The sequence below is a fragment of the Mesobacillus selenatarsenatis SF-1 genome, assembly GCF_000813125.1.
GTDB lineage: Bacteria > Bacillota > Bacilli > Bacillales > Cytobacillaceae > Mesobacillus > Mesobacillus selenatarsenatis.
This window is the reverse complement of sequence record NZ_BASE01000090.1, coordinates 1-42,682: the sequence shown is the minus strand read 5'-3', so window position 1 is coordinate 42,682 and position 42,682 is coordinate 1. Positions and strand designations below refer to the sequence as shown.

40 protein-coding genes and 1 pseudogene are annotated in these 42,682 nt (G+C 42.8%); 13 read left to right on the top strand and 28 right to left on the bottom strand.

Features of this window, described 5'->3' with window-relative positions; genetic code table 11:
* Positions 1-134: 134 nt before the first annotated feature.
* Both fabF and TY49_RS18250 read right to left on the bottom strand, forming a co-directional pair.
* Positions 135-1,376, bottom strand: coding sequence for a beta-ketoacyl-ACP synthase II (gene fabF / locus TY49_RS18255; RefSeq protein ID WP_041967349.1), 1,242 nt, complete (start codon positions 1,374-1,376; stop codon positions 135-137).
* A 60-nt stretch (positions 1,377-1,436) separates the two neighbouring features.
* Positions 1,437-2,369, bottom strand: coding sequence for a beta-ketoacyl-ACP synthase III (locus TY49_RS18250; RefSeq protein ID WP_041967346.1), 933 nt, complete (start codon positions 2,367-2,369; stop codon positions 1,437-1,439).
* A gap of 291 nt (positions 2,370-2,660) precedes the next feature.
* Between TY49_RS18250 and TY49_RS18245 the strand changes: the two genes are divergently transcribed.
* Positions 2,661-2,966 carry a hypothetical protein gene (locus TY49_RS18245; RefSeq protein WP_041967345.1) on the top strand — a complete coding sequence of 102 codons (306 nt, stop codon included), beginning with the start codon at positions 2,661-2,663 and terminating at the stop codon, positions 2,964-2,966.
* Between the two features lie 33 nt (positions 2,967-2,999).
* On the opposite strand, the gene TY49_RS18240 is transcribed toward TY49_RS18245, so the two are convergent.
* The 4 genes from TY49_RS18240 to TY49_RS18225 all read right to left on the bottom strand — a co-directional run bounded on the left by TY49_RS18240 (position 3,000) and on the right by TY49_RS18225 (position 5,940).
* Entirely contained in the window at positions 3,000-3,188 is a 189-nt protein-coding gene (locus TY49_RS18240) for a ComZ family protein (protein ID WP_041967344.1), read from the bottom strand.
* Positions 3,189-3,212: 24 nt separating this feature from the next.
* Complete coding sequence (locus TY49_RS18235) at positions 3,213-4,163, bottom strand: BMP family ABC transporter substrate-binding protein (RefSeq protein WP_084135541.1); 951 nt, start codon at positions 4,161-4,163, stop codon at positions 3,213-3,215.
* 143 nt (positions 4,164-4,306) lie between these two features.
* Entirely contained in the window at positions 4,307-5,134 is an 828-nt protein-coding gene (locus TY49_RS18230; protein WP_041967342.1) for a hypothetical protein, read from the bottom strand.
* Positions 5,135-5,202: 68 nt separating this feature from the next.
* Positions 5,203-5,940 carry an alpha/beta hydrolase family protein gene (locus tag TY49_RS18225; protein WP_041967341.1) on the bottom strand — a complete coding sequence of 246 codons (738 nt, stop codon included), beginning with the start codon at positions 5,938-5,940 and terminating at the stop codon, positions 5,203-5,205.
* A 261-nt stretch (positions 5,941-6,201) separates the two neighbouring features.
* Here TY49_RS18225 and TY49_RS18220 point away from each other — a divergent pair, with 261 nt between their 5' ends.
* Complete coding sequence (locus tag TY49_RS18220; protein ID WP_041967340.1) at positions 6,202-6,390, top strand: YjzD family protein; 189 nt, start codon at positions 6,202-6,204, stop codon at positions 6,388-6,390.
* Between the two features lie 56 nt (positions 6,391-6,446).
* On the opposite strand, the gene clpB is transcribed toward TY49_RS18220, so the two are convergent.
* Both clpB and TY49_RS18210 read right to left on the bottom strand, forming a co-directional pair.
* On the bottom strand, positions 6,447-9,047 hold the full coding sequence (clpB, locus tag TY49_RS18215) for an ATP-dependent chaperone ClpB (RefSeq protein ID WP_041967339.1): 2,601 nt from the start codon (positions 9,045-9,047) through the stop codon (positions 6,447-6,449).
* A gap of 162 nt (positions 9,048-9,209) precedes the next feature.
* Positions 9,210-9,392: a YjzC family protein gene (locus TY49_RS18210; protein ID WP_041967338.1), complete on the bottom strand. Its 183-nt coding sequence runs from the start codon at positions 9,390-9,392 to the stop codon at positions 9,210-9,212.
* Positions 9,393-9,663: 271 nt separating this feature from the next.
* Here TY49_RS18210 and TY49_RS18205 point away from each other — a divergent pair, with 271 nt between their 5' ends.
* Positions 9,664-10,476, top strand: coding sequence for an undecaprenyl-diphosphate phosphatase (locus TY49_RS18205; RefSeq protein WP_041967337.1), 813 nt, complete (start codon positions 9,664-9,666; stop codon positions 10,474-10,476).
* Between the two features lie 212 nt (positions 10,477-10,688).
* Here TY49_RS18205 and argF read toward each other — a convergent pair whose 3' ends face one another.
* The 7 genes and pseudogenes from argF to argC form a co-directional block, all read right to left on the bottom strand.
* Positions 10,689-11,645 (bottom strand): ornithine carbamoyltransferase, encoded by a 957-nt coding sequence (gene argF, locus TY49_RS18200; RefSeq protein ID WP_041967336.1) that lies wholly within the window; start codon positions 11,643-11,645, stop codon positions 10,689-10,691.
* On the bottom strand, positions 11,642-14,743 hold the full coding sequence (carB, locus tag TY49_RS18195; RefSeq protein WP_041967335.1) for a carbamoyl-phosphate synthase (glutamine-hydrolyzing) large subunit: 3,102 nt from the start codon (positions 14,741-14,743) through the stop codon (positions 11,642-11,644). The genes argF and carB overlap by 4 nt, the downstream gene beginning before the upstream one ends.
* Complete coding sequence (locus tag TY49_RS18190) at positions 14,736-15,815, bottom strand: carbamoyl phosphate synthase small subunit (protein WP_041967334.1); 1,080 nt, start codon at positions 15,813-15,815, stop codon at positions 14,736-14,738. The genes carB and TY49_RS18190 overlap by 8 nt, the downstream gene beginning before the upstream one ends.
* Before the next feature lie 73 nt (positions 15,816-15,888).
* Positions 15,889-17,045 (bottom strand): annotated as a pseudogene (gene argD, locus TY49_RS18185) (acetylornithine transaminase).
* Positions 17,042-17,848 (bottom strand): acetylglutamate kinase, encoded by an 807-nt coding sequence (argB, locus tag TY49_RS18180; RefSeq protein ID WP_198135650.1) that lies wholly within the window; start codon positions 17,846-17,848, stop codon positions 17,042-17,044. Before argB ends, argD begins: the two are co-directional and overlap by 4 nt.
* Positions 17,829-19,064, bottom strand: coding sequence for a bifunctional ornithine acetyltransferase/N-acetylglutamate synthase (gene argJ, locus TY49_RS18175; protein WP_041967332.1), 1,236 nt, complete (start codon positions 19,062-19,064; stop codon positions 17,829-17,831). Before argJ ends, argB begins: the two co-directional genes overlap by 20 nt.
* A gap of 11 nt (positions 19,065-19,075) precedes the next feature.
* Positions 19,076-20,110 carry an N-acetyl-gamma-glutamyl-phosphate reductase gene (gene argC, locus TY49_RS18170; RefSeq protein ID WP_041967331.1) on the bottom strand — a complete coding sequence of 345 codons (1,035 nt, stop codon included), beginning with the start codon at positions 20,108-20,110 and terminating at the stop codon, positions 19,076-19,078.
* 224 nt (positions 20,111-20,334) lie between these two features.
* On the opposite strand from argC, the gene TY49_RS18165 reads away from it, so the two are divergent.
* Positions 20,335-21,027, top strand: coding sequence for a Crp/Fnr family transcriptional regulator (locus TY49_RS18165; protein ID WP_052442232.1), 693 nt, complete (start codon positions 20,335-20,337; stop codon positions 21,025-21,027).
* A 58-nt stretch (positions 21,028-21,085) separates the two neighbouring features.
* Here the strand turns inward: TY49_RS18165 and TY49_RS18160 are convergent, their stop codons facing one another.
* The 4 genes from TY49_RS18160 to TY49_RS18145 all read right to left on the bottom strand — a co-directional run bounded on the left by TY49_RS18160 (position 21,086) and on the right by TY49_RS18145 (position 24,338).
* Positions 21,086-21,802, bottom strand: a complete 717-nt coding sequence (locus tag TY49_RS18160; protein ID WP_041967330.1) for a YwiC-like family protein — start codon at positions 21,800-21,802, stop codon at positions 21,086-21,088.
* 189 nt (positions 21,803-21,991) lie between these two features.
* Positions 21,992-22,420 carry a respiratory nitrate reductase subunit gamma gene (locus TY49_RS18155; protein ID WP_041967329.1) on the bottom strand — a complete coding sequence of 143 codons (429 nt, stop codon included), beginning with the start codon at positions 22,418-22,420 and terminating at the stop codon, positions 21,992-21,994.
* A gap of 146 nt (positions 22,421-22,566) precedes the next feature.
* Entirely contained in the window at positions 22,567-23,085 is a 519-nt protein-coding gene (gene mobB, locus TY49_RS18150; RefSeq protein ID WP_232310485.1) for a molybdopterin-guanine dinucleotide biosynthesis protein B, read from the bottom strand.
* Complete coding sequence (locus TY49_RS18145) at positions 23,073-24,338, bottom strand: molybdopterin molybdotransferase MoeA (protein WP_041967327.1); 1,266 nt, start codon at positions 24,336-24,338, stop codon at positions 23,073-23,075. Before TY49_RS18145 ends, mobB begins: the two co-directional genes overlap by 13 nt.
* A 222-nt stretch (positions 24,339-24,560) precedes the next feature.
* Here TY49_RS18145 and ric point away from each other — a divergent pair, with 222 nt between their 5' ends.
* Positions 24,561-25,259 (top strand): iron-sulfur cluster repair di-iron protein, encoded by a 699-nt coding sequence (ric, locus tag TY49_RS18140; RefSeq protein WP_041967326.1) that lies wholly within the window; start codon positions 24,561-24,563, stop codon positions 25,257-25,259.
* Between the two features lie 53 nt (positions 25,260-25,312).
* Here the strand turns inward: ric and cls are convergent, their stop codons facing one another.
* The 3 genes from cls to TY49_RS18125 all read right to left on the bottom strand — a co-directional run bounded on the left by cls (position 25,313) and on the right by TY49_RS18125 (position 29,998).
* Positions 25,313-26,824, bottom strand: coding sequence for a cardiolipin synthase (gene cls / locus TY49_RS18135; RefSeq protein ID WP_041967325.1), 1,512 nt, complete (start codon positions 26,822-26,824; stop codon positions 25,313-25,315).
* 201 nt (positions 26,825-27,025) lie between these two features.
* Positions 27,026-28,042: a GTP 3',8-cyclase MoaA gene (moaA, locus tag TY49_RS18130; RefSeq protein ID WP_041967324.1), complete on the bottom strand. Its 1,017-nt coding sequence runs from the start codon at positions 28,040-28,042 to the stop codon at positions 27,026-27,028.
* 456 nt (positions 28,043-28,498) lie between these two features.
* A complete protein-coding gene (locus tag TY49_RS18125) occupies positions 28,499-29,998 on the bottom strand; it encodes a nitrate/nitrite transporter (protein ID WP_041967323.1) in 1,500 nt (499 codons plus the stop codon).
* 365 nt (positions 29,999-30,363) lie between these two features.
* On the opposite strand from TY49_RS18125, the gene TY49_RS18120 reads away from it, so the two are divergent.
* Positions 30,364-31,062 carry a Crp/Fnr family transcriptional regulator gene (locus TY49_RS18120; protein ID WP_041967322.1) on the top strand — a complete coding sequence of 233 codons (699 nt, stop codon included), beginning with the start codon at positions 30,364-30,366 and terminating at the stop codon, positions 31,060-31,062.
* 82 nt (positions 31,063-31,144) lie between these two features.
* On the opposite strand, the gene TY49_RS18115 is transcribed toward TY49_RS18120, so the two are convergent.
* The 3 genes from TY49_RS18115 to TY49_RS18100 all read right to left on the bottom strand — a co-directional run bounded on the left by TY49_RS18115 (position 31,145) and on the right by TY49_RS18100 (position 33,837).
* The gene (locus tag TY49_RS18115; RefSeq protein ID WP_041967321.1) at positions 31,145-32,272 is read right to left on the bottom strand and encodes a TIGR04053 family radical SAM/SPASM domain-containing protein; all 1,128 of its coding nucleotides are present in this window, start codon (positions 32,270-32,272) and stop codon (positions 31,145-31,147) included.
* 408 nt (positions 32,273-32,680) lie between these two features.
* Positions 32,681-32,992: a metal-sulfur cluster assembly factor gene (locus TY49_RS18105; protein ID WP_041967319.1), complete on the bottom strand. Its 312-nt coding sequence runs from the start codon at positions 32,990-32,992 to the stop codon at positions 32,681-32,683.
* Between the two features lie 77 nt (positions 32,993-33,069).
* The gene (locus TY49_RS18100) at positions 33,070-33,837 is read right to left on the bottom strand and encodes an alpha/beta fold hydrolase (protein WP_041967318.1); all 768 of its coding nucleotides are present in this window, start codon (positions 33,835-33,837) and stop codon (positions 33,070-33,072) included.
* Between the two features lie 406 nt (positions 33,838-34,243).
* On the opposite strand from TY49_RS18100, the gene TY49_RS18095 reads away from it, so the two are divergent.
* The 3 genes from TY49_RS18095 to TY49_RS18090 all read left to right on the top strand — a co-directional run bounded on the left by TY49_RS18095 (position 34,244) and on the right by TY49_RS18090 (position 35,725).
* On the top strand, positions 34,244-35,062 hold the full coding sequence (locus TY49_RS18095) for a Cof-type HAD-IIB family hydrolase (RefSeq protein ID WP_041967317.1): 819 nt from the start codon (positions 34,244-34,246) through the stop codon (positions 35,060-35,062).
* Between the two features lie 318 nt (positions 35,063-35,380).
* A complete protein-coding gene (locus tag TY49_RS25070) occupies positions 35,381-35,533 on the top strand; it encodes a hypothetical protein (RefSeq protein ID WP_167832158.1) in 153 nt (50 codons plus the stop codon).
* The gene (locus TY49_RS18090; RefSeq protein ID WP_041967316.1) at positions 35,534-35,725 is read left to right on the top strand and encodes a DUF3813 domain-containing protein; all 192 of its coding nucleotides are present in this window, start codon (positions 35,534-35,536) and stop codon (positions 35,723-35,725) included.
* Between the two features lie 44 nt (positions 35,726-35,769).
* Here TY49_RS18090 and TY49_RS18085 read toward each other — a convergent pair whose 3' ends face one another.
* A complete protein-coding gene (locus TY49_RS18085) occupies positions 35,770-36,558 on the bottom strand; it encodes a BsuPI-related putative proteinase inhibitor (RefSeq protein WP_052442231.1) in 789 nt (262 codons plus the stop codon).
* Positions 36,559-36,581: 23 nt separating this feature from the next.
* Positions 36,582-37,424, bottom strand: coding sequence for a YitT family protein (locus TY49_RS18080; protein WP_041967315.1), 843 nt, complete (start codon positions 37,422-37,424; stop codon positions 36,582-36,584).
* Between the two features lie 129 nt (positions 37,425-37,553).
* Here TY49_RS18080 and TY49_RS18075 point away from each other — a divergent pair, with 129 nt between their 5' ends.
* The gene (locus tag TY49_RS18075) at positions 37,554-38,414 is read left to right on the top strand and encodes a DegV family protein (RefSeq protein ID WP_041967314.1); all 861 of its coding nucleotides are present in this window, start codon (positions 37,554-37,556) and stop codon (positions 38,412-38,414) included.
* A 64-nt stretch (positions 38,415-38,478) separates the two neighbouring features.
* Positions 38,479-38,610 (top strand): DUF3941 domain-containing protein, encoded by a 132-nt coding sequence (locus TY49_RS24350; protein WP_084135539.1) that lies wholly within the window; start codon positions 38,479-38,481, stop codon positions 38,608-38,610.
* Positions 38,611-38,901: 291 nt separating this feature from the next.
* On the opposite strand, the gene TY49_RS18070 is transcribed toward TY49_RS24350, so the two are convergent.
* The gene (locus tag TY49_RS18070) at positions 38,902-39,765 is read right to left on the bottom strand and encodes a CvfB family protein (RefSeq protein ID WP_041967313.1); all 864 of its coding nucleotides are present in this window, start codon (positions 39,763-39,765) and stop codon (positions 38,902-38,904) included.
* Between the two features lie 170 nt (positions 39,766-39,935).
* Here TY49_RS18070 and TY49_RS18065 point away from each other — a divergent pair, with 170 nt between their 5' ends.
* Both TY49_RS18065 and TY49_RS18060 read left to right on the top strand, forming a co-directional pair.
* The gene (locus TY49_RS18065) at positions 39,936-40,427 is read left to right on the top strand and encodes a YajQ family cyclic di-GMP-binding protein (protein ID WP_041967312.1); all 492 of its coding nucleotides are present in this window, start codon (positions 39,936-39,938) and stop codon (positions 40,425-40,427) included.
* A gap of 293 nt (positions 40,428-40,720) precedes the next feature.
* Positions 40,721-42,373, top strand: a complete 1,653-nt coding sequence (locus TY49_RS18060) for a CoA-disulfide reductase (RefSeq protein WP_041967311.1) — start codon at positions 40,721-40,723, stop codon at positions 42,371-42,373.
* Positions 42,374-42,682: the final 309 nt, after the last annotated feature.

The window sequence follows — 42,682 nt, the reverse complement described above, 5'->3', positions numbered from 1 at the left end:
TTCGTACGCTAGCACAATTACGGGTAAAATGGAGACGTTTGCTTACACAAATGTGGTGTTAACGCAAAAAAGCAGAAACCCTAAAACCAAATAGGGTTTCTGCTTTTTTATAGTTGGAGGAGTTCTCTTCCTCATTAAGCGTCGTATTTTCTGAAAGCAATTGTAGCATTATGGCCACCGAAGCCCAGTGAGTTACTGATTGCGGCATTTACCTGTTGCTTGCGCGCTGCGTTTGGCACATAATCCAGGTCACATTCTGGATCCGGTGTTTCCAGGTTGATCGTCGGCGGCAGGATTCCTTCCTTCAATGCCAGAACCGTGAAAATCGCTTCGATTCCGCCTGCTGCACCAAGCAAGTGGCCTGTCATCGATTTTGTCGAGCTGACTGCAAGCTTGTACGCGTGCTCGCCAAACACTGTCTTGATGGCCATTGTTTCATATTTATCATTATATTCAGTACTTGTTCCGTGGGCGTTAACGTATCCTACTTCTTCTGGTGCAAGGCCTGCATCATCAAGTGCCATTTTCATCGCTCTTGCTCCGCCTTCTCCTTCAGGAGCTGGAGCGGTAATATGATATGCATCTCCTGTAGCACCGTAACCAACGATTTCAGCATAGATTTTGGCTCCACGGGCCAATGCATGATCCAGATCTTCAAGGACAACGATTCCTGCCCCCTCACCCATAACAAATCCATCACGATCTTTGTCGAACGGCCTGCTCGCTTTCTGCGGGTCCTGATTAGTAGATAGTGCTGTATTTGCACAGAAGCCTGCAAACGACATTTTTGTAATAGGTGCTTCTGCACCTCCAGTAACCATCACGTCAGCGTCGCCACGCTGGATCACCTTGAAGGCATCCCCGATTGAGTTGGTTCCAGTCGCACATGCTGTGACTGTACAAGAATTAAAGCCTCTTGCGCCAAGTGTGATGGATACCTGTCCTGTTGCCATATCAGGAATCATCATCGGCACGAAGAAAGGGCTGACCCTGCGATATCCTCTGTTCATGAAGGTTTCGTGCTGCTGCTCGAATGTCTCCATCCCGCCAATTCCTGACCCAATCCACACTCCGACTCTAGGAGCGTTTTCATCGGTGATTTCCAGGCCAGAATCTTTTACAGCCATCAATGAAGCTGCGACAGCATAATGAGTAAAACGATCCATCTTCCTTGCGTCTTTCCGATCCATAAAGTTCTCAACATTGAATTCCTTTACTTCTGCTGCAACCTTTGCAGGAAAGTCATCAGCATTTAATCTCGTAACCGGGCCGATTCCCGATACACCTTCAATGATATTGTTCCAGGTAGTTCCAGCGTCATTTCCTAGAGGCGTAACAGCCCCGATTCCAGTAACAACGACTCTGCGTTTCTCCATCATTATTGCATCTCCTTTATCTGTACTCTTATTTAATATTGAGTTCATCTTGTAATGAGTTTATTTACCCCAGCGCATTGCAATCGCGCCCCATGTCAAACCGCCGCCAAAACCCACCATTACTACTACATCATCATCCTTGATCTTACCTGCTTCCAGTTCTTCAAAAAGCGAGATCGGTATCGACGCGGCTGATGTATTGCCGTATTTATGGACGGTCTTAGACATTTTTTCTACCGGCAGTTCAAGTCGCTGGCGGGCAGCTTCCATAATCCGGATATTGGCCTGGTGGGGAATCAGGAAATCAACATCCTCTTTTGAAAGTCCAGCTTTTTCAAGGACATTGATACTGCTCTCACCCATTTGCCTGACAGCAAATTTGAAAACTTCACGGCCATTCATCACAATATAGTCATCCTGGTACAAATGCTTGCCGCCTGAACCATCAGATCCGAGTTCAAAGGAAAGCACTCCTCTGTCATCAGATACAGGTCCCATGACAACAGCACCCGCCCCATCACCAAACAGCACAGCTGTATTACGATCGTTCCAATCGGTTATCTTGGAAAGCTTTTCTACACCTACTATTAAAACATACTTATATGCGCCTGCTTCAATAAATTGTTTAGCAGTAACCATTCCATACATGAATCCCGCACATGCGGCGCTCAAATCCATTGCGGCAGCTTTTTTCGCACCCAATTGATCCTGGAGCATACATGCTACTGTTGGGAAAGGCTGATCAGGCGTAACGGTTGCTACAAGGATCAAGTCGAGGTCCTCGGCTGAAATCCCAGCATTGCTGATTGCCTCAACAGCAGCACGATATGCTAAATCTGATGTGTCCATATCGTCGCCTGCAATTCTTCTTTCCTCTATCCCCGTCCGTGTCCTGATCCATTCATCCGAGGTATCCATTTTCTTTTCCAAATCAAGGTTTGTTACAACTTCCTCCGGCAAATACCGCCCAACCCCAGTTATCCCTGCATTCATGGGATCCATCTCCTTTTATCTTGGATTCTGTCTATATTTGTTAAATTTTTATTATCAATTATTATGACTTGGTACTAATTTTAGCAGAAACTGCTCTTCTTCTGCAACTGAAAATTAACAATTCCGCTCCTGCCCTAGTCCATCTGGCCAGATCAATCATAAACTGACAGTGAAGACCAATGCTTTTGGGCCGGTTGTTAACGCCCTGAGGCAGTCTGAAATAAGCCAGTCTAACCAGTTGTTTACGATTTTTTTTTAAATAGATAGAAACATAGAAAGGTGGGAGTGAAAATGGTGGATGGAAGAGACAGGGACTTATTTGGTTTTAGGCTAAAGAGAGATAATGAAGAGAGTTCCGATCAACATGAACAAGAGTATACTCATTTCGATCAATTTATGTTCGGGCGGCAAAGATATAACGAAGAATCTAGTGAGCAAAGTATGAAAAATGATTCTCCCCTCAACAAGTATCTGGGACAAATTGATTTAGATGAAGTCATGTACCATGTAGATACACTGATCACATCAGCCAGAGAGCTCAAGCCGCTAGTGGGCAAGGTAAAACCACTTTTTAACCATTTCATCGAAAAAAAATAAAAGCTGAGGCGCCCCTCAGCTTTCTTTCCTGAATTATTCTTTTGCAGCATCTGCTTTTCCCAGCTCATAAGCTTCGTTCATTACATTAGTGAAAAGCGTGAAAAACGGCTGCAGGTTATCCATTGTCAATTCAATTCCAGCCTCCTGTAGTTTTTGCTGAGCTTCCGGGAGGTATTTCATCGCGATTTGCATGAACTCCATAGTTTTATCATTACTTTGCATATAGATTATCTCCTTCTATTATATTTACTGGTTGGGCAATTTGCCGGTTTCTTTATAAGAATTGATAAAAGTGCCTATTCTTTCCCTAAACTTGGAATCGACTTTAGGACTGAACTTGCCGAGGGAAATAACTCCATCCTGAAAGTCGAATGATAGGTTGCCCGATTTTAATTCCCCATTATTGAACCTCTCAGCTGTCAATTCATACAAGTCATCAACATGCTGGACAGTACTCGTCAATACCGTCGACTCACCAAAATCTGATTGGTCCGAAATATAGCCAATTATATATAAGCCTCTATCCTTTACCCTTTCAATCACGGGTACATTATACCCATCTCCAGCAGGATAAATGACATCAGCTCCCTCATCTAATACATCATCAAGAACATCCAGCGCTTTCTTTTGGTCATCCCAGTGACCAACAAAGCGTATGTCGACCTTCATATCCTTGTTTTCAAACATCGCACCATCATAAAAACCTTCGACTTCGGGCTGCCATTCATATGCGGCAATGATTCCTACCTTACCGGTTTCGGACATGTGGCTCGCGACCATTCCGCCAAAAAAGCCCATGGCATATCCCTTAAAATTTAGGCTTGTCGTGTTTTTTGTTCTGGCATCTCCATTAAAGCTAATGAAATGTATGTCAGGATATTTCCCTGACATTTTATTGAAATAAGCTGCATACTCATTTCCATGCCCATATATGAGGTTAACTCCCTGGCGGTCGAACTCCTTCACTGCAGCCTCTACATCCTCCTGTGAATTCATTCCTTCTTTGAAAAAGACGTCAACTCCCAGGCTGGATTGGATTTGCAGAAGTCCTCGATATCCTTTCGTCCCCCACACCTGATCATTAATAGTTTCAGGCACCAACAGGCCGACTTTCTCCACCTTGCCTGTTGCAAGAGGTTGTCCGCAACCCCCTAGCAAAAGAAGGCTTAATAATATTAGCCCGAAACGTTTCAGCATCCGATGCATCTCCTTTATGCGCCACTGTGCAAATCCTTTAAATCATTCAGTGTTCGCTTTATTAAAATGGAACCGATTAAAAGAATCTTTTACCATTTTACTCTTTGGAGTATCACTTTGAAAAGTGGTTTATCGAAATTCGCTTAGACTCTGCTGTCCTGTATTCGAGTAAAATGCTCCTTTTGCCTGCTTAATCCCTTGCTGATTTGCTCATTTTTTCCTATTGTCCTGACTTGGATTGTTTCTTTTATTACTGGTGCTACAACCTCGTTCCTAAGTATTGCAGCTTCCTGGCCAATCAGCTCCTCTGCACACTGCTGCCATCTGTCCTGTTCTCCACTTGCTAGTATATACTGACCCTGTTGACCTGATTCAGCCATTTCCTGTATCGTTTTGACAGCATCATTTATATACAAGCAATCATGCGTCCACTCCCATTTGCTAAGATCAGGAATCTTCCTGCCATTATTTGACGAATGAGAGATCGCTTGCTGGAAAAAACACTCCTCCGGCTGCCAGGGACCATAAATGGTCGGCAAATAGATTGTTAGAAGTGTGGATTCCCGGTTGCCGATATATGTGCTAATTTTTGTTTCTGCCTCCCTAAAATCCACGTTTTCCTGGGCAAAATATGCAGGCAGAATAACAGCTGTCGGCAGCTTTTTTAAATGACGATCTTCTAATTTGCTGAGAAGTACTTTCAATAAATCATTTGAACCATTCCGATTCTGCAGCGACTCAAACAAAGTCACGAACAGAAACCCTTCTGCCTGCTCAGCTTCCCAATCTTGCAGGCTGATTTCTGAGAAGTTGGCATTCCTGCCGATTTCAAGACGTTTTTCCTCTGTAAAATAATCATCTATGTTTCCTGACTGATGGATTCCATCTATCTCAACGCCTAGATCAAGCATATGACGGCACAGACTATATCCTATAAAGTCATATATTCCGAGAATCGTTGCCCTTTCCATATTGAACTCCTCCTTGCAAATACTCTCTTGTATCCTATGAATCTAAAACTGAAAATATTTGCAGGGAGTTATAGGACTTGCTCATGTTTTGTAAAAAATCGTACGATTTGGCTGCCTACTTGAAGCACTTTTTCGGGAAGTACATAACTTACGGTAACTGGGAGGTCAGCTTTTTCCCATTCAACTGAAAGTTCCTTAATGATGCTTGACTGCTTATATGCTCTGTTTCCTGATAATACATGTATGATTTTTACTGGTGTTTCTTTATTGAAAGCAGGACTTGAAGAGTCATCATCAAACCTCTCAAGGAGCTTGCTAATTTCGGTTTCATATGCAGCTTCTAGTTCTGCAACAAGTTTTTTATAAAAGAACTTATTCTCTTTTTCCTGCTCCAGATGCGCACTCAGAGAGAGGATTGGATTGATCAACACCAGACTCCTGATCTTTGAATCACCATTCGCTAAAAGCTTTAAGGCAACAAGAGCTCCCATCCCCTCAGCCACTACATGGAAAGAAGTATTCAATATTTCATTACGGACGATATGGCTGCATAGCCTCATTGTTAACTCGACAGCCTTCTCACTTCCCCAATGCCTTCCATATAAATTTGAATAAAAGACAGTATACCCTTCATTTTTCAGTATGTTCAACAGTGAACGTTTACCTTCATTCTGCGTCCAGAAGCTGCTTTCGCTGTTCACAAAATGCCTTTCATCTCCAATCGTCAGGATACCGAAACCATTTGGCCTTTCAGGATAATGGATGACACTCCATTCGGTATCCAATTTGAAGTTCCGGCTCTCCATCTCACCAACCCCTTCCCTACAGATTATTCATATTACTGTATGTTATTTAACAGGAAATGAAAGGGGATTTGCCCATTTCCCCTTATTAATCCCTGCTCTTTGTGCTCAAATCTCCATAAGTCCGATATATTAATTTTACCAGGTTTTAGTAAAGTGGAAGTGTACTCTGAAAACGCTTTTCATTTTATTTAAAATTCATTTATAATTTATATGGCTTGTGGTAAGATGAGAAAAGATTTAATAATGTAAGAGGTGAAAATCGTGAAATATTTCTGGACTTTACTCTGGACATTCCTCCTGGTTCTAATGCTTAATTACGTAGCTGGCGCGATGATTGGCGTTGGGTTGGACTTAACTCAAAGCACGATCCTTGCGATTGTGGCAACAATTATTATCCTTGTGATTCCGGCAGTTCTTCCAAATGGATCTGAAGAAAATCACCAACATTAAAGTACATAAAAAAAGTCATCCGACCGGATGACTTTTTTTCATTATTACTAAGCTGCTTACTTTACACTCAAAGATATATCTCCATTTTCTACTCCAACTTCCACCTGGCTTTTCTCTTTGATTCTGCCTGAAATGATTTCCCTGGCAAGCTTTGTTTCTACGCTCCTCTGGATAAATCTCTTCAGCGGCCTTGCGCCGTATACGGGATCGAATCCTTGATCTGCTAAGAACTCTTTTGCTTCATCGGTGATTGACAGCTGGATTTGCTGGTCTGCGAGCCTTCCCTGCAAAGTCTTTACTAATTTTCCAACAATCATTTTAATCTCTTTTAATGCCAGAGGCTTGAAAAGGATGATTTCGTCCACACGATTCAGAAATTCTGGACGGAAATGGCCGCGAAGCTGGGCCATTACTAGATCCCTGGTTTCAGAAGAGATTTCATCTTCTCCACCCTGCCGGTCAAGCAAGTAATGTGAGCCAATATTGGACGTCATAATAATGACCGTATTCTTAAAGTCGACCATTCTACCTTGTGAGTCCGTTACCCGTCCATCATCCAGCATCTGCAATAGGATATTGAAGACTTCAGGATGTGCTTTCTCCACTTCATCGAGGAGGATGACAGAATATGGATTCCTTCTGACCGCTTCTGTCAGCTGGCCGCCTTCTTCATAACCTACATATCCTGGAGGTGCCCCAATCAGCCTTGAAACTGCATGTTTTTCCATATACTCAGACATGTCGATTCGAATGATATGTTCTTCACTGTCAAACAAAGACTGAGCAAGCGTCTTAGCCAGCTCCGTTTTACCTACTCCGGTAGGACCCAGGAAAATGAAAGACCCAATTGGCCTATTAGGATCCTTGATGCCAGCTCTGGCTCTGAGGACCGCGTCGGATACAAGTGATACTGCTTCATCCTGTCCAACAACCCGTTCATGGAGAATGCTTTCTAGCTTGAGAAGCTTTTCCCGCTCGCCTTCAACAAGCTTCATCACTGGTATACCTGTCCATCTTGAGACAATTGATGCAATTTCCTCTTCAGTCACTTCTTCCCGAAGGAGCCTCTCGCCTTCATTTTTGCTAACTTCCAGCTCAAGTGCCTTGAGTTCTTTTTCAAGAGAAGGAATACGGCCATGCCTAAGTTCAGCAGCCTTATTTAAATCATAGTCATTTTCCGCTTTTTCAAGTTCTCGCCGAAGTCTTTCCAGCAGCTCACGCTGTTCCTGAACCTTTTGGATGCCTTCTTTTTCTTTCTGCCACCTTGACTTCATTGCATTTGCTTTTTCCCTCAAGTTGGCAAGCTCCTTACGAAGAGTTTCAAGGCGCACTCGGCTTGCATCATCTTTTTCCTTCGTTAACGCAGCTTCTTCAATTTCCAGCTGCATCACCCTTCTGGTTACTTCATCGAGCTCCGTTGGCATCGAATCAATTTCCGTGCGAATCATTGCACAAGCTTCATCTACGAGGTCAATCGCCTTGTCTGGCAAGAATCGGTCTGTGATGTATCGATCTGATAACGTAGCAGCAGCAACCAACGCACGGTCATGAATATTCACTCCATGGTGGATTTCAAACCGTTCCTTCAATCCTCGTAAAATTGATACTGTATCCTCGACATCTGGCTCCTGAACCAATACTTGCTGAAAGCGGCGTTCCAGTGCTGGGTCTTTTTCAATGTATTTCCGATGTTCATCAAGAGTTGTTGCACCAATACAATGAAGTTCCCCGCGCGCAAGCATTGGTTTCAGCATATTCCCTGCATCCATTGCACCCTCAGTCTTACCCGCGCCAACAATGGTATGGAGTTCATCAATGAACAAGAGGATTTTCCCTTCACTCTTTTTCACTTCATTCAGGACCGCTTTTAATCTCTCTTCAAATTCTCCCCGAAATTTCGCGCCAGCTATCAGCGCGCTCATGTCCAGTGCAAAAACCGTCTTATCCTTCAAGCCCTCAGGAACATCCTTGCGCACGATCCTCTGTGCCAGTCCTTCTACAATTGCAGTCTTTCCTACTCCTGGCTCCCCGATCAAAACTGGGTTGTTTTTTGTCTTCCTTGAGAGAATGCGGATGACATTGCGAATTTCACTATCCCTGCCGATTACCGGGTCAACCTTTCCCGCCCGGACTTCCTCCACAAGGTCGCGGCCATATTTTTTCAACACTTCATAAGTTGCTTCTGGGTTTTGTGAAGTCACTCTCTGGTTCCCCCTAACCTCTTTGATTCTTGCTAATAATTTTTCTCTGCTAACTCCTAATTTCCTCATTGCACCACCTGATTCAGAGCCAGGAATCTCAAGCGCAGCCAACAAAACATGTTCTACCGATAAATAGTCATCTTCAAACTGTTTCATTTCCTTTTCAGCTTGTGCCAAAACCTTTTGCAGCGTTGCGGTAATATATAACTTCCCCTGTTCTACACCACTCCCCGAGACTTGTGGTTTCTTTGACAGGGTAAGATTTAATGCTTCTTTAACATTATCCATATTCAGTCCGATTCCAGTAAGCAAAGTTTCAGCCAGATTGCCGTCCTGTTCAAGTAAGGCAAGCAACAGGTGCGTATCATCTACTTCCTGGTGATTATGTTGAACAGCCAGGGTCTGGGCTGATACAAATGCATTCTGCAAGCTTTCTGTCATTTTATTCAAATCCACGCCCAACCACTCCTTTGACCTTTTTTGACCTTTAATTATATTATAATAAAAATTCCCAATTAGTAAAGCCATCCGCACTGGATGGCTTTAGAAAAAACAGTATGAGTTTATTCTGGAAAATGCTTTTACCCTGGCCGACCCAGGGACTGGACTATAATATGATTATTTAAATTTTGGCATGTAAGTCCAGTGGCGGTTGTGGTTGGAGTTTTCCGGAAAACGGTCCCCAGCTTTAAGTTTGACTTTTTGCGGGTTGTTGACATTGCTGCCTGTTTCTCCAATTTCAATATAAATACCATTATTCGGTGCCTTTTGTCCGGCACGGAACTGATGACTTTGACCCATTTGCCTTCCTCCTTCATTAAAGTATTCCGGCAATTTTATTATTTACTGTTTTAAATAAAGTATTTATGTATAATTTATCCTTCCAAAAAAAAGGGTTATACGGTACATTAGTGTGTATGAGAAAAAAAGCAGGAGCACCTCGTCAGTCTCACAATCGGTGCCCGCCTATAACACCGCCTAGTGTGCCTGAAATTGCCTAAGGCGCTGGCGCTGTACAATTCTCGAAGTGAATCTAGTCTCATTTAAAAAAAACGGAGGAAATCAAAACGACATGGAAAATTTCTACGAATTGCTTAAATACATATTTCTGGGTTTATTCCAGGGAATCACCGAACCAATTCCGGTTTCATCCAGCGGACACCTTGAAATAGCAGAGCATTTTTTTAACCTAAAAATTGAAGGAATGAGCTTTGCTCTTTTGATGAATACTGCCTCACTATTCGCTGTTTTGTTAATTTATAGAGCCGACATCATCCGGTTAATTGTTAATGGAACTGCATATCTTAAAAGTAAAGATCCCGAAGCAAAATCAGACTTTATGTTCATCATTTATTTGATTATTGGTACGATCCCAGCCGGGGTCATCGGGGTTCTATTCGCGGATTTTATCGAGGATAAATTAGCTGATATTAAAACGGTCGGCGTAACACTTATAGTAACTGGATTAGCCCTATGGCTGATCCGTAATATGCGTGGCCGCAAGAATGACGGAGATTTAAGCTTTAAAGATGCCATTATTGTTGGACTGGCCCAAGCAGTTGCACTTATTCCAGGTATTAGTCGTTCCGGTGCCACAATTGTCGCAGCGATGAGTCTGGGTATGAAACAAGAAACCGCTCTGAGGTACTCTTTCCTGCTTTATATTCCAGTTAGTTTCGGAGGTATGATTCTCGGATTTTCTGACCTCTTACTAGATGAGCGTATTGGGGAATTAGCATTGCCATATATCTTTGCATTCATTGCATCACTGATAGCCTCTTACTTTTCTTTAAAATGGTTCATGAATATCATGGCGCGCGGAAACTTGAAATATTTTGCGATTTACTGCTTTATTGTAGGACCACTAGTCCTCATCTTTTCTTAAATACACAAAACCGGCTAACTTTGATAGCCGGTTTTGTTTTTTCATTCAGTATCCTATCAATATTTTGCAGAGACAGTGTCCTATTTGACCTTTTTGCATACTCAACCACTCATTTGGGCTTATAGAACTTTTCTATAGGACCTTTTCATCCCTCCAGCTACTTTTCGGGCTTATAGAATTTCTATATAGAACTGTTTCACATCTTCAACCATTTAATCCTTCAATATCTCAACAAGCAAAGCCTTCTGGGCATGGAGTCGGTTTCCTGCCTGTTCAAAGACGACGGAGTGCTGGCCGTCGATGACTTCTGCTGTTACCTCTTCGCCGCGGTGGGCGGGAAGACAGTGCATGAACAGGTAGTCTTCCTTTGCAGCTTTGAGCAATGCTTCGTTCACCTGGTATTCATAAAAATCGTTTAATCTCTGCTCATTTTCGAGCTCCTGACCCATGCTGGTCCATACATCAGTATAGATGATATCCGCGCTATCAACGGCTTCTTGAGGAGATTCAGTAATGACCAAATTTGCACCACTCTGCTTTGCAAATTCTTCACAGCGAGCTGTTATTGTCTGATCCGGGAAGTATCCCTTTGGAGAAGCAATACATACATCCATCCCGACTTTTGTGCAGGCGATCATCAATGAATGGGCGACATTGTTTCCGTCACCGATGTAAGCCAGCTTAAGGCCTTTAAGCTTGCCCTTTTTTTCGGAGATCGTCTGAAGGTCAGCAAGTGCCTGGCATGGATGGTACAAATCGGTTAGACCGTTGATGACCGGAATATCAGCATGATCGGCCAATTCCTCAATTGACTTGTGCGAAAAGGTTCTAATCATGATGCCGTCAAGATATTGCGAAAGCACCTGGGCTGTGTCTGCCACCGATTCACCTCGCCCGAGCTGAAGATCGTTGCCATTTAAATAAAGGGAGCTTCCTCCAAGCTGGATCATGCCTACCTCAAATGATACTCTTGTACGTGTTGAGGACTTATCGAAAATCATACCGAGTATTTTGCCTTTGAGGGGCTTGTCAAATTGCTTTTTTAAAGTTTTTTCCTTTAAGACTACTGCCCTTTCTAACAACGTTAAGATTTCCTGTGGTTCCAAATCGGCCAGGGTTAATAGGTCCTTGCCTTTTATATCAATATTAAGCTGTTGTAGTGCTGTCACTCTGCCATCACTTCCTCACTAGTTTCTGTTAGCCATTGATCCAGGGAGCTCACATCCCAATTACCGACTGTTGTACTTTTTAATAATGCATTTAGAGTTTCTTTTTGGGTCAATACGATTTTCCGGTTCTTGACAGCCCACTCTCTCAAAGAAATATCCCTCTCTGAAGTGCCAGGACAATACAAGGCTGTCACCTTTTGGTGGTCGGTTACTTTTTCGATATGAATTAAATTTAAATTTGCTGGCTTCTTTCCAGCTTCCAATAGCTCGTTTTTATCTGCAAACGCGATCGCTCCCTGGAGAGCTTTTCCGCTGATTGAATGGAAACTCTTATTCAATGCCTCTTCAAGTGTAGGAGCGATGCTGATTCCTTCTCCTGTCGATATCATTTGCGGACCTGTCTTGGAATCCAATCCTTTTAAGGCAAAATTCGAAAACACAGGATGTTTTACGCATGTGTATCGTGCATCAGAGTTGAGTAAGACTTCATCTTTCGACAAAATATATTTCCCGAGCAATATTTTTGTCGCTTTTTTGACTAAGTCAACACCTGCTACTTTGCTGACGATTGGCATTGTCCTGCTCGAGCGTGGATTGACTTCAAGCAGATACATTTCATTTTCCTTCACAATGAACTGGATGTTCATTAATCCCTTATACTTTAATTCATGCACGATTCTTTTTGCATATTCTGCCATCAGCCTCTTTGTTTTGTCTGAGAAGCTTTGTGCAGGAATAATGCAAAAACTGTCTCCTGAATGGACACCTGTTTTTTCGATGTGCTCGATGATGGCTGGAATCAGGATATGCTCCCCATCGGATGCAAGATCAAGTTCTGCTTCAGTTGCTTCAAGGTATTGATCTACAAGAATTGGATATGAAATACTGCCTGCCACGAGAACATTATTTAGTTCCTGTGCGTTTCGAAGCACCACCATATTTAGTCCGCCAATGACATACGAAGGCCGAATCAATACTGGATACCCTAACCGCCTCACAGCACTAAGCAGTTCCCTCTCATCCTCAGCTGTTTCACCCTTTACACGAGGAATTTGAAGCTTGTCGAGCAGCTGGTAAAATTGATCCCGGTCTTCAAACATATCAATAGTTGCCGAACTCGTTCCTAGCAGCTTGACTCCCGCTTCCTCAAGACCTTTTGCCAGATTCAAGGCGGTCTGCCCCCCCAACTGGACTATGACTTCCTCTATCCCTTCCATATCAATCACGTTCAAGATGTCTTCCAGAGTTAACGGTTCAAAATATAATCGGTCCGAAATCGTAAAATCAGTGCTGACGGTTTCTGGATTATTATTGATCATGATTGTTTCTACATTTTCTTCTTTGAGGGCAAAAACGCCATGAACACTGCAATAATCAAACTCAATTCCCTGACCGATACTGATTGGACCGCTGCCAATCACTAGCACCTTTCGTTTATTGCTTTTAACTGTCGCCTCATTTTCTCCAAGATAGCTGGAGTAAAAATAATTGGAAGCAGATTCAAATTCGGCTGCACATGTATCGACCATTTTATAAACAGGTGTGATTCCTTTCTTTTTTCGCAGCTCCCTGACCGCTTTCTCACTAACCTTCCACTCTTTTGCCAGGTAGGAATCACTGAACCCCTTTTCTTTCAGGTATCTTAATTCTGACGCTGTGATATTTTCTATTTCAAGCCCTTCGATATCCTTCTCAATGTCGGTCAAAGACTTGAATTTATTGAGAAAGAATAAATCTATTTTTGTTTTCTCATGGAGAGAATGTATTTCCTCCCCCCGACGCAGCAGTTCAAGCAATGCAAAAACCCGCTGATCTGTCTGTTTTTCTACCAAAGTATATAGCTGTTCGACTGTATATTCTTCAAATTCCGGCAGTCGTAAATCCAGAGTTTTTATGTTCAGTGAACGGACGGCTTTAATAAAGGCTCGTTCGAAGCTTCGATCTATTGCCATCGCTTCCCCTGTTGCCTTCATTTGCGTACCCAGCGTCCTGTCGATGTGCGGAAATTGCTCAAACGGCCATTTCGGTATTTTCACCACTACATAGTCGAGCGATGGCTCATAGCTGGCAAAGGTAGTGCCTGTTACAGGGTTTATTATCTCGGCAAGATTGCATCCGACTGCCAGCTTTGCCGCCATCCGTGCGATAGGATATCCTGTCGCTTTTGATGCGAGCGCTGAAGATCTGCTGACCCTCGGGTTCACCTCAATTAAATAGTAATTTTTGCTCTTTGGATCGAGGGCAAACTGGATGTTGCAGCCTCCAACGATCCCTAGCGCTGAAATGATTTTAACGGCGGATGTCCTAAGCATCTGGTATTCTCGATCTGTCAGCGTCTGTGAGGGAGCTACTACTATTGAATCGCCTGTATGGATGCCAACCGGGTCAATATTCTCCATATTGCAGATGGCGATACAAGTACCAGCGGCATCACGCATCATTTCATATTCGATTTCTTTAAAGCCTGCGATGCTTCTTTCGACAAGGCATTGCTTTATCGGACTCTCACTTAACCCGCCCGAAACTAGAGAGATCAATTCTTCCATCGTTTCAGCTATCCCGCCGCCTGTGCCTCCCAATGTGTAAGCTGGCCTTACAATCAGCGGAAAGCCAATCTTTTCAGCAAAAGCGACTGCCTCTTCAACTATTTGAACAATTTCACTTTCCGGCACAGGTTCATTCAAATCATGCATCAAGCTGCGGAAGGCTTCCCTGTCTTCTCCTTGCTTAATACTTGCAACCGAGGTTCCCAGCACTTTTACATTGTACTTTTCGAGAATTCCTTCTTCACTTAACTTAAATACAAGATTCAATCCTGCCTGGCCGCCAAGAGTCCCTAAAATACCATCCGGCTTTTCCCGCTGGATCACTTTTTCTACACCTTCTGTTGTCATCGGTTCAAAATAGACTGCGTCAGCGAATACATGGTCTGTCATGACGGTTGCCGGGTTATTGTTTACAAGAATGACCCGATAGCCTTCTTCTTTTAGGGCAATGCACGCCTGTGTCCCTGCATAATCAAATTCAGCGGCCTGGCCGATGATAATCGGTCCAGAACCTATTACTAATATTGATTTAATCTTTGTATCCTTAGGCATAGCTGACTTCTCTCCGGTTTCTGTATTTGACTGTATTAATGAAATCTTCAAATATAAATACACTGTCTTCGGGACCCGGGCTGGCTTCAGGGTGGAATTGGACAGTCATCAGCGGCCACTTTTCATGGTAAAGGCCTTCGATGGACTGATCATTTTTGTTGAAGAAACGGACCTTCAAACCAGTGCTGCTGATACTGTTTTGATTAACAGCATAGCTGTGGTTTTGCGAGGACATGAATACTCGATTGCTATTCACATCGTATACAGGCTGGTTTGCGCCTCGATGGCCGAACAGCATTTTTTGTGTATCCCCTCCAAGCGCCAGCGCTGCCAGCTGATGCCCGAGGCAAATCCCCAATACCGGATAATGCTCGATTACTTTCTTGATTTCATGCAGCTGCCCAAATAATTCTTTCGGATCACCAGGTCCATTAGATAAAAGCACCCCATCAGGCCTCAATGCAGCAATTTGTTCAAAGCTATAATTGTAAGGAACAATTGTCACCAGACAATTTTGTTCGACCAGATAGTCAGCAATCGATTTCTTAAAACCGTAATCAATTAACACAATATGAGTGTCACCAAAGCCGATAGATTCTGGTGCCACCGAAGATACCTCCTGCACCTTGAGACCATTAAAACTGTCACAGCTTGATTCACAAACTGGTTCGAGCGATAAAAGTGCAGGCATCGTCCCGTTCTGGCGGATGCATTTTACGAGCTCACGAGTATCAACATGCTCGAGTACAGGAATACCCCATTTCTCCATATACTCTGTAAATGAGTGCTGTGCTTCATAGTGATAAGCTGTTTTGGCGGCTTCTAAAACGATTACTGCTGCAACATGCGGCTTCTTGCTTTCAAAATCCTTATCATTGATGCCATAATTTCCAATCAGCGGGTATGTGAAAACAATGATTTGATTCTTGTATGAAGGATCAGTCAGTACCTCTTGATAACCTGTCATTCCTGTGAAAAATACAATCTCACCGGCAATGCCCTCTTCAGCTAGCGATCCTTGCAAGTGCCCCTGAAACGTCTTGCCGTCAGCCAGATGCAGATATCCTTTCATCAGTCACCTCTCCAAACGTATATTTATTTATATTAATTTATTTTTATACATAAAATCTCAAAAAAATTTACTGCTATAATGCTGTTATCTTAGATTTAATTAAAGTTCCTTTTAATAAAGAAACAGCCTTTTCTATCTCCTCTGCTGTAACATTCAGCGGCGGAAGCAAACGGACTACCTTTTCTCCTGCCGGCAACGCAATAAGTCCTGATTTTCTCATCTCAGCTAATATTGGCTGTGCAGCAACAGTCAGTTCAATTCCAGCCATCAATCCCAGTCCCCTGATTTCTTTCACCACTTCCAAACAGCACAGTTCCTTGTGCAGCAACTCAAACAGTAGTCTACTTTTATCGGATGCCTCCTTTAAGAATTCATCGTTAAAAATGATGTCCATAACAGCGATCGCTGCTGCCGTACTGATCGGATTTCCCCCAAATGTCGATCCATGGGTTCCTGGACCAAAAAACTGCGCCAGTTCCGCTTTGCCGATGGCAGCTCCTATTGGAAGTCCGTTACCAAGACCTTTTGCAACGGTAATGATATCAGGTTCAATCCCAAAATGCTGAAATGCAAATGGCTTCCCTGTCCGCCCGATTCCGGTCTGGATTTCATCGATAATTAGCAGGACGCCGTTTTCAGCACATAACTTTGCAGCTTCTTTTATAAATTCGGTTGATACGACATGGATACCGCCTTCCCCCTGGACAATTTCAACCATTACCGCCGCTGTATCAGAGTCCAGTTCAGTTTTTAAAGCTTCCAGGTCATTGAATGGCAGGTGGATAAATGTTTCAAGCATGCTTCCAAACCCTTGCTTGATTTTTTCCTGTCCAGTCGCAGCCATCCCGGCGAAAGTCCTGCCGTGAAAGGATTGCAGGAACGTGATGATTTTGGTTCGGCCAGTAGCTTTCCTTGCCAGTTTAATAGCTGCTTCGTTTGCTTCAGCTCCACTATTGGCAAAAAAACACAACCCAGTCCTGATCCCTCTGCGAGCTTTTTCGCTGCTTCTTCCTGGATGCTTTGCGGAAATAGATTCGATACATGCCAGAATAAATCCAGTTGTTCCTTGATTGCATGTTCCACTGCTTCAGGGCGATGGCCCAAATTGCAGACACCGATGCCTGAAGTAAAATCAAGGTATTGTTGTCCGTCCTTTCCATATATGATCGACCCTGCTGCTTTTTCAGGTTCGATTTCCCATCGTTGATAGGTCGGAAATAAATGACTCATTTAAACACCTCTTCTTTTGCGGCAATCGCTGTTCCGTGCCAGCAGTTATTTGTATAGAATTGCTTTTTGCCAGATATGATCATGACAGTGTCTACTCCTGCCGCTGTAGCTGACAATGCGGATTTCACCTTTGGAACCATTCCTCCATAGATGCTTCCTTCAGAAATATAGCTTTCTATTTGGCTATCAGTAATTTCGCTCATCAACTCACCATCTATCAGGATTCCGTCAACATTGGTTACGAATGCACAGCGTTCAGCCTTCAAGGCTTTCGCTATCGAAGCAGCAGCATAATCGCCATTTATATTAAGCTTGCTGCCATCCTCGGCAATGCCGATTGGCGTAACCACTGGAATATAGCCATTATGAACCGCCAGCATAATCAGTTCAGTGTTTACCTTGGTAATAGTCCCAACATATCCTAAGCCCTGTTTATCAATATATTCCGCCTGAAGGCAAAGTCCATCGCTGCCATTGATGCCCAGAGCATTGAAATCCTGCTTCGTTAACATGCTGCATAGCTGACGATTGGTTTGTCCGGACAGTACCATTTCAACAATTCCCATCGTCTTTTCACACGTCACTCTAAGACCATCTTTGAAATTCGCCGGGATATTATATAAATTTAGCATCGAATTGATTGCTGGTCCGCCCCCGTGAACGATGACGGGAGAAAAACCATCCTTCATCAATTCTTCTAGACTATTGAAGAAATTGTCATTAAGCTCCTCTAACACACTTCCGCCGCATTTAATGACCACTGTTTCCAATGAATCCGCCCCTTTATGTCCGATAGCTTGCATTTATTTTCACATAATCATAGGAAAGATCGCAGCCCCAGGCCATTCCTTTCCCTTCACCCACATGGAGGTCAACGAAGATTTCGACCTTGTCATTCAACAGATACTCCCTCGCCTGATCTTCATCAAAGGCAACGGGTGTACTATTTTTCAGCATAGTAATTTCTCCAAGGGAGATATCGACTGTTTTTGGATTTAAGGATGCCTGACTTTGACCAATCGCGCCAATGATCCGTCCCCAGTTCGCATCGGCCCCGTAGACTGCTGTTTTGACAAGATTGGATCCGGCAATCTGTTTACCTATCACTCGAGCCTCTTCATCAGACATTGCGCCTGCTACGGATATCTCAATTAATTTAGTTGCTCCCTCTCCATCCTTTGCGATCTGTTTTGCTAGACTTGCACAGCTTTCTTTTAACAGTTCTACAAAAACTGGCCAATCTGGATGGTCTGGATTCAACAACTGATTTCCAGCACTTCCATTTGCCATCACCAGAACCATATCGTTCGTTGATGTATCTCCATCTACTGTAATTTGATTGAAGGTTGTGTTCGTTACATTTTTTAGCGCGGCAGTCAGGTTTTCACTTGAGATATTTGCATCTGTTGTTAAAAAACCAAGCATCGTTGCCATATTTGGGTGAATCATCCCTGAACCTTTCGCGGCTCCACCCATACTCACTGTCATCCCGTCAATTTCGGCAGAATAACAGCAGCTTTTCATTACCGTATCCGTTGTCAGGATTGCCGTTTGGAAATCTCTTGCATCATCAGCTTTTTTGCCGGTGGCCAGCTTGCATATTCCAGATTCGATTTTTTCCATTTGCATAAATTCACCAATGACACCCGTAGACGCAACAGCAACATGATGTTCAGGAATTCCTATTTTTGCTGCAGCCAATGAGCGCATTTTCAATGCATCCTGATATCCTTGTTCTCCAGTACAAGCATTCGCACATGCACTGTTGACGACGATTGCCTGGAGGATCTTTTCCTTTGCAATACTTTGCTGTGTAACCACCAAAGGCGCTGCCTGAAAGTGACTCGTCGTATATACAGCAGCACAGCTTGCCGGCTTCTCGCTTACAATCATCCCTAAATCATGCTTTGCATAGCGCAGCCCTGCATGTACTCCGCCGCACTGGAACCCTTTTGGGGTTAAAATTCCTCCATCAGGGATTTTTTTTATTAGCTGCTTGTCGGTCATTGCCTGATACATATTTTCCTCCTTTATGGGTACAGTGGAATCATCTTTAGTCCTGCTGTTTCCTCTAATCCAAACATGATATTGGCATTTTGCACCGCCTGCCCTGCGGCACCTTTCATTAAATTATCGATAACTGATACAATTGTCATCCTTCCAGTCCTGCTGTCCGCGTGCAATCCAATATCGCAATAATTCGATCCCTTGACCTCTTTGACTGACGGGAACACTCCATTTTTCCTTACTCTTACAAATGGATGACCATCATATGCTTCTTTATATAAATCTATCAGCCTTGAAGTATTCAAATCTTCTTTTAACTGCACGTATATTGTAGCCATGATTCCCCTGGTAACAGGTATTAAATGTGTGCTAAAGGTTATCTTTACCTCTTCGCCATTCCAAAGGCTAAGCTGTTGTTCGATTTCCGGGATATGCTGGTGCTCATTCACTTTATAAATTTTGAAATTTTCATTCAACTCTGCGTATAACGTGCCCATTGACGGAGACCTGCCAGCACCGGATACGCCAGACTTAGCGTCAATGATGATACTATTCTTCTCAATCAGCTTCTCTGTCAGCACCGGTGCCAACCCTAGGAGTGCTGCAGTCGGATAGCAGCCTGGATTGGCCAGCAGGTTCGCATTCATAATCTGCTCTCTATTCCATTCACTTAAGCCGTATACTGCTTCATTTAAAATAGAGGTATCGACCGATTCATGCTTATACCATTCTTCATATGCTGATGCGTCTTTTAATCTCAAGTCACCTGATAGATCAATAACTTTTATGCCTTTTTTAAAAAATGATTCAACAAGCTTTCCGGAAACTTTTGAAGGGGTTGCCAGGAACACAATGTCTGCTTCATCGGCTATTTTATCAGTGTCAATCTTGGTGAGGACCTTATCAAAAATTCCTGTTAAATGGGGATACTCTTCGGAAACAGGTTTTTCATCTCTTGTTGAGTGGATTGAATGAATACTGATATATGGATGATTTGCCAGGATACGAATCAATTCTCCCCCACCATATCCAGTGGTACCAACGATCGCTGCCTTCATTTGAAACCTCCTTTCAACTTATGAATAAATAAACATATAAATTTATATTTATAAATAAATTTCTTTTTATTATAAAAACAACGGAAGGAAAACGCAATAGATTTATTAACAATATGTGAACAATTCACAATTTTATTGCTGGCTTTGTATGCTTTACAATATAATTATATTAATATCAGATACGGAAGGGAGTATAATGCTCCCGTAAATAAGGTGGTATTCATATGTTGACTGCAACAACGTTGTCACCAAATTTGAATAAGCTTTTTGAAAAGGTCCACAGAATCAAAAGCATTGACAAAGGACGCTTCCTTTTTGAAGAAGGCAATACCGCAGATGAGCTGTACATTATTCAGAGCGGGAAATTTCAGATAAGCAAGATGGTACCTGATGGCCGCGAGTTAACAATCAGAATGTGTTCAGCTGGCGAATTGGTTGGAGAATTATCATTGTTCAGCCAAGCATCTCAGCATATCTTGAATGCCCGTGCCTCGGAAAGCGGGACGGTGGCGGTTATTCAAAAGGATAAGCTCGAGGCTGAAATCGAAAAGGATAACGGGCTGGCACTGGAACTAGTTAAATGGCTTTCCCTGCAGCACCGCAAATCGCAAACAAGGTTCAGGGACCTTGTCCTACATGGTAAAAAAGGTGCTTTGTACTCAACCCTCATCCGGATGGTGAACAGTTTCGGAGTAAAAACAGAAGATGGCTTGAAGATTGATGTATCGCTTACGAACCAGGAGCTCGCAAACTTTTGCGGGACCTCACGCGAAGTCGTGAACAGATTGTTGAGCGACCTAAGGAAGAGTAATATCATTTCAATTGATAAAGGATTCATAACTGTCCATGCACTCAATCGTCTAAAAAGAGAAATAGATTGTGAGAATTGTCCGGTTGAAATATGCAATATAGAATAGCAAAAGCCGCCAGTTCATCACTGGCGGCTTTACTTATTGATTGATTTTGCATTGGTTATTACAGGATTGCAAATAGCATGATGATAAAAAACAGCACTGCGTTTACGATCTCGTATATACCTACCTTCATGACAGAAAGTGGTTTACCGTAAAATGCTATAGCTCTGATCAAGCTTGGCACTGCGGCAACAGCGACTATGACTTCTCCAGCTGCGAGCCACAGAACAGGGACCAAAAGATGGTATGTCCAGGAAATCCATTTGAATTGGCTGTTTTTCTTTTCGCGAATCATTGTTTTCACGTAAAATGTACTTCCCGTGAAAAATAGAATACTGGAAGCAAAAACAAGGATTGCATTTTCATTGATTTCCCCACTTGGCAGAAAGCTGCTGGCCAAACCGGCAATAGAAAATACAACGATGGCACTTAGATCATTCAATAGCGCCCGGTCTCTATTTTTAGCAGAGAAGTATGCATTGAGCATAAAAAACGGAATCATCGCAAGTCCGAAACTTACGATTGTTGGTGTAGTGAACAATGGAACCATTAAGAACACAAGCGCAGGTATCATATAAATAAGCACCCATTTACGATAAAATGGGATTTTCTTTTTCTTGAACATCAATAGAAGCGGATATGTTCCTAAATATAGTAATAGCCATCCAATAAAAAACGGGATATGCTGCCAGACTATTTCACTTGCCGCTGCTCCAAGCCAGAAAGGGATGATCAACATCGCCCAGGCCCCATGCTGTTTTGGCATAAATAACTTCATGAATGAACACTCCCTTTTGTTTCTTACCTTAAATATAAAGCAGGCAAATGGTTTAATAAGTGAAACACATCACATTTTCACGTGTGTAAATGCGGTTGACACCGAACTGTCAAAAAAGAAAAGCGTAAGCGCCTTAGTCAGCCCTAAAAAGCCCTTGTACTTATAAAATGAAAAAAGAAGAGACTGGATTCAGCCTCTTCTTTCGAATTGCAGTTTTAAAAAGATTTTTTTTATATATAAGTGCGGTTTTAATAAATAATAAATTTCCTTCGTGAATGCCAGACTCAATAGGAACAGGAATACAACTATAAAATGCACCTTTGAGAGAATGGATACCTCCATAACCAGACTCATATCTGGCTGCAGTTGGGCAAGGCTGATGAGCCATCTAAACAGCAGTACGGGTTCGTACGCTATGCTGCTCGACAACACGATGGCAATGCCCGTTGCTGTGCTGGCAACCATAAGTGTTTTCACGACGACAAGCAGAAACCTTCCTGCCTTCGAACGCGTTCCTTCTTCTCTTGATGCATCGTATTGCCAAACGAGCCCCATCGCTACTATTGCCGCAACCGAATACGGATACACAATCCATAAAAAGATTTGTAGCATTTCCATCACTCTCACCTCACACATATCTCACAACATGAACCCCATTTAACATTCTAACTGGGTAACTATGAAGTGACAGTGACAAAAGTCGCCGTATATGTCTAAAATAAGAACTTTTTCTTGGTAAGCCTTTAATGACTAAAGGAAATCACCTAGTGTGTACTGCTGATGTACTCTAAAATCCAGTTGACTCCATCATCAATTTCAAATACAGGGAGAGACGAACCCTGTAACATTTTTGCCAACTCCGCATTCCGGCATAAAACCACATGGATATTTCGCAGCTTTTCCACTAGCTCCAGATCGCTCTCATCACGCAGGATGACAGCCTTAGGATAGGGCTCATTCTTATAACCTTCAATCAAGATTACATCAGGTTTGAAGAAGGATAGCATATCTATTTCTTCAGATAAAGACCATTTATCATTTTCAGCATGAATAACCATCCGGCCTCCCCCTTCTACAAGAGAGACAGATGCTCCTGCCTTTACATGCCTGTCGGAATCCTTCCCCTCAACAACTTCTGGCCTGCCGCCATGCCCATGGTGTTTGACTGTCGCAACCTTCAGGCCTTTCGCAGCAAGCTTCTGGATCAATGTTAGGCTAAGCGTGGTTTTGCCGCTGTTTTGGTACCCTGCAACCTGGAACAGCACCGGTTTTACCAAGGCCAATCACTGCCCACATGGTCCTCCAGCAACAGAACATCCACCTCTGATCCTTCTTCAAAGCCTCTTGTACCGCCAGGCAGAATCATGAGGGAATTAGCTCCAGCAAGGCTCATAATAATATTCGATTTATCCAGGCCGCTAGGTGTTACTACCAGTTTGCCATCCTCGACTCTAAGAGCGCTCCTGACAAATCTAGTAAATGGATTTGCTTTAGGGAAGTTGGCATCAAGAATCGCTTTTTCCTTCCTCAAATGAGGCTGTTCAGTGTAGAGCATCGTCCTGATGATTGGACGAGCGAACAATTCAAAGCCAACATAGCATGCCGAAGGGTTTCCTGACAGGCCAAACAATAACTTGCCATCAAGCTGCGCTACAGTAGTGACGCTGCCCGGTCTCATCGCTACTTTATTGAACAGCACCTCTGCTCCCAGCTTTGCGTAGATCTCCGGCAGATAGTCGTAGTCCCCGACGGAAACCCCGCCGGTGGTAATGAATAAATCCACTTCCTCAATCGCTTTGCTTACTGCATCAAAGCATGTATCAAAATCATCAGGAAGCTGGCCAAAGTATTTTACTTCTGCTCCAGCTCGAAGAATCTGTGCTGATATCATATAAGAATTGCTGTTGCGGATTTTACCTGGCTCAAGCGGTTCATCAACATCAAGCAATTCAGTTCCTGTTGCATATAGTCCGATTACTGGCTTTTTCGAAACAGGTACTTTGGCATATCCAAAAGTAGCCAGCATCGCCTGGATTCCCGGATTGATGAACGTGCCTTTTTCAACAAGCACTTCCCCTTCCCTTGCATCCTCACCGCGGTAGGAAACATTATCTCCTTCCTTATGCTTGCGCTTAGTTGTCATGTATTTTTTTCCGTCACGCTCGATTTCACTGGCCAATTCAAACATGACAACAGCATCAGCACCAACAGGCATCTGTGCTCCTGTCATAATTCTGACTGCCTGGAATGGCCCAAGTTCTTTATCCGTAAGCATTCCGGCACCGATATGGTCAACCACTTCAAATTCAACAGCTTGATTTTGAGATGCTTCTTCTGTATCGACAGAACGGATTGCATATCCATCGTACGGAGCTCTGTCAAAATGCGGCACATCGCTGGTGGCTCTCAAGTCCTCGGATAGATTGCGTCCATAGCTTTCATTGATTGAAACATATTCAGTGGAGCCTTTTTGCTTATGCTCCATCACTCTTTTAACTGCCTCTCCAATTGGAATAGGGTTTCTTTTCTCTAACATATAATCAGCTCCTATTACAGGCTTAACTTCTAAATTTACCCTTTTCATTATAAGAGTAATGTAAAAATGAAAACATAACAAACCTCACAGTATTCTCTCATAAAATCTCCCGAAAATATGTAGATTTTTTGTGAAGTGTGATGCACATCACCAAGTAGTAAAACCATTTCCTTTATGATGAGTATGTAAACAGTATTAAATAATTTACTGGAGGTTTCCTACATGAAAATGCCTTTTGATCAAAATTCTTTAGTTAAAGATATTGTCAATATATTCCCGCAATCAAGTGATTTATTCAAGCAGAATAGACTGGATTTCTGCTGCGGCGGAAACCGTCCTCTGGCAGAAGCGGCTGGCGAACAGAAACTGGATGTACCTGCAATCATGGCTGAACTCGAAGAGCTATATCGCAAGCATAACGGCGCTGCAGAAAGCATGGAGGTCTGGACAGAAACTGACTCTGCGGAATTGATCGACCATATCAAGAACAAATACCACCGCGAGCTTGAAGAAGAATTGAAATTGCTCAGCCCGTATGTAACAAAGGTTGCAAAAGTCCATGGCGACCGCCACGAAGAGCTGTTGAAAGTCTATGAGCTTTTCTACGAGTTGAAGAAAGAGCTTCTGGAGCATACGGCAAAAGAGGAAGCGACTGTCTTCCCGCTGTTGCTGCAGCTCGATACTGCTGATGAAGAAAAGCGTTCTGAAATGATCGCAGAAATCACAGAACTTGAGAAGGAACACGACCATGCAGGGTCCATCCTGAAACAATTACGTGAAATCACTGCTGACTTCAATCCTCCAATGGATGCTTGCGGAACTTATCGCTTAGTATACAAACGTCTGGAAGCATTAGAATCACATACGTTCATGCATGTTCACCTGGAAAACAACATCCTGTTCCCAAGGTATATTGCCTAATTTAAAAAAATGACCTCATCTATTTAAGGTGAGGTCATTTTCTATACTGGCTTTTATAAAGCCCCGGAGAACAGCCGCGCGAATGATTCCTTCGTCCTTTCCCAAAGCCCTCGCTTATGGTACTGGACTGGGCTGATTTTTTCCGAATCCTCGAGATCTTCTTCATAATGAGCCACAAGGTCCCTGATCGAACTTGTACCAAACAGGAAGACATTGACTTCAAAATTTAAATGGAAGCTCCGCATGTCCATATTGGCCGTTCCGATCGAGGCGATATTCCCATCGACGATGATGACCTTCTGGTGTAAAAAACCCTTTTTGTAGGAATAAATTTCAGCACCGTTTCGCAAAAGCTCAGAGTAGTAAGAACGGCTCGCATATTGCGTCAGATAGCTGTCATTGATTTCCGGCACCATGATTCTTACTTCAATTCCCTTTGCTGCGGCTACTCTCAATGCAGTCCGTATAGCTTCATCGGGCACAAAATAAGGAGTAGCGATCCATATCGATTTTGTTGCACAGGACATCATCGTATAATAAAAATCACTCATAATTCCCTGCTGTGTATCTGGACCGCTTGGCACCACCTGGATAGCACCATCCAATTCATCATTTTCATGTGGTTTTTTCTCTGCCCGATGGTCCTCCAAGACTCTCTCGCCGCTAATATATTCCCAATCAAGCAGGAAAACATTATGAAGAGTATATACTGACTCTCCTGTCAGCATCATGTGAGTATCACGCCAGAAACCGATCTTGTGATCTTCCCCTAGATACTCAACTCCGACATTCAACCCACCTGTAAAACCTATTTCCCCATCAATGATGACGATTTTCCTATGGTTGCGGAAATTGAATTTTTGATTGAAGAATCCATACTTGAGCGGGGAAAAAGGAGCCGCTTTTATGCCCGCTTCCTGCATATCCTTTAAATCTGTGGCCGCGATCTTCATACTTCCAGCAGCATCAAAAATGAACAACACTTCGACACCCTGGCGCGCTTTTTCAATCAGAATATCAATAATCTCCCTGCCAAGCCTGTCGGACCTGAAAATATAATATTCCATATGAATGAACTTTTTAGCTTCTCGCAGCCTTTTTTTAATTTCCGTAAACGTTTCTTCTCCATTTTTAAGGATTTTTGCCGTGGAAGCAGTGGTAATCGGAGTAAATGTTGCATTCTTTGCATATTTCGCAAAGCACTGCTGATTCTCGATCAGAAAAGAAAGGTCCCTCGACTCTTCCTTCCGCATCAGTTTTTCCCACTGGTCACGATCTCTCGTACGCTTGCTTTTATATAAATAACCCTTCAAATACAACTGCCCTGAGAATAGGTAGAAGAAATAACCGCCCACAGGAAAAAGCAGCATTACATACATCCACATCAGCGTGTGCTGTGCCGAGCGGTTTTCAAGCATCAATGAATACATGCTGATAAGGATAATCACTGCATAAATCAATATGGCTGTTACTTTGATTCCCTGGCTATAACCAGTAAAAAACACAATATAACAACATGCCATTAAAATAAATACGAATAGAAATTCAAGTCTTCTTTTTAGCATCCCAGTATACTCCAACAAATTTATAGTAGATTCATGTATACCCATAAACCAATTGTCCGGAAACATAGTATACCCAAATTTTCCAGAAGCCAGAAAAACGTAGAAGCAAGATTGGACCTAAGCTATTGAGGGATCAAGAGTTTGCAGACGAGGCACTGGCTCCTGAAAAAAACAGTAAAAAAAAAGACCCCCAAAGGAGTCTTAGCCGCCAATATAGGACATTTCAATTTTCTTTCTGTTAGCAACTGTTTCAGCCGTACGTTCATCTGAATAGCGGTCCGTTCTATGGTTCCAGACGTCCGTAATGCGTGAGCGAAGTTCATCATCTGAAGCACCGGCGCGCATGAAGTCACGGATATCGTGGCCATTGCCATTGAACAGGCATGTGAAAATCTGGCCGTTCGCAGACAAACGAGACCTTGTACAGCTTGAGCAGAATGACTCTGATACCGAAGAAATGAAGCCAACATTGATGTCAGTACCTTTATATCGGTATTTTTTAGCGACTTCCCCGAAATATTCCGGATCAACTGGTTCTAGTTCATAGTTCTCGCTGATTAAGTCATGGATCTGCTTCTTTGTGATGACATCATCCATTTTCCAGCCGTTCGTGCTGCCCACATCCATGTATTCAATATAACGAAGCTCCAGGCCTTCTTTTTTGCAGAATTCAGCCATTGGAATAATCTCGGAATCATTGAGCCCCTTTTTGATTACCGTATTGATTTTCACACCCAAGCCAGCCTTCTTCGCTGCTTCAATTCCTTTTAATACCGGTCCGACACCAACATTTCGGCCATTGATTTGACCGAACAGTTCATCTTTTAGACTGTCCAGACTGATATTGACACGTTTTAGGCCTGCAGCATATAGCTCATCAGCATATTTCGGCAGCATTACACCATTAGTGGTCAAAGCGATATCCTTCAACCCTTCAATCTCATTCAGCATTTTTACGAGAATGTGCAAATCCTTGCGCATTAACGGCTCTCCGCCTGTTAGCCTGATTTTTTCTACACCTAGTTCAATGAATAATTTAGCCACACGTTCGATTTCTTCATATGACAGCAGTTCGCTTTTAGGCAAGAACGCGAAATCAGGTCCGAAAATTTCAGCAGGCATACAATACTGACAGCGGAAATTGCATCGATCTATAACAGAAATACGCAAGTCGCGGAGCGGTCTATTTAATTGGTCTTTTATTATGTTTTTTACCATTAGTGTCAACTCCAATTATAGAAGTTATGATTATTGACATTGTAACAGCAACAAAGATTGTTAACTGTTAATATTCTCACAGTAACATCAATAGCCCTCTATTAAAATAGTAGATTTCATTCTTATGTCTATATTACAACATAAAAACTGCCAGGATAGTGTTTTTATGAAGAATTGTCATCATGTTGTCATAATATCATAAGAAAAGCGTAAGCGCCTTGGTCAGCCCCGACAAGCGTTGGAGGGCCTACCAGTGAAGTCGTTCTTTGACTTCAATGGGCGGACCGAAACGTCTCGAGCTGCTCAAAGCTAACGCTTATCGCAAGATACTCAAGGAAGCACTCTCAAGGACGAAAACTGGCTAGGCGCTGGAGCTAGACACTAATCTATGTGGAAAAGTTTATTTTTTGATAAAGCAAGAAAAGACTGCATCAAGGACACAGTCTTTCAAAAGAATTATTTGCCTTTCTGGGTCATTTCACTGAACATGCCGACGTAATTCTTGATTTCTCCTGCTTCATTTTTAACTATACTGACTGTAAGCCATTCTGGATAAATGATACCGTTCTTCTTTTTGTTCCAAATTTGCCCCTGCCAGAATCCATGCTCTTTTACAGATTTCCACATTTCCTTGTAAAACTCTTCTCCATGCTTACCCGATTGCAGGATGCGGGGATTTTTTCCGATGACTTCTTCTGCACTGTAGCCAGTTACAGTCGTGAAGGCTGGATTTACTTTTTCAATCGTTCCTTTTATATTTGTGACCATTATTCCCTCTGCTGTGTGGTCAATGATATTTTTAGCAAGACTTAATTTTTCCTGATAGTACATCCAGATAACGATGATCAAGCTTGCCAGTGCCACCTGGGATAATGCCATGAAACCAATTGCGTAATGTCCGGTAAGGTTGAACAGGAATGCAAGCATAAGCGGCGGGAAAAAGCCTCCTAATCCGCCCATCGCTGAAACAATCCCATTGACGATACCCGCTTGCTTTGAAAAATAAAGCGGTACAAGCTTGAAGACAGTTCCATTCCCAATACCGGCACTGATTGCGACTGCGAGACAGCCAATTGTATACAGCGTTAATGAAGGCGTGAATGAGAGCAGTATCCCCGAAATCGTCATTCCAGCAAACACCACCATTAGAATGACAAACGAGTTGAATTTATCCCCCAGCCAGCCGCCAATCGGCCTGAAAAATGTTGCCAGTGCAATAAAGCCTGCAGTCCTAAGGCCAGCATCTACTTTATCCAGTTCAAAATGCGATACAAGGAAATTCGGCAAATAGATCGTGAAGGCTACAAATGAACCAAAGGTTAAAAAATAGAACAAACTTAAAGCCCAAAGCTTCTGGTTTTTGTATACGCTCTTGATTTGCTCGCCTAAAGGAGTAACAACCTTGGGCTCTTTTTTGTCACCGAGGAAATAGTTAAGGAAAGCGAATGCTATAAGCAAGACCATGAAAAGCTTGACTGTTGGCTGCCAGCCAAGCTGTGCTGCAATAGCAGGCGCTGAAAACGTTGTAAGTGCTGTCCCAAGGTTTCCTACTCCATATATACCGTTGACGAAACCGTGGCGTTCTTTAGGATAGTACTTCGGCAGCGATGTTACACCAACAGAGAATATCGCTCCCCCGATACCGACAAACAAGCCCCCTATCAACAAATCGGAATAGGAATCAGCGATACTAATGAAGTATACCGGGAACAGAAGGAATGCAAAGCTGATAAAAAACAGTTTTTGTGCGCCATATTTATTTGTCCAGTATCCAATCGGGATTCTCAGGATAGAGCCGAGGACGACTGGTATGGCAGTGGCCATCGCAATTTGGTTCGCAGTCAGCTGTATATCCTCTTTGATGAAGGGCATTAATGCCGATAAAATAACCCATACCATAAATCCGGCAACAAGACTAAGCGTTTGGAGCGGCAGTTGCACTTTTTGTGTTCTCATGATTTCCCCCTTCTTGCTTGCAAATATTTTAATACGCTTTAAATTCCGAACAGTTCCCTGGGTAAATAGTAAGAAAAATCAAAACCGTTAGATATGATGAACTTCACATCTGCTTCTTTGTTCAATAAACTGTCACAGATACTGCTAAACATCCAAAACACCTGTCTTCTTTTATCGATATAATAGACAGAGACCGACTTTGTTTCTAAAATGTGAACAAAACCGTCTTAGATTGTGACGAGATTTTGACATTTCCTTAATCCATATTTAGTTAACACTATACCGGTGTTATTATTGTGCCAATAGAGATTATGCCACGGTAGAAGCTCTCTTAAAGAGCTAAAATCAAAAAAAGGGTGATGACCATGCCAAACACAACTAAAGTAACTCATTCAATTGAAATAAAAGAATTACTCCAGTTTGCCGACCGGACGATCCAGGTAAAAAAAGGTTCATACCTGTTCCAGGAAGGCATGGAGGCTGAGGAGCTTTATTTGATCCTGGGAGGCAAGGTCCAAATCAGCAAGGTCACCCAGGATGGCCGGGAGCTTGCCTTAAGGATCTGCGGAGAGAACGATATTTGCGGAGAATTGACACTTTTTACTGATGCACCTAAGTACCTCTTAAGTGCGCTTATCCTTGAAGATGCGAAAATTGCCGCAATCAGAAAAGACGTGATTGAAAAGGAAATTTTCCACAATCCGTCACTTGCGTTTGAATTCATGAAGTGGATGAGCGATCATTTCCGTAAAACTCAGACTAAATTCCGCGACTTAGTGCTTAACGGAAAAAAAGGAGCATTATTCTCCACCTTGATCCGAATGACTAACAGCTATGGCGTCCATAAAGACACCGGCATTTTGATTGACCTGCCCTTAACGAACCAGGAGCTGGCAAACTTCTGCGGAACTTCCCGCGAAAGCACAAACCGCATCCTTAATGACCTGAAGCGAGAAGGCATCATTTCAATTAAAAAAGGAAAAATCCTGGTTCATGATGTAGATTATTTACGCCAGGAAATCGGCTGCGAAAACTGCCCGGCTGTTTTTTGTTCGATTGATTAAAGTGAAAAAAGCGAGTGAATGCCTTTCTGGCTTCACTCGCTTTTTATGTTAAAAACAATTTCATCTGAGCAGGAGAGCCTTTTTAGCTCTCCTGTTTTTGTTTTCTCAACGCTTTAGGAATGTATACGCAGAATGGCTCGCTCTCCAGGTAATCACCGGTCATCGCGTATGCTCTTGAGCGTGAACCACCACATACATGCCTGAATTCGCACACTCCGCATTTTCCCTTGTACTCGTCAGGATTCCTCAATGACTTGAAGACAGGAGAATCTCTGTAAATTTCAGCAAGCTGCTGTTCCCTTACGTTCCCTGCTTTTACAGGCAGCAGTCCGCTTGGGTAAACATCACCAACGTGCGAAATGAACACAAAACCATTGCCATCATTGACTCCTTTTGGGGCGCGTCCAAGACCGTCGATAGATCCAGTTAACCCTTCCTTTGTCAGCGCGGTCAAGTAATCAATTTCTTCTGTATGATCCCTTGCTTCACGCATTTTTTGCTGGATGACAACCCGGCGATAATGCTGCGCCGCAGTCGTTTTAATATCGAACTTAACCCTTTTGCTCAAATCATACAGCCAGGTGAAAACTTTTTCATGCTCTACCGGAGAGATCATATCCTTTTCCTGGCCTCGTCCTGTCGGAACAAGGAAGAACACACTCCAAAGAACACAATCCAGGTCTTCAACCATTTTTGCCATTTCATCTAAATACTCAATATTATATCGTGAAATAACAGTATTGATCTGAATGGGAATTTCCAACTCATGCAAATACTTGATTCTTTCCATTGTTAAATCAAAGGAACCTGCTGTTCCCCTGAAGTGGTCATGGACTTCAGCCGTTGGACCATCGATACTGAACGCCCAGCGGGACAACCCAACTGACTTCGCCTTTTCAATCGCTTCCTTCGTCACATTAGGTGTCGCGCTTGGTGTCATCGAAACACGCACGCCTTTTTTCACCGCATACTCAGCGATATCAAAAACGTCCTCCCTCATCAATGGGTCCCCACCCGTGAACACAAGCATCGGATTATTCATTTCATATATTTGGTCAATCAGCGCTTTACCTTCTTCAAAGGACAATTCACGCGGATCTCTTCTATATTGTGCTTCCGCACGGCAGTGCAGGCATTTTAATTGGCAGGCTCTGGTAAGTTCCCAAATCACAATGAATGGGTCTTTGTTAAAATCTCTTTCAAACATCATTTGCGCCTCCTTAAGTACTTCTCTATAAAAGAAGTATATAAGTGTTTCCAACATGATTAAGTGAACTAACTCACATAAATAGAGACATAATTGCCTTTTTGTATGACAGTTTTGTGACTTGAAACCCTGTTACATGTCGTATAGGACATAATCATTATGAAAAATGGCGCAAAAAAGCAGCAGGCTGGTTCCTGCTGCTTGAAAGTTAGGCTCTGTTAAATTCGGCTGTTGATTTTCGTTCCAGGCGCTTCGCTTTCCGCGGGCAGTCGGGGAGCCTCCTCGGCGCTTTTTGCGCCTGCGGGGTCTCCCCATGACTCGCTCATCCCGCAGGAGTCTTCGCGCCTTCCACTACAATCAACACGGCTTTAAAAACAAAATTGGGCTTTAACAGAGCCAAATGTTAAGATCTTAATCCCTTACGCCTAAAGCAATTTTCGCGTAACGGGACATCATGTCCTTAGACCATGGAGGGTTGAATACGATATTTACTTCTGTATCTTTTACTTCTGGAAGGTCGGCAAGAGCCAATTTAACCTGCTCAACGATCGTGCCTGCTAGCGGGCAGCCCATAGACGTCAATGTCATTGTCACTGTTGCATGTCCTTCCTCGTTCAAGTCCACATCATATACTAGCCCTAAATTAACAATATCGACGCCAAGTTCAGGGTCAACGACCATCTCAAGCGCACCCATCATGCTATCTTTTAATTCTTCATCCATCGGTGAACACTCCTTTTTTATTGCTGTACCTATCCCCATAATAACAATGTTTTATACTCATTAAAAGCGGAAAGGCATTAGATATGCTTTTCAAACCATTTCGCAGTTGCCTCAACACCAGCATTTGAAACATTGTGTCCGGCATTTTCATCGGTGATGAATTCAAACATCCCGACTGTTCCCTCATAGCTTTTCCTGTTTTGCTCGTAAAAATCATAAGCAGATTGATATGGTACGACTGGATCTAACTTGCCATGCCAGAATAACAGCGGGCGGTTGTTCAATTTTTCAGGTTGCAGGCTTAGGTCGTACTTTTTCAGCTGATTCAGCAAAGCTGATACTTGTTCCTGAGATAACCCTATCTGAATATTCCTTTTTTCCATTTCGTTCATCTGCCATAATGCAAACTCTTCAAATGAAGGATTACCCATCAAGCTGACACCAGCCTTTATCCACTCGTACTTTGCAAGTGCGCCGAGTGTTGTAATTCCCCCCATCGAAGTACCAGCAACACCAATTCTCGCTAGATCTACCAGTCCTTCCTTCACCAATTCCTGTTTGATTGTCGAAAGCTCTTCAATCGACTTGATGACGATATCCCAAAAGTGGTAGCCAAGCTCAGCCTCTGACAATCCTTCACTGCGATTTCCATGATATTTCGCCTCAGGCATGATGACTCTAAAACCTTTTTCGGCAAAAAGGTAAGCATAATGCATGTTACGTTCTTTTGTGCTCGTAAACCCATGCAAAAAAATAATCAAAGGCATTCTATCTGAAAATTGCTTTTGTTTTACAATATGGAGAACGGGAATATGTTCAATGCGTTTCTTCTCGACTAAAATCAATGACTAACCCTCCTGAAGCAAGCTGATATTAAATTTACCGCACTTTTAAGTATCTAAAATGATTTTTTTACAATTTATATGTAAAATGGTTACCATAGTGGTTATAAGACCAATTAACCATCATCCAATATATGTATTGTAGAACTCTTACGAAAAAAGAGCCAATCATACGCATATTAATAGAAAAGCGTAAGCGCCTTGGTCAGCCCCGACAAGCGCTGGAGGGCCGACCACCGAAGTCGTTCTTTGACTTCAATGGGCGGACCGAAGCGACTCGAGGGGCTAGGCGCTGGAGCTGGACAATATGAAAAGCGGATGCGCCTTGGTGAGCCCCGACAAGCGGAAGCCAGACACTTATTAGAAGTCATGCTTATGAAGCAAATATTAGAGATAAGAAGGAGTATTTATGGCTGAAAAACATTTAATTGCATTAGATTTAGACGGAACTTTACTAACAGATGATAAAACGATATCAGAAAAGAACAAACACGTGATTAAAAAAGCACGAGAAGCAGGCCATGTTGTCATGATTGCGACGGGTAGACCATTCCGTTCCAGCGAGATGTACTACCATGAGCTTGGACTCGATACGCCGATCGTCAACTTCAACGGTGCATTTATCCATCACCCGCTTGATAATAGCTGGGGAGTACACCATTCTCCACTTTCGATCAATGTGGCTAAGGATATTGTCGAAGCACTTGATGATTTCAAATTCTACAATATCATTGCCGAAGTAATCGACGATGTATATGTACATTATCATGATGAAAAATTGATGGACATTTTTAATATGGGAAATCCGAATATCACGACCGGCGATTTGAGAAGATATTTGAAGACATCTCCAACTAGTATGTTGATTCATGCTGATGAAGAACATGTTCGTAAAATCCGTAACCATCTGTCAGAAGTCCATGCCGAAGTGATCGACCATAGAAGCTGGGCTGCTCCGTTCCATGTCGTCGAAATTGTTAAAAACGGCTTGAACAAAGCAGTTGGCTTAAAGAAAGCATCAGATTACTTCCAGATCCCAGCTGACCGCATCATTGCTTTCGGCGATGAGGATAACGATTTGGAAATGCTTGAATACGCAGGCCGAGGAATCGCGATGGGCAATGCCGTTGACGAAGTGAAAAACATCGCGAACGACATGACATTGACTAATGAAGAAGATGGCATTGGCGTTTATTTGAACGACTTGCTGAATTTGAAAGCATTATAATCCCAAACACATTCTTGAAGATGTCCGATAGAAAGCTCTATTGGACATTTTGATGTTGATTTCCGCACTTTTTGTCCGTTAGACAGGTTCTATCGGACATTTTCCAGATAATTCTCGCTCTGTTTGTCCGATAGGCAGGCCCTATCGGACTTCTTTTAATAGTTCTGCTGAAATTGTCCGTTAAATGTTAATATTTGCATGTACCTTCCAAATTGAACTTGCATCAGAACCGTTTGATTTTATGTCAAAAGAGCATACTATAAGCGAAGCGGCGTTATAGCCTGTTTCAAATTCGCTCGTAGATGGAGGGGTAAAACGATGGGTAAAAGCAATAAATCCAAGCGTTTTGTACAGCAAGGGGTAGATACTGTCTCCAAGCATGATGAACGAATCCCTTACCACACCACTTATGCCGAGGCTGAAGCTCAAAAGATGGCGAATGTCAGAGAGTCCTCTTTAGGGGGAATTTAAATGGGAAACAGGCTTTTTCAGGAAGCTAGGAAGGCTGTCCAGTTAGCTCAGTCTGCGGAGCCTGCGGAACAGTCTGCAGCCATCAACACAGCTAAAAATGCTCTGTCATCAGCCTATGCCAATACGACAATGGCTGAAAAAGAGCAGCTTCGGTCATTTCAGGACGAGCTGAATTCAATTGAAAGCAAGTAAAAGTGAAAGCTGGCGGAAATTAAATCCCGCCAGCTTTTACTTTTCTAATCATGATTATTGAACCTTTCAAGCAAAACTGGATAGGTATGGATGATTTCGCCATCCTTGCTGCGTTCGTATAGATTAAGAATGACTGACCCATTTTGCGGAAGTTTGCTTTCTGGTATTGATATTTCCAGCGAGAACGGTTTCCATTGTGGATATTTTGCTCCTGGAACTACTTCTGTTTCAGGGATCAACTGGTTATGTCCATCCTCAGCAGTATAAAAGAACTTACCATTGATTGGCCGGGCTTCACCCATTATTTTATAATTCCCTTTGCTCCCTTCTGAGACAATGCCTTTAAAAACAGGGTTTTCCCCAGGGATATACATTGTCTTCGTATCAGTCAGCAGCTTTTTGTCCCCGACAGGTTTTCCATTGATGCTCGTTGCTTTCAACTGTGCAGTGACACTGTATTCTCCCTCCTGGACTCTTTTTCCTGCCGTCGAGTAATCCCAGCTCTCCACCCATTTCATTTTCTCCTGCGGCTTCAATGTCAAGGTTTCAAAGGCCTGGGTAAACGATTTTCCTTCGGAATACTGATACACCTTTTTCTTATTAGCATCCAGGACGGTAATTTCGTATTTCTGGGATGTTGGGAATTCAAATGAAAGCTCTGTATTCCCCAGGTTTTGCAGCACGATTTCAAACTCAACTTTCTCAGGGCCAGCCAAAGGGTCAATGTAAAAACTGTATTCCAGATTTGCTGGTGACTGTTTTTCTTCTCCAATCGCCAGGACAGGTGCCACGGCCATCAACAACAAAATGATCAACAAACTGACCTTCCTCATTTACCAAACCTCCATTTCAGTGATTACTCCTTTCGGAAAAAACCGAAGATCCCAGCTGTCTCAACAATATTGGTGAACGCATGTGGATCGACTTCTTTGATAATGTGTTCCAGGTCATACAATTCATACCTTGTCACGACAATGATAAGCATTTCTTTCTGTTCTCCAGAAAAAGCTCCCTTGGCAGGCAGCAGTGTGATACCGCGTACAAGTTTGTCATGGATGGCCTTCTTTAATTCATCTGACTTCTTCGTAACGATCATCGCTGTCAGTTTCTCATGTCGTGTATGGATGGCATCAATTAACCGTGTGGACACATACAGAGCGACAAGAGTATAAAGAGCGTTTTCCCAACCAAATACAAAGCCAGCTGTCATTATAATGATGCCATTCAAGGCAAAGAAATATGTACCAACCGGACGATCATTCATACGTGACAGGACCATTGCAATAATATCCATTCCTCCTGTGGATGCCCCCCATTTTAAGGTCAGTCCAACACCTAACGCTGCAATGACTCCCCCAAAAACGGCATTAAGCAGAATATCACTCGATACTTCTTTTACCGGAATGATTTCAAGAAAGAAAGATGAAAGCAGCACGGAGATAAAACTATAAAGTGTGAAGGATTTCCCTACCTTCCTCCAACCAAGGATTGTCACCGGAATATTCAATAGAAGCAGAAGGATCCCGGTTGAAATATTAAATGGGGCAAACTCACCAAGTATGCTCGAAACGAGCTGAGCAATCCCGGTAAAGCCGCTGGCATAGACATTCGCCGGGATTAAAAAGAAGTTCAGTGACATAGCATTCAAGAATGCACCTATCACCACGATGATAATTTTTTTTGTTTCCAACCAGACCATGTAAATCCCCCTTATTCTTTTCTATTCTTCCTGTACCCCTATTTTGCCGAAAATCACTATATTTAATTGTCTTTTTCCCATATTCCCTATAAACTATTAACATAAAAAGGTTGAAAGCAGGTGAAAGTTATGACAGTAAAAATCATGGCTGACAGTGCATGTGATTTGCCATTGAGTTTTTATGAAGAAAATGATGCAATACTATTCCCGTTGAAGGTCCATATTAATGACACTGAATACGAGGATCTACGAACAATACAGCCAAAAGAAGTGTATGATCAAATCCGCGCTGGCAACCTTCCAAAGACCTCCCAGGCTTCTCCTGCTGGTTTTAAAGAAGTTTTTACGGAATTGGCCGAGAATAAGCAAGATGGAATATACATAGCTTTCTCTTCACAATTATCAGGAACATATCAGACAGCCGTCATGATTGCACAGCAAGTTAAGGAAGAATACCCTGACTTCAACTTGTCGATCATCGATACAAAATGTGCATCCCTTGGGTATGGACTAGTTGTTATGGAAGCAGCACGGATGGCGAAGGAGAATTTCTCAAAAGAAGAAATCGTTAAAGCTGTCCAATTCCACAGCCAGCATATGGAGCATTTATTCACGGTAGATGACCTTGACCATCTTGCCAAGGGAGGACGCGTTTCAAAAGCTTCCGCATTCGTAGGCGGCCTGTTGAATATTAAGCCGCTGCTTAATGTGGAGGACGGGAAACTGGTTCCGCTTGAAAAAATCCGTGGAAAGAAAAAGCTTCTTCGCAGGATTGTGGAAGTAATGAAGGAACGCGGCGTCGGTTTTGAAAATCAGATCGTTGGCATCAGCCAGGCAGATGATTTTGAGACAGCAACTGAAATGAAAAACATGATCATGGAAGAGCTGAAAGCTAAAGAAGTTATTATCACTTCCATCGGTGCAGCAGTCGGATCCCACACTGGACCTGGTACGATTGCAATTTTCTTCTTAAATAAACTGCCATCATAATTTACATACTCCTTTCAGGTTTTAGGGAAAATAAAATGTACCTAAACTGAAAGGAGTTTTTAATTTGCCACATACATCTGATAACGATAAAAAACCGAAGGACAACAATGCCCTTCGCCATGAAAAAAATATGATGCGTGAAAAGAACCGCAAAGCAGGCAAGAATGAATACTCGAAGAAAACAGATCATCTATAATAAAAGCGCAAGCGCCTTGGTTAGCCCTGACAAGCGCTGCCCGCCTAATAACGCCACGTCCTCCCAAAAGCTACCGCTTTCGGTCGTGCGATGAATCGCTACGAAGCATTCCTTATCCTGTGGCTGGCGTGTCTAGCACTTCGTGTGCCACGGAGGGCCGCCCGTTGAAGTCGTTCTTTGACTTCAACGGGCGGACTGAAGCGACTCGAGGGGCTAGGCGCTGGAGCAAGACACTTCTCAAAGTGTAATTTAAACTTTTTTAGTTCATAAAAAAAATAGAGCCAACCGGCTCTATTTTTCTTTTTTATATGTCCAGTTGTTCTCCTGATAAATCTTTCCTTCTTTCATGAGCCTTCCCATTGCCCGCTTGAAGGAGCCTTTGCTCATGCCGAAACGTTCCTGGATGTCCTCGGCCATGCTTTTGTCATGGTAAGGCATTGCACCATTACGGAGCTCCAGGTATTCCATGATCTTTTCAGCATCTTCATCCAATGCTTCCTGCTTGCGCGGCAAAAGCGAGATATTGACTGAACCATCCGGTTTTACATCAATGATTCTTCCCTCTACTTTCTGGCCAATACGAGGCTCAGTCCGGCGCTGCGATTCGTGGATGAAGCCTTTAAAGCCTTCAGCCGTGATCATCCAGCTGCCTACCCTTGCCGTCCGATATATATAGCCATGGACATTCTTGTTAAAATCACTTCTTGTAGCATTGACGGAGATTTCCTGAATGACAGGGTCGGTTGCCATTCTCGCATAAATCATATTGTTGCGATTTACTCGTAGCGTGATATAAAGCAAGTCCCCTTCTTGAGGCCAAACTGCTTTTACGACCGGCAAATCTTCCTCACCTAACAAAACATCCTTACTGATACCGATATCAAGGAATATGCCGATACCTTCCTTAACATCAACGACCGGTACCCACTCATAGTGGCCTACCTGGACTTTCGGTATAGTTGTTGTCGCTGCGAGTCTTCCTCTTGATTCAACAAATAGAAAAACCTCTACCTTATCTCCTTCTTCAAATGTCATGTCTGTATCATTGGAATGGAGCAGCACATCCTCTTCTCCGTCCGTCAAAAAGTAGCCGAAATCAACAATTCTTGCTACGGTCAGCTCCAAAGTCTGACCTGTATATTCGTTCAAGGACATAAAATCCCTCCTGCCTTGTTATTAACATCTTACCCAAAGAGCAAAAGCTCTAAATTACGTAAAGTTGTTTGAACTGCTATATTTTACTATAATGTAAGCAAAAGCGAAAGCGCCTTTGACAGTTCCTTGTCTTCTGGTGCTGCAAAATTTCTCTTAATCCGGAGGTAGCCATGTCTAAAGAGAGCTCATTTGATATTGTATCCAAAGTTGAAATGTCTGAAGTCACAAATGCAATCAGCATCGCAATGAAAGAAATCCAGAATCGTTACGATTTTAAGGGCAGCAAAAGTGATATTTCACTTGATAAAGAAGAACTTGTCCTAATTTCCGATGATGAATTTAAGCTTGACCAGTTGAAAGATGTTCTATTCAGCAAAATGATCAAACGCGGCATTCCAATAAAGAACCTGGACTACGGGAAAGTTGAACGGGCTTCAGGTGGAACGGTCCGACAAAAAGCCAAGCTTGTTCAGGGAATTGATAAAGAGAACGCGAAGAAGATTAACACACTTATAAAGAACAGCGGCTTAAAGATCAAGAGCCAGGTCCAGGATGACCAAGTTCGCGTAACAGGCAAAAACCGTGATGACCTGCAAAAGATCATCGCTGCTGTCAAAGAAGCAGATCTTACAGTAGATGTGCAATTTGTGAATTATCGTTAAAAAACAGCTAAAACTAAAAATGTTGAGTAAAAGCGGACTATAGGAGCATAGTCCGCTTTTACTTTTATTGAAAAGTCATAAATGGTTCACAAACCTCCTACGGTATTATCCTATTTACACGTTAAAATTAATGTATTAATCCAAATGTGACTTTTGTCTGTAAGAAATACTTTAATTGATAAAATTTTCACAAATCCTTCACAAAGTTCTATTGGATTTCCCCTATTTTCACGTTAATATACCAGTAGGGGTATAAAACACATAAATTTTTCAACCGAAAGGATGACAATACCATGGGTAAAAAAATCGTAATCGTTGGCGGCGTAGCAGGTGGAGCAACTACAGCAACTAAGCTTAGAAGACTTGATGAACAAGCTGAGATCGTTCTTTTTGAAAGAGGAGAATTCATTTCTTTCGCAAACTGCGGACTGCCTTATCATATTAGCGGTGTTATCGAAGATCGTAAAAAATTGCTTTTGCAAACTGTTGAAAGCATGAATGCACGTTACAACTTGGATATCCGCAATTTCTCTGAAGTGACTGCAATCAACCGTGAAGAGAAAACTGTTTCAATCAAACACGTTCAAACTGGTGATGAATACACAGAAAGCTATGACGTATTAGTGTTATCACCAGGAGCGAAGCCTATCGTACCTCCTATCGAAGGCTTGAAGAGCGCAAATGTATTTACACTTAGAAATATTCCGGATATGGATAAAATTAAGGCATATCTAGAAGACAATAAACCAAATAATGCAGTCGTAATCGGCGGAGGTTTCATCGGCCTGGAAATGGCTGAAAACCTTGTCCACGCTGGAGTCAATGTTACTCTAGTTGAGAAATTGCCACAGGTTATGGGTCCAGTTGACCCAGAAATGGCAGCAATCGTTGAGGATGAGCTAAGAAAGAATGGCGTTGAGCTGATCCTAGGAGACGGTATCACTGACGTGCTGGAAGACGGCACAAAAGTTGTTCTTGAAAGCGGCAAAGTTCTTGAATCAGAATTGATTATCCTGTCAATCGGTGTCCGTCCAGAAAACAAGCTTGCGGCTGACTCTGGCCTTGAGCTTGGAGAACGGGGCGGTATCAAGGTAAATGAATACCTGCAGACATCTGATGAATCAATTTATGCAATGGGTGACGCAATCGAGGTTACTGACTATATCAATGGACAACCTACAATGATTCCACTGGCATGGCCTGCAAACCGCCAGGCACACATTGTCGGACACCATATCAATGGCCGTAACATCGCATATCCAGGTACACTGGGCACTTCAATCGTTAAAGTATTCGAATTGACTGCTGCAACGACTGGTAACAGTGAAAAGCTACTGCGCAGACTGGGCATCCAATATGATGTCGTTCATATTCACCCACTTTCTCACGCTGGTTACTATCCTGGCGCAGAGCAAATCTCTCTTAAAGTCATTTTCGACAGGGAGACTGGCAAGATCTTTGGTGCACAGGCAGTCGGTAAAGATGGAGTTGACAAGCGCATTGACGTCATCGCAACTGCTATCAAAGGCGGATTGAGCGTCTATGACCTTCAAGAGCTTGAGCTTGCATACGCACCACCATTCTCTTCTGCAAAAGACCCAGTGAACATGGCTGGTTATGTAGCTTCCAATATTGTTGACGGAACGATCGAAACTGTTCAGCATTATGAAGTTGACGAATTGCTTCAGGACGGCGCATTCATGATTGATGTGCGTACTGAGAAAGAGCATGCAGATGGCAAGATTGAAGGCTCAAAGAACATTCCGCTTGATGACCTGCGCAATCGTCTGGATGAGCTTCCAAAGGATGAAACAATCCTGATCACTTGCCAGGTTGGTTTGAGAGGTTACCTAGCTTCCCGTATCCTTCAGCAAAACGGCTTCAAGGTCAAGAACCTGACTGGCGGCTACAAGACTTATTCAATTTTTAAAAATAAACTTCAATAAGAAAAGCGCAAGCGCATTGGTAAGCCCCGACAAGCGCTGGAGGGCCGACCGGTGAAGTCGTTTTTTGACTTCATTGGGCGGACCGAAGCGACTCGAGGGGCTAGGCGCTGGAGCTAGACACTAATCTAGGTGTTAAAGGTCTATACTTTATAGAGTAATATGAATGAAGCGGCTTCCTTATAAAGGGGCCGCCTTTTTTGTTTGTGTCGACTTTTGCATTTCCCCTTTTTCGCTTCTCAACACTTTTTGGGGTAATTCAGAGCTTCTGCTTTTACCCTTTTTCGCTTCTCAACACTTTTTGGGGTAATT

Bases quoted from the DNA above. Each gene is read 5' to 3' on its own strand.
- TY49_RS18165 (WP_052442232.1), top strand. From the start codon at position 20,335: ATGTTGACTGCAACAACGTTGTCACCAAATTTGAATAAGCTTTTTGAA.
- TY49_RS18090 (WP_041967316.1), top strand. From the start codon at position 35,534: ATGGGAAACAGGCTTTTTCAGGAAGCTAGGAAGGCTGTCCAGTTAGCT.
- TY49_RS18155 (WP_041967329.1), bottom strand. From the start codon at position 22,420: ATGGAAATGCTACAAATCTTTTTATGGATTGTGTATCCGTATTCGGTT.
- TY49_RS18245 (WP_041967345.1), top strand. From the start codon at position 2,661: ATGGTGGATGGAAGAGACAGGGACTTATTTGGTTTTAGGCTAAAGAGA.
- TY49_RS18075 (WP_041967314.1), top strand. From the start codon at position 37,554: ATGACAGTAAAAATCATGGCTGACAGTGCATGTGATTTGCCATTGAGT.
- TY49_RS18085 (WP_052442231.1), bottom strand. From the start codon at position 36,558: ATGAGGAAGGTCAGTTTGTTGATCATTTTGTTGTTGATGGCCGTGGCA.
- TY49_RS18060 (WP_041967311.1), top strand. From the start codon at position 40,721: ATGGGTAAAAAAATCGTAATCGTTGGCGGCGTAGCAGGTGGAGCAACT.
- argB (WP_198135650.1), bottom strand. From the start codon at position 17,848: ATGCAAGCTATCGGACATAAAGGGGCGGATTCATTGGAAACAGTGGTC.
- TY49_RS18230 (WP_041967342.1), bottom strand. From the start codon at position 5,134: ATGGAAAGGGCAACGATTCTCGGAATATATGACTTTATAGGATATAGT.
- TY49_RS18105 (WP_041967319.1), bottom strand. From the start codon at position 32,992: ATGGATGAAGAATTAAAAGATAGCATGATGGGTGCGCTTGAGATGGTC.
- TY49_RS18225 (WP_041967341.1), bottom strand. From the start codon at position 5,940: ATGGAGAGCCGGAACTTCAAATTGGATACCGAATGGAGTGTCATCCAT.
- argJ (WP_041967332.1), bottom strand. From the start codon at position 19,064: ATGTATCAGGCAATGACCGACAAGCAGCTAATAAAAAAAATCCCTGAT.
- moaA (WP_041967324.1), bottom strand. From the start codon at position 28,042: ATGGTAAAAAACATAATAAAAGACCAATTAAATAGACCGCTCCGCGAC.
- TY49_RS18250 (WP_041967346.1), bottom strand. From the start codon at position 2,369: ATGAATGCAGGGATAACTGGGGTTGGGCGGTATTTGCCGGAGGAAGTT.
- TY49_RS18240 (WP_041967344.1), bottom strand. From the start codon at position 3,188: ATGCAAAGTAATGATAAAACTATGGAGTTCATGCAAATCGCGATGAAA.
- TY49_RS18205 (WP_041967337.1), top strand. From the start codon at position 9,664: ATGGAAAATTTCTACGAATTGCTTAAATACATATTTCTGGGTTTATTC.
- argC (WP_041967331.1), bottom strand. From the start codon at position 20,110: ATGAAGGCAGCGATCGTTGGTACCACTGGATATGGTGGGGGAGAATTG.
- TY49_RS18095 (WP_041967317.1), top strand. From the start codon at position 34,244: ATGGCTGAAAAACATTTAATTGCATTAGATTTAGACGGAACTTTACTA.
- cls (WP_041967325.1), bottom strand. From the start codon at position 26,824: ATGCTAAAAAGAAGACTTGAATTTCTATTCGTATTTATTTTAATGGCA.
- TY49_RS18070 (WP_041967313.1), bottom strand. From the start codon at position 39,765: ATGTCCTTGAACGAATATACAGGTCAGACTTTGGAGCTGACCGTAGCA.
- TY49_RS18190 (WP_041967334.1), bottom strand. From the start codon at position 15,815: ATGAAAGGATATCTGCATCTGGCTGACGGCAAGACGTTTCAGGGGCAC.
- ric (WP_041967326.1), top strand. From the start codon at position 24,561: ATGAAAATGCCTTTTGATCAAAATTCTTTAGTTAAAGATATTGTCAAT.
- fabF (WP_041967349.1), bottom strand. From the start codon at position 1,376: ATGGAGAAACGCAGAGTCGTTGTTACTGGAATCGGGGCTGTTACGCCT.
- TY49_RS18080 (WP_041967315.1), bottom strand. From the start codon at position 37,424: ATGGTCTGGTTGGAAACAAAAAAAATTATCATCGTGGTGATAGGTGCA.
- TY49_RS18125 (WP_041967323.1), bottom strand. From the start codon at position 29,998: ATGAGAACACAAAAAGTGCAACTGCCGCTCCAAACGCTTAGTCTTGTT.
- TY49_RS25070 (WP_167832158.1), top strand. From the start codon at position 35,381: ATGGGTAAAAGCAATAAATCCAAGCGTTTTGTACAGCAAGGGGTAGAT.
- TY49_RS18235 (WP_084135541.1), bottom strand. From the start codon at position 4,163: ATGCTGAAACGTTTCGGGCTAATATTATTAAGCCTTCTTTTGCTAGGG.
- TY49_RS18120 (WP_041967322.1), top strand. From the start codon at position 30,364: ATGCCAAACACAACTAAAGTAACTCATTCAATTGAAATAAAAGAATTA.
- carB (WP_041967335.1), bottom strand. From the start codon at position 14,743: ATGCCTAAGGATACAAAGATTAAATCAATATTAGTAATAGGTTCTGGA.
- TY49_RS18115 (WP_041967321.1), bottom strand. From the start codon at position 32,272: ATGATGTTTGAAAGAGATTTTAACAAAGACCCATTCATTGTGATTTGG.
- TY49_RS18210 (WP_041967338.1), bottom strand. From the start codon at position 9,392: ATGGGTCAAAGTCATCAGTTCCGTGCCGGACAAAAGGCACCGAATAAT.
- TY49_RS18160 (WP_041967330.1), bottom strand. From the start codon at position 21,802: ATGAAGTTATTTATGCCAAAACAGCATGGGGCCTGGGCGATGTTGATC.
- TY49_RS18145 (WP_041967327.1), bottom strand. From the start codon at position 24,338: ATGTTAGAGAAAAGAAACCCTATTCCAATTGGAGAGGCAGTTAAAAGA.
- TY49_RS18065 (WP_041967312.1), top strand. From the start codon at position 39,936: ATGTCTAAAGAGAGCTCATTTGATATTGTATCCAAAGTTGAAATGTCT.